This window comes from Caenibacillus caldisaponilyticus (genome assembly GCF_002003465.1).
Lineage (GTDB): Bacteria > Bacillota > Bacilli > Bacillales > Sporolactobacillaceae > Caenibacillus > Caenibacillus caldisaponilyticus.
In genome coordinates, this window is sequence record NZ_BDDQ01000013.1 from 57,672 (window position 1) to 115,342 (window position 57,671).

50 protein-coding genes and 1 pseudogene (2 of these 51 cut by a window edge) are annotated in these 57,671 nt (G+C 54.3%); 16 read left to right on the forward strand and 35 right to left on the reverse strand.

The window, feature by feature from the left end:
• Both CCB157_RS04895 and CCB157_RS04900 read right to left on the reverse strand, forming a co-directional pair.
• Positions 1-723: the 5' end (the start) of a peptide ABC transporter substrate-binding protein gene (locus CCB157_RS04895; RefSeq protein ID WP_077614803.1), read on the reverse strand. Its footprint begins 963 nt before the window's first position; only the first 723 of its 1,686 coding nucleotides appear in the window; the start codon lies at positions 721-723; its stop codon lies beyond the left edge, outside the window.
• A gap of 271 nt (positions 724-994) precedes the next feature.
• Positions 995-2,677 carry a peptide ABC transporter substrate-binding protein gene (locus CCB157_RS04900; RefSeq protein WP_077614804.1) on the reverse strand — a complete coding sequence of 561 codons (1,683 nt, stop codon included), beginning with the start codon at positions 2,675-2,677 and terminating at the stop codon, positions 995-997.
• Positions 2,678-3,274: 597 nt separating this feature from the next.
• On the opposite strand from CCB157_RS04900, the gene CCB157_RS04905 reads away from it, so the two are divergent.
• Positions 3,275-3,685, forward strand: a complete 411-nt coding sequence (locus tag CCB157_RS04905; RefSeq protein WP_077614805.1) for a DUF3899 domain-containing protein — start codon at positions 3,275-3,277, stop codon at positions 3,683-3,685.
• A 204-nt stretch (positions 3,686-3,889) separates the two neighbouring features.
• Here CCB157_RS04905 and CCB157_RS04910 read toward each other — a convergent pair whose 3' ends face one another.
• The 4 genes from CCB157_RS04910 to CCB157_RS04925 form a co-directional block, all read right to left on the reverse strand.
• The gene (locus tag CCB157_RS04910; RefSeq protein WP_077614806.1) at positions 3,890-4,636 is read right to left on the reverse strand and encodes a DUF3603 family protein; all 747 of its coding nucleotides are present in this window, start codon (positions 4,634-4,636) and stop codon (positions 3,890-3,892) included.
• 98 nt (positions 4,637-4,734) lie between these two features.
• On the reverse strand, positions 4,735-4,947 hold the full coding sequence (locus CCB157_RS04915) for a YuzI family membrane protein (protein WP_193432258.1): 213 nt from the start codon (positions 4,945-4,947) through the stop codon (positions 4,735-4,737).
• A 196-nt stretch (positions 4,948-5,143) separates the two neighbouring features.
• Complete coding sequence (fabF, locus tag CCB157_RS04920; RefSeq protein ID WP_077614807.1) at positions 5,144-6,382, reverse strand: beta-ketoacyl-ACP synthase II; 1,239 nt, start codon at positions 6,380-6,382, stop codon at positions 5,144-5,146.
• A gap of 163 nt (positions 6,383-6,545) precedes the next feature.
• On the reverse strand, positions 6,546-7,481 hold the full coding sequence (locus tag CCB157_RS04925; RefSeq protein ID WP_077614808.1) for a beta-ketoacyl-ACP synthase III: 936 nt from the start codon (positions 7,479-7,481) through the stop codon (positions 6,546-6,548).
• 302 nt (positions 7,482-7,783) lie between these two features.
• Here CCB157_RS04925 and CCB157_RS04930 point away from each other — a divergent pair, with 302 nt between their 5' ends.
• Together CCB157_RS04930 and CCB157_RS04935 are read left to right on the forward strand one after the other, a co-directional pair.
• Complete coding sequence (locus tag CCB157_RS04930; protein ID WP_077614870.1) at positions 7,784-8,551, forward strand: TrmH family RNA methyltransferase; 768 nt, start codon at positions 7,784-7,786, stop codon at positions 8,549-8,551.
• 265 nt (positions 8,552-8,816) lie between these two features.
• On the forward strand, positions 8,817-9,104 hold the full coding sequence (locus CCB157_RS04935; RefSeq protein ID WP_077614809.1) for a hypothetical protein: 288 nt from the start codon (positions 8,817-8,819) through the stop codon (positions 9,102-9,104).
• Positions 9,105-9,126: 22 nt separating this feature from the next.
• Here the strand turns inward: CCB157_RS04935 and CCB157_RS04940 are convergent, their stop codons facing one another.
• The 6 genes from CCB157_RS04940 to CCB157_RS04960 all read right to left on the reverse strand — a co-directional run bounded on the left by CCB157_RS04940 (position 9,127) and on the right by CCB157_RS04960 (position 11,778).
• Entirely contained in the window at positions 9,127-9,855 is a 729-nt protein-coding gene (locus CCB157_RS04940; RefSeq protein ID WP_077614810.1) for an NAD-dependent epimerase/dehydratase family protein, read from the reverse strand.
• The gene (locus CCB157_RS17540; protein WP_158077207.1) at positions 9,852-10,028 is read right to left on the reverse strand and encodes a hypothetical protein; all 177 of its coding nucleotides are present in this window, start codon (positions 10,026-10,028) and stop codon (positions 9,852-9,854) included. The genes CCB157_RS04940 and CCB157_RS17540 overlap by 4 nt, the downstream gene beginning before the upstream one ends.
• A gap of 170 nt (positions 10,029-10,198) precedes the next feature.
• Positions 10,199-10,480, reverse strand: a complete 282-nt coding sequence (locus CCB157_RS04945) for a metal-sulfur cluster assembly factor (RefSeq protein WP_193432261.1) — start codon at positions 10,478-10,480, stop codon at positions 10,199-10,201.
• A 377-nt stretch (positions 10,481-10,857) separates the two neighbouring features.
• Positions 10,858-11,025, reverse strand: a complete 168-nt coding sequence (locus tag CCB157_RS04950; RefSeq protein WP_077614812.1) for a YvrJ family protein — start codon at positions 11,023-11,025, stop codon at positions 10,858-10,860.
• A gap of 215 nt (positions 11,026-11,240) precedes the next feature.
• The gene (locus tag CCB157_RS04955) at positions 11,241-11,459 is read right to left on the reverse strand and encodes a DUF2922 domain-containing protein (RefSeq protein ID WP_077614813.1); all 219 of its coding nucleotides are present in this window, start codon (positions 11,457-11,459) and stop codon (positions 11,241-11,243) included.
• A gap of 100 nt (positions 11,460-11,559) precedes the next feature.
• Positions 11,560-11,778 carry a DUF1659 domain-containing protein gene (locus CCB157_RS04960; protein ID WP_077614814.1) on the reverse strand — a complete coding sequence of 73 codons (219 nt, stop codon included), beginning with the start codon at positions 11,776-11,778 and terminating at the stop codon, positions 11,560-11,562.
• A gap of 369 nt (positions 11,779-12,147) precedes the next feature.
• On the opposite strand from CCB157_RS04960, the gene CCB157_RS04965 reads away from it, so the two are divergent.
• The 4 genes from CCB157_RS04965 (at position 12,148) to CCB157_RS04980 (ending at position 14,065) form a co-directional block, all read left to right on the forward strand.
• Positions 12,148-12,948 carry a Cof-type HAD-IIB family hydrolase gene (locus CCB157_RS04965; RefSeq protein WP_077614815.1) on the forward strand — a complete coding sequence of 267 codons (801 nt, stop codon included), beginning with the start codon at positions 12,148-12,150 and terminating at the stop codon, positions 12,946-12,948.
• A gap of 171 nt (positions 12,949-13,119) precedes the next feature.
• Complete coding sequence (locus CCB157_RS17970; RefSeq protein WP_077614816.1) at positions 13,120-13,338, forward strand: hypothetical protein; 219 nt, start codon at positions 13,120-13,122, stop codon at positions 13,336-13,338.
• Positions 13,335-13,571: a GNAT family N-acetyltransferase gene (locus CCB157_RS17975; protein ID WP_077614817.1), complete on the forward strand. Its 237-nt coding sequence runs from the start codon at positions 13,335-13,337 to the stop codon at positions 13,569-13,571. The genes CCB157_RS17970 and CCB157_RS17975 overlap by 4 nt, the downstream gene beginning before the upstream one ends.
• Positions 13,572-13,801: 230 nt before the next feature.
• Positions 13,802-14,065, forward strand: coding sequence for a NifU N-terminal domain-containing protein (locus CCB157_RS04980; protein ID WP_077614818.1), 264 nt, complete (start codon positions 13,802-13,804; stop codon positions 14,063-14,065).
• Positions 14,066-14,229: 164 nt separating this feature from the next.
• On the opposite strand, the gene CCB157_RS04985 is transcribed toward CCB157_RS04980, so the two are convergent.
• Positions 14,230-15,081 (reverse strand): YitT family protein, encoded by an 852-nt coding sequence (locus tag CCB157_RS04985; RefSeq protein ID WP_077614871.1) that lies wholly within the window; start codon positions 15,079-15,081, stop codon positions 14,230-14,232.
• Positions 15,082-15,255: 174 nt separating this feature from the next.
• Positions 15,256-15,759, reverse strand: coding sequence for a sigma-70 family RNA polymerase sigma factor (locus CCB157_RS04990; protein ID WP_158077208.1), 504 nt, complete (start codon positions 15,757-15,759; stop codon positions 15,256-15,258).
• 350 nt (positions 15,760-16,109) lie between these two features.
• Between CCB157_RS04990 and ku the strand changes: the two genes are divergently transcribed.
• Positions 16,110-16,952 carry a non-homologous end joining protein Ku gene (gene ku, locus CCB157_RS04995; RefSeq protein WP_077614820.1) on the forward strand — a complete coding sequence of 281 codons (843 nt, stop codon included), beginning with the start codon at positions 16,110-16,112 and terminating at the stop codon, positions 16,950-16,952.
• A 171-nt stretch (positions 16,953-17,123) separates the two neighbouring features.
• On the opposite strand, the gene CCB157_RS05000 is transcribed toward ku, so the two are convergent.
• Positions 17,124-18,089 (reverse strand): ATP-dependent DNA ligase, encoded by a 966-nt coding sequence (locus CCB157_RS05000; RefSeq protein ID WP_077614872.1) that lies wholly within the window; start codon positions 18,087-18,089, stop codon positions 17,124-17,126.
• Between the two features lie 373 nt (positions 18,090-18,462).
• On the opposite strand from CCB157_RS05000, the gene ligD reads away from it, so the two are divergent.
• Together ligD and CCB157_RS05010 are read left to right on the forward strand one after the other, a co-directional pair.
• Positions 18,463-19,392, forward strand: a complete 930-nt coding sequence (gene ligD, locus CCB157_RS05005) for a non-homologous end-joining DNA ligase (protein ID WP_238594596.1) — start codon at positions 18,463-18,465, stop codon at positions 19,390-19,392.
• A complete protein-coding gene (locus CCB157_RS05010) occupies positions 19,389-19,754 on the forward strand; it encodes a DUF2512 family protein (RefSeq protein ID WP_077614822.1) in 366 nt (121 codons plus the stop codon). The genes ligD and CCB157_RS05010 overlap by 4 nt, the downstream gene beginning before the upstream one ends.
• A 38-nt stretch (positions 19,755-19,792) precedes the next feature.
• Here CCB157_RS05010 and asnB read toward each other — a convergent pair whose 3' ends face one another.
• The 4 genes from asnB to CCB157_RS05030 form a co-directional block, all read right to left on the reverse strand.
• On the reverse strand, positions 19,793-21,643 hold the full coding sequence (gene asnB / locus CCB157_RS05015) for an asparagine synthase (glutamine-hydrolyzing) (protein ID WP_077614823.1): 1,851 nt from the start codon (positions 21,641-21,643) through the stop codon (positions 19,793-19,795).
• A 496-nt stretch (positions 21,644-22,139) separates the two neighbouring features.
• Positions 22,140-24,116 carry a putative bifunctional diguanylate cyclase/phosphodiesterase gene (locus CCB157_RS05020; protein WP_077614824.1) on the reverse strand — a complete coding sequence of 659 codons (1,977 nt, stop codon included), beginning with the start codon at positions 24,114-24,116 and terminating at the stop codon, positions 22,140-22,142.
• Positions 24,117-24,288: 172 nt separating this feature from the next.
• Positions 24,289-24,639, reverse strand: coding sequence for a DUF1516 family protein (locus CCB157_RS05025; RefSeq protein WP_158077209.1), 351 nt, complete (start codon positions 24,637-24,639; stop codon positions 24,289-24,291).
• A 131-nt stretch (positions 24,640-24,770) separates the two neighbouring features.
• Positions 24,771-25,328, reverse strand: coding sequence for an isochorismatase family protein (locus tag CCB157_RS05030; protein WP_077614826.1), 558 nt, complete (start codon positions 25,326-25,328; stop codon positions 24,771-24,773).
• Positions 25,329-25,555: 227 nt separating this feature from the next.
• Here CCB157_RS05030 and CCB157_RS05035 point away from each other — a divergent pair, with 227 nt between their 5' ends.
• Positions 25,556-26,761: an ornithine--oxo-acid transaminase gene (locus tag CCB157_RS05035; protein ID WP_077614827.1), complete on the forward strand. Its 1,206-nt coding sequence runs from the start codon at positions 25,556-25,558 to the stop codon at positions 26,759-26,761.
• A 232-nt stretch (positions 26,762-26,993) separates the two neighbouring features.
• On the opposite strand, the gene CCB157_RS05040 is transcribed toward CCB157_RS05035, so the two are convergent.
• A complete protein-coding gene (locus CCB157_RS05040; RefSeq protein ID WP_077614828.1) occupies positions 26,994-28,079 on the reverse strand; it encodes a polysaccharide deacetylase family protein in 1,086 nt (361 codons plus the stop codon).
• A gap of 331 nt (positions 28,080-28,410) precedes the next feature.
• Between CCB157_RS05040 and CCB157_RS05045 the strand changes: the two genes are divergently transcribed.
• On the forward strand, positions 28,411-28,893 hold the full coding sequence (locus CCB157_RS05045; RefSeq protein ID WP_077614829.1) for a GNAT family N-acetyltransferase: 483 nt from the start codon (positions 28,411-28,413) through the stop codon (positions 28,891-28,893).
• Positions 28,894-29,020: 127 nt separating this feature from the next.
• On the opposite strand, the gene CCB157_RS05050 is transcribed toward CCB157_RS05045, so the two are convergent.
• From CCB157_RS05050 to CCB157_RS05060, 3 genes are all read right to left on the reverse strand, one after another.
• Positions 29,021-29,668: an OmpL47-type beta-barrel domain-containing protein gene (locus tag CCB157_RS05050; protein WP_077614830.1), complete on the reverse strand. Its 648-nt coding sequence runs from the start codon at positions 29,666-29,668 to the stop codon at positions 29,021-29,023.
• Positions 29,665-31,731, reverse strand: a complete 2,067-nt coding sequence (locus tag CCB157_RS05055; RefSeq protein ID WP_193432259.1) for a hypothetical protein — start codon at positions 31,729-31,731, stop codon at positions 29,665-29,667. Before CCB157_RS05055 ends, CCB157_RS05050 begins: the two co-directional genes overlap by 4 nt.
• A 248-nt stretch (positions 31,732-31,979) precedes the next feature.
• Positions 31,980-33,614, reverse strand: a complete 1,635-nt coding sequence (locus CCB157_RS05060) for an MDR family MFS transporter (RefSeq protein ID WP_077614831.1) — start codon at positions 33,612-33,614, stop codon at positions 31,980-31,982.
• Positions 33,615-33,891: 277 nt separating this feature from the next.
• Between CCB157_RS05060 and CCB157_RS05065 the strand changes: the two genes are divergently transcribed.
• Positions 33,892-34,776, forward strand: coding sequence for a TetR/AcrR family transcriptional regulator (locus CCB157_RS05065; protein WP_077614832.1), 885 nt, complete (start codon positions 33,892-33,894; stop codon positions 34,774-34,776).
• 137 nt (positions 34,777-34,913) lie between these two features.
• Here CCB157_RS05065 and CCB157_RS05070 read toward each other — a convergent pair whose 3' ends face one another.
• The 5 genes from CCB157_RS05070 to addB form a co-directional block, all read right to left on the reverse strand.
• Positions 34,914-36,353 (reverse strand): NAD-dependent succinate-semialdehyde dehydrogenase, encoded by a 1,440-nt coding sequence (locus CCB157_RS05070; protein WP_077614833.1) that lies wholly within the window; start codon positions 36,351-36,353, stop codon positions 34,914-34,916.
• Between the two features lie 88 nt (positions 36,354-36,441).
• Positions 36,442-39,852, reverse strand: a complete 3,411-nt coding sequence (locus CCB157_RS05075; protein ID WP_158077210.1) for an AAA family ATPase — start codon at positions 39,850-39,852, stop codon at positions 36,442-36,444.
• Entirely contained in the window at positions 39,839-41,029 is a 1,191-nt protein-coding gene (locus CCB157_RS05080; protein ID WP_077614835.1) for an exonuclease SbcCD subunit D, read from the reverse strand. Before CCB157_RS05080 ends, CCB157_RS05075 begins: the two co-directional genes overlap by 14 nt.
• A gap of 20 nt (positions 41,030-41,049) precedes the next feature.
• A complete protein-coding gene (gene addA / locus CCB157_RS05085) occupies positions 41,050-44,766 on the reverse strand; it encodes a helicase-exonuclease AddAB subunit AddA (RefSeq protein WP_077614836.1) in 3,717 nt (1,238 codons plus the stop codon).
• Entirely contained in the window at positions 44,720-48,250 is a 3,531-nt protein-coding gene (gene addB / locus CCB157_RS05090; RefSeq protein ID WP_077614837.1) for a helicase-exonuclease AddAB subunit AddB, read from the reverse strand. Before addB ends, addA begins: the two co-directional genes overlap by 47 nt.
• Here addB and CCB157_RS05095 point away from each other — a divergent pair.
• Positions 48,210-48,878 carry a MobA/MobL family protein gene (locus tag CCB157_RS05095; RefSeq protein WP_158077211.1) on the forward strand — a complete coding sequence of 223 codons (669 nt, stop codon included), beginning with the start codon at positions 48,210-48,212 and terminating at the stop codon, positions 48,876-48,878. The genes addB and CCB157_RS05095 overlap by 41 nt on opposite strands.
• 805 nt (positions 48,879-49,683) lie before the next feature.
• The gene (locus CCB157_RS05105; RefSeq protein ID WP_077614839.1) at positions 49,684-50,049 is read left to right on the forward strand and encodes a hypothetical protein; all 366 of its coding nucleotides are present in this window, start codon (positions 49,684-49,686) and stop codon (positions 50,047-50,049) included.
• 338 nt (positions 50,050-50,387) lie between these two features.
• Here the strand turns inward: CCB157_RS05105 and CCB157_RS05115 are convergent.
• From CCB157_RS05115 to CCB157_RS05150, 7 genes and pseudogenes are all read right to left on the reverse strand, one after another.
• Positions 50,388-50,892: pseudogene (locus CCB157_RS05115) on the reverse strand (ISL3 family transposase).
• A 592-nt stretch (positions 50,893-51,484) separates the two neighbouring features.
• Entirely contained in the window at positions 51,485-52,309 is an 825-nt protein-coding gene (locus CCB157_RS05125; RefSeq protein ID WP_077614842.1) for a sulfurtransferase, read from the reverse strand.
• A gap of 52 nt (positions 52,310-52,361) precedes the next feature.
• The gene (locus CCB157_RS05130) at positions 52,362-52,871 is read right to left on the reverse strand and encodes a DNA-3-methyladenine glycosylase I (protein WP_143286931.1); all 510 of its coding nucleotides are present in this window, start codon (positions 52,869-52,871) and stop codon (positions 52,362-52,364) included.
• A gap of 39 nt (positions 52,872-52,910) precedes the next feature.
• A complete protein-coding gene (locus CCB157_RS05135; RefSeq protein ID WP_077614843.1) occupies positions 52,911-53,717 on the reverse strand; it encodes a GNAT family N-acetyltransferase in 807 nt (268 codons plus the stop codon).
• A 100-nt stretch (positions 53,718-53,817) separates the two neighbouring features.
• A complete protein-coding gene (locus CCB157_RS05140; RefSeq protein ID WP_077614844.1) occupies positions 53,818-54,267 on the reverse strand; it encodes a Dps family protein in 450 nt (149 codons plus the stop codon).
• A 236-nt stretch (positions 54,268-54,503) separates the two neighbouring features.
• Positions 54,504-55,919, reverse strand: coding sequence for a Na+/H+ antiporter NhaC family protein (locus CCB157_RS05145; RefSeq protein ID WP_077614845.1), 1,416 nt, complete (start codon positions 55,917-55,919; stop codon positions 54,504-54,506).
• A 519-nt stretch (positions 55,920-56,438) separates the two neighbouring features.
• On the reverse strand, positions 56,439-57,083 hold the full coding sequence (locus CCB157_RS05150; RefSeq protein ID WP_077614846.1) for a TVP38/TMEM64 family protein: 645 nt from the start codon (positions 57,081-57,083) through the stop codon (positions 56,439-56,441).
• Positions 57,084-57,344: 261 nt separating this feature from the next.
• Between CCB157_RS05150 and CCB157_RS05155 the strand changes: the two genes are divergently transcribed.
• On the forward strand, positions 57,345-57,671 hold the 5' portion of the coding sequence (locus tag CCB157_RS05155) for an OsmC family protein (RefSeq protein WP_077614847.1). 132 nt of this gene lie beyond the right edge of the window; only the first 327 of its 459 coding nucleotides appear in the window; the start codon lies at positions 57,345-57,347; its stop codon lies off the right edge, out of view.

Genomic DNA, 57,671 nt, shown 5'->3' on the forward strand with positions numbered 1-57,671 from the left:
GCCTTCGCCGTGTTGCCATTCTTTGAGTTTGTAGGCGCCGTTGAAGAGCATGTTTGCCGGCTCTTTTGCGTATTTATCGCCTTGTTTTTCAACAAAATCTTTCTTGAGCGGGAAGAACGGCGGGAACGCCATCAAGCTCAAGAAATACGGCGTCGCCGTTTCCAAGGTGACTTGCAAGGTTTTGTCGTCAAGCGCTTTCACGCCGAGCTGATCGACTTTTCCATATAAATCGCTGTTTTTATCCAAGATTTTGGAAGCGTTTTTAATATTGGCCGCTTCATAAATGTAAGCATAAGGCGCCGCGGTCTTCGGATCCAGTTCGCGCTGCCAAGCGTAGACGAAGTCTTGCGCCGTCACCGGGCTGCCGTCGGACCATTTGATGCCGTCGCGCAATTTAAAGGTGTACACTTTGCCGTCCGCGCTGACTTGCGGCATGCCCTCGGCCAAATCTGGCACGGTTTTACTGTTATAGACGGTCATGAGGCCGCTTTGGATCATATAGAGCACGTCAAAAGACGTGGTATCCGTCGCTTGGGCGATGTCGAGCGACGGGATGTCCGCGGTTGACGCAAAATAGAGGACTTGATCCTTGGCGAGTTCGGAACTGCCTCCTTTCGAGCTGCTCGTTTTATCGGTTTTTCCGCCGCCGCCGCATGCCGTGAGGAACAAACCGAAGATCAGCAAAAGCGTCAGCAGCATTGACAGTTTCTTCTTTCTCTTCATCCCGTATGACCCTCCTTGGCTTGCCGTTTCTATAGTCCGGCTATTCTGACCATATAGCCTTATCTGGTATTATACAGACTTTTCTTGATATGTCACTACCTTTTTATTAAAGATTTTAAATTTAAAATTATGTATGCGCTTTAATAAATATTGACTTCTAAAATATGGAAAAAATGCACGCCCGATGGCTTTGCCTAAATTAACAGCTCCCGCCTGAACGGCAGGAGCTGTTTATGTTTATATACGGCTCGCCGCTTTTCGGCGCCGAACATCAGTGTTGCAAAATTTTGGCGTGGCGGTAATCAATGCTCGCGCCGTAGTTTTGGAAGACCAAACCTTTCACGTACGGCTTGACGAGGACCGCTTGGCCGGTTTGATATTCGGGCACGATCGGCGCTTCCGTGATCAAAAGTTTTTCAGCTTCTTGCAGTTTGGCCCAGCGTTCGGCGGGCTTGTTGCCGAGATTGACCGCGTCTTGGATCAATTGGTCGTATTGTTTGTTCGACCATTTCCCGGTATTGTTTTGGCTGCCGGTCGTCCACATGTCGAGGAACGTCATCGGGTCTTGATAGTCCGGGCACCAAGCCGCACCGCCGCCGATGTCGTAATCGCCTTGATCATCCCGCTTCAGATATTCGTTCCACGGTTGTTTGTCGATCGTGATTTTGACGCCGTCCAGCGTTTTTTCAATTTGATTGGCGTCGTATTCCGCAAATTTCGAAGCGGTATCGCTGTCGGTCGTCAAATATTCAAGTTTGAGCGTGGTGATGCCCAACTCTTTCTTGGCTTCATTCCAAAGTTTTTTCGCTTCATCCTTGCCGCCGAGGAGATAACCGTTCGGGGCCGCGGCGCGGAAATCCTTGCCGTCCGGACCTTTGGTAAAGTTCTTCGGCACGAAATAATGAGCCGGAATCGAGCCGTTGTTCAAGAGCACTTTCGTCAAGCCGTCGCGATCAATCGCCATGGAAATCGCTTGACGCACTTTCGTATTTTTGAAAGCCGGAACTTTCGCGACGTTGAGTTTTAAGTAGAACATGCAATTGCCGGGCACATATTTGAATTCACTGCTGTTTTTATATTCATCGACGAATTCCGATGACAGGTATTTCACGAAAACTTTATCCGTTTTGTAAAGGTTCAGCGACGTCGTCGAATCTTTTACGACTTGATAGTTGACTTCATCAATGGTGATGTTTTTCGCATCCCAATAGTTCGGGTTTTTCTTAAACGTCCAGCCTTGGCCGTGGTCCCACTTCGCGAGGACGTACGGTCCGTTGTAGAGCATGTTTTCCGGTTCCTTCGCGTACTTGTCGCCTTGTTTTTCGACGAAGTCCTTCTTCACGGGCAGGAACGGATAGAACGACATCAGGCTGACGAAGTACGGGGTCGGTTTTTCCAGCGTGACTTGCAGCGTTTTGTCGTCGAGGGCTTTGACGCCGAGTTGATCGACTTTGCCGTACAAGTCGCTGTTTTTGTCCAAAATTTTCGCCGCGTTTTTAATGTTGGCGGACGCGTAAATGTAGGCGTAAGGCGCCCCAGTCTTCGGATCCAGTTCACGGTGCCAAGCGTAGACAAAATCTTGCGCCGTCACCGGGCTGCCGTCGGACCATTTGGCATTGCCCCGGATTTTAAAGGTATAAACCTTGCCGTCCGCGCTCACTTTCGGCTGTGCGGCGGCCATGTCCGGAACCACTTTATTGTTGTCGACCATCATCAGGCCGCCTTGGAGCATGCTCAGCATATCGCCCGAAGTCGAATCCGTCGCTTTCGCATAGTCCAGCGTCGGGATGTCGGCCGTTTGATACAAATAGAGCACTTGCTTATCCGCAAGCTTGCCGTTGCCTTTGCTGCCGCTTGAGCTCTTTTCATTTCCTCCCCCGCCGCACGCGGCTAAGAATAGGCTCACGACGAGCAGGAGCGAAACAAAGATCAACCCTTTCGCTTTGCCTCTCATGCTGTGACCTCCCTCGGTTGATTTCTTTATACAGTCTTACTTTAGTATATTCAGACTATATAGTCTAATACTAAAGTACGACTATGATGACATTATACCAACAATTTTTTTCTTTTTCACCACACTTTTCTAAGGAAATGCATTAAAGTTAATAAATCTTTTAAGTACTACTTTTGTTTTATTTTAGATTGTTCAATCTTTCATCTGATATAGCGGACTACAAATGTTAGTAAAAACGAAATGAAGATGATAAAAGAAGCCATAACGGATGAAGGAGGCTCGGGGAATAGAGTGGGGCATGAATCGGCATTCCGGCCGGTTGCAAATATGAATCGTTTTTTTCGATCCGTTTGCAAAAAATGATGCTTCTGACGGTACGCCCCGGCTTCAATCCATGGCCATAAAAAACGGCCGTAATGGGACATAGCAACGGGGTTCAGCGGCGCGTGAAACGACATCGGCCGATGCTTGCATTCGGCAGGCGAGACAGCCATTGCATCCGAAACGGATTCCGAAAAAACAAGGTCATGCGGGCAAAAAATTTGTAAGAGGGATGGCGTTTTTATGATATGATAAACCGTAACGGAGGGATGGCCAATGAATACACGCTGGATCAAACTCGCCGCCGTCCTATTTGTCATCGGCATCCTGTTCACGTGTCTCTTTTATCTGTTCGGCCATCAGGGCAAGGGATGGCTCGGCATCATTAATTCGGCGTTTTTGGTCAGCTTGGCATACTTTGTGATCGGCGGATTTATGTTCGTTTACTACGGCGGCTTTTTTCGCGGCATCGCTTTCAGTTTCCGCAACTTTTTCAGATCCAAAGGCGACATTTACGCCCAAGAGCTGTCAAAAAGCCAAGATGAAATCCTCAATATCCAAAAGCGCGAAGATCCGGAGATTCCGGCGCGCCATAAAAACAAACAGCCCCCGCGCACATGGGCTTTTCTCATCAATGCCGCCATTTATTTCATCTTCTCGATGACGCTGGCTTATGTTCTTTATTAAAAGAAAATGCCGTTCCATTCAACGGCCAAAGGATTTGAGGCAAACGGCGGACGGAAAAACGAACGCCTACGCACTTTTCAATGGAGAATGGATCTGTTCCCGTTCATGACGCGGATGGCAGCAGGCGCCATGGTCAAACCGGGAGCCGGCTTTTGATGGGACCGGTTGGGCGACGCCCCATGCCGTATTCCGTCGGACGGCTCATCAATTCACTTTGGCGCCGTTTTCCAGCTCCCATATTTTTTCAAAATAAGGCTGGCCTTTGATGATTCGCTCGCAAAGGTCATAATGCTTGTCCGACCATCCAGCCTTGACGGCGTTAAACAACCGCTCCCAAGCCTCGCCGAACGATAACCTCCGGCTTTCAGCATAGTGTTTCGGAAACCATTCGGTATACCAATAGCGCATCTCTTCCAAGTTGCCGACCGATTTGAGCTGATCGAGCGCCATTAAAAGAATCTGCTTCAATTGCCTTTCCTTTCTCGTCAAACCGCGCATCCAATCGGGATGCGGAGATAGAATATGATATTCCCGGTTTCCGGCTGCGCGGTTCCATTCATATATCCTCGTTTCCATGCTTCTCGCCTTTTCCAAAACCGTCTTTTCCTGGCGGGGAATCAGCCGGCTTTTGCGGATGGGCACGGTGTAGCCGAGCGTATCCACGACAAGGTGGCGCTTTTCATCCGTGGCAATAAAGCAATATTCGATGACTTCCCTTTGGTTGTTTTTCCGTATATAGCTTTTATTGCGGACGTCTTCCAACAATCTTGACGGCAAGTCGTTCAAACCGTTTTCTATGTATAAGAAGAGATCGGTTTCGATTTTCACGAGCGGCACTTGGTCGAGCAATTCGATGAAATCGTGTTTGCGCCATTCATGGAATTCGCACACGTTATAACCGTTCTCTTCCCCCTCAAACCAGTTGACCCATACGTCGCCAATGAGTTCCATCGTGCGTCCCTCACTTTGATCCTTGTTTAGCTTTCAGTATGGGCAGGACGTCATGGATTTATTCCCTCATCATTGTGTTTTTGGATGGCCTGGCAAATTCATTGACGGCTTGGAAAATAAATGCTCAGCCACATAATGAAAAGGCCGCCGAGGAACAAATAGGTTTCAAATCGGCCGGTGAGAAAGCTTAAATAACCGCCGAAGTCATGTCCGGTCGCGAGCAAATTCAAAAAAACGATGAGCGTCACACCGCCGGCCACCGCGAAGCCGAAGCCGACGAACAAAAAGAAAATGCGCAAAATCACACGCATCGCCCACCCCTTCTCAGCGAGAATGACCGGAGGCCTGTCCCCCCCTTAACCAGACTATGCGCGTCCGTCGCCGATTATGATAGATGGCCATCCCGCTCCTTCGGCGTTTGCGGGTTTCACAGTCTCTCATCGCCTGATGTGTCCATGTCTAGATGGCAAAAAAGAACCGCCCTTAAAGGGCGGTTCCGCGTGAAAATCATTCGGTATATTTTTTGAAAACGAGCGTGGCGTTGTGACCGCCGAAGCCGAAGGAATTGGACATCGCGTATTCAATGTTCATCGGACGCGCTTCGTTCGGCACGTAATCGAGATCGCACGCTTCGTCTTTTTCATGCAAATGAATCGTCGGCGGCGCCACGCTGTTCACGATCGACAGGATGGTAAAGATCGCTTCCACGCCACCGGACGCGCCGAGCAAATGGCCGGTCGACGATTTAGTCGAACTCATGGCGAGTTTATACGCATGTTCCCCGAAAACGGTTTTCACGGCAAGGGTTTCGGTCGAATCGTTGATCGGCGTGCTCGTGCCGTGGGCATTGATATAGTCGATTTGGTCGGGCGTGATGCCAGCATCATCGAGCGCTTGCCGCATGGAACGGACGGCGCCGTTGCCGTCGGGAGCCATCGCCGTGAGATGGTAAGCATCGCCCGTCGCGCCGTATCCCACGACTTCCGCGTAGATGCGGGCGCCGCGTTTTTTGGCGGATTCCAGGCTTTCCAATACGATGACGCCCGCGCCTTCGCCCATGACAAAACCGTCGCGGTTTTTGTCAAAAGGACGGCAGGCCGTCTCCGGATCCGGATTGAAGGACAGGGCCTTGGCGGAGCTGAATCCGGCAAAAGCGAGCGGGACGAGCGGCGCTTCCGTTCCGCCGGTGATGATGATATCGTTGTCGCCGCGCTGAATCGCTTTGAAAGCGTCGCCGATCGAGTTCGTCCCCGTCGCGCACGCGGTCACCGTACACGAGTTGATGCCCTTGGCCCCGAGCTGAATCGACACTTGCCCCGAAGCCATATCCGGGATCATCATCGGGACAAAAAACGGACTGACCCGACGATAGCCTTTCTCCATGGCGATGCGGAACTGTTCTTCAAACGTTTCCATGCCGCCGATGCCCGAACCGATCCAAACGCCGACGCGCGGCGCGATGTCCTCCGTGATGGTCAGATCGGCGTCTTTTACGGCCATTTTTGCGGCAACGACCGCATATTGCGTGAAGCGATCCATCTTGCGCAAATCTTTTTTATCAATATAAGGGCTCGGATCAAAATCCTTCAATTCACCGGCGACTTTTGCCGGAAAGTCATCGGGATTGACGCGGGTGACCGGCGCGATCCCGTTTTTCCCGGCGACGACGTTTTTCCAGCTGGTTTCCACGTCATTGCCGAGAGGCGTGAGGGCACCCAGCCCCGTCACGACGACTCGACGTTTCATTCCTTATTCTCCTTTCCGTTACGGTTGCGAATCACTCAAAGACCCACATTGGGATATATTCATCATCGCATAATTTGGATCGAATGTATAAAAAACAGTCCTACAAGCTTCGTCTCGGCAGGAGCCATGCCCGCGCGGACGCGCGCCGCCGGCATCCGCGCTGTTATTTTCCCCAGCGCAAAGCGACGGCGCCCCAGGTCAATCCGCCGCCGAAACCGACCAATACAACGACGTCTCCGTCCTTCATTTTACCTTCTTTTCTCGCGTCATACAATGCGAGAGGTATGGAGGAAGAGGACGTGTTGCCGTATTTGTGGACGGTTTTATAGAGCTTGTCTTCCTCAAGCCCCAGCCGTTCGCGGGAAGCTTCCATAATCCGGATGTTCGCTTGGTGCGGGATGAGCAAATCGATATCGTCCTTCGTCAGACCCGCTTTGTTGATGACGTTGACCGCCGATTCGCCCATCTGGCGCACGGCGAATTTGAACACTTCCCGGCCGTTCATGGCGATGTAGGGGCCGTCTTGGTACAAATCTTTTGCACCGCTTCCGTCCGCACCAAGCTCAAAGGACAGGATGCCTTTGCCTTCCGACACCGGCCCCATGACCACGGCCCCGGCGCCATCGCCAAAGAGCACAGCGGTGCTGCGGTCCTCCCAGTTGGTAATCTTCGACAACTTCTCAGAGCCCACGACAAGTATATTTTTGTATACCTTATTTTCAATAAACTGTTGCGCCACGATCATCCCATACATAAACCCGGCGCAAGCGGCGCCGAGATCCATCGCGGCCGCACGTTTAGCGCCGAGGCGGTCTTGGATGAGACAGGCGACCGATGGGAACGCCATGTCCGGCGTCACCGTCGCCACGATGATCAAGTCGATATCCTCAGCGGACAGCCCGGCGTCTTCCAGCGCTTCCACCGACGCATGGTACGCCATATCGGACGTGTCCGTGTTATCATCGGCGATTCTTCTTTCTTCTATACCCGTCCGGGTGCGGATCCATTCGTCCGATGTATCCATCATTTTTTCAAGATCGAAGTTGGTCAGCACCCGGTCTGGAACATAACGGCCAATCCCTAAAATTCCGACGCTCATATTGGGTCCCCCACTCATTTTATTAGTTAATATTATGACTTGGTACTAATTTTAGCGGATATTCATTTTTTTGTCTAGAAAATCGTTCAAAAACTTAATATGCCAAGCATTTCGCGACATGGGCCAACCGCTGGCGATTTTTTCATGGGTCGCAGCGCGGCTTATTATGGTTGGCGGCTTGTTTGCGCGCATAAAGGAATTATTGTAAAGTGGCAGTGTATCAAGCTTCTATCTGGCCTGATCCGAGCCGATCCGTGCAACATGATGCGGAAAAGGAGGGGTAGAAGTTGCAAGCATCCACGATGGAACAGCTTGCACCCGGATCACAAGATGAACGGATCCAAAAGCTGTTGGAGACGGGGTTGTTGCGGGAAGAGGAACGCTGGATATGGGAGATGATTCGGCCCGAGCGCTTGCTGCGGTTTTATCAAGTGTTGAATCAGCGGACGCGTTATATCTCCATTTTGCTTGAAGCCGTCGATGACGGGCACAATCAGGCGGCGGTCCTCCGGACGGCAGACGCCTTTGGCATTCAGGATGTCTCCATCATCACCGGGGGCAAACCGTTTGAGCCGAACAAAAACGTCACCCAAGGCGCCCATAAATGGCTGACGATCAGCAAAAAGCCGGACGTGCAAACGGCGGTTCGAGATTTGAAGAAGAAAGGCTATCAAATCTACGCCACATACCTTGGGGACGGCGCGGTGCCGATCGGAGAGATCGATCTGTCCCAACCGCTCGTTCTCCTGTTCGGTAATGAACACCAAGGCATTTCCGAAGAAGCGGCTGAATTAGCCGACGGAAAATTTTACATTCCCATGTACGGCTTTGTGCAAAGCTTCAATATCTCCGTGGCGGCGGCGCTCGCTTTGCAAGAAATCACGAAGCGGGCCCGTGAAACGGCAAAAGCGCGTTATTATCTCACCGATGAAGAAAAGCGCGAGCTGTTTTGGGAATGGATCATGAAAACCCTCAGCCCCAGACTCCGGCAAAAGGTGCAAAAGAAATTGGAAAGCCTGAGTTCAGTGCCCTCCGGTCAACATGGCCCGACGCGCCGGCTGACCGGCTGACGATCCGTAGCGGACGGACGCACAAAGAACAACTCCCGTTTATGAGCGGAAACGCATGGATATAGACAAACGATTGCCCCCAGCGAGCCGCATGTCGGCGAGCTGGGGTTTTTCGCATCTCCCGCCAGCTGGATTTCGAGAAGCCAGCCCGTGCAGGCGTCCATTTTTCTCAAGGGCGGGCTCCCTTCCCGCCCCGCTATTACACCTCGGCGCAGACAACTCATATAATATGAATGCCACACGCAAACGGTTAGGAGGGGTGTAAATGGCAGATTCCAATCAAAATCAAAACCGGCAGTACATGCCTCCCGTCGATCCCTTTACTCCATTCATGTGGGGGCCGCCCGGGCCTCGGCCCATGATGCCACCGGGGCAATCGGACCCGTACCCAACCGGCGCTCCGCCCGGCCCTTTTCCAGGCGCTATGAATGCGAACGACAATTTTGACATCAATAAAATGTTGGACGGCGCCGACAAATTTATTAAATTTATGAATCAAACCCAACCGATGCTCAAATCGCTCGCCCCGCTCTTCAATATGTTTAAAAAATAACCCATCCGGCAGATCGGATCGGCTAACCGCGATGGTCTTTGAGCGTCATCGCCGGGTAGAACCCAAGCTGTTCGGCGGCCTTTTCAAAAGAAAACCGCGATAAACCGTTTCCGAATTGAAAAACATGAAGCCCCGGCGAGAGCGCGGCCGTCAACGCCCGATAAACGCCCGACGCCGCATCGAGGACATGCAAATGCTCCGTCCGCTTCGAACGCTTCTGCCCTTCTTCATAAACGGACGGCATCCGGCAGACGACCACCCGCAGCTCAGGGGCTGTTTCTCTTTTCGCCAATAGCGTTTCAATCGCCGTCCGTTCGGCCGCATCGGCTTGACGTCCCGCCGCGCTGACCGGGGCAACCCGGTGCCTTTCATGAACAACGCCCGACGGCTTCCCATAAATGTCCGTGTGAGAAAGGAGAATGATCCGCTGCAAATCCGGCGAAAGCGTAAGCAGTGTCTCCAGGCGGAGGGCGAGCTCTTCTTTCGTCAACGGCGAACGGGAGGCGCGAAAATCGACATGGCTGTCCAAGCAAACAGCCGCGTCGGGGCGTTCGGCGACGGCCTCCCAATCGTTGTCGTCCACGGTTTGAAAAAAGGCATGGCGGCCGAAAAACATCGCGCGGTCTTCTTCGGCCGCCCGCTCTGAAGAACCGCTGTACACCGACGCGACGACCATTTCTTGGTCCAATAAATATTCCGTGATCCGGACCCCAAAACGGCTCAAGCCTCCATAAATCACGACCCGGCTCATGCCTCTTTCCCCCGCGCAGGCGGATCGGGCGCCCCGCGCACTTCCGTTTTTTCGCTCCGGCTTTCCGCCTTAAATTTGGACTCCAGTTCTGAAAGCCGCGCGCTTCCCTTCTCCGTCAAATTGCGGGGATCTTGATTCAAAAGCGCCAACCATTCCTCGCGTTCGGCGTCCAATTGGACCACCCCTTTCACCATAAAAATATGTTGGATTCACGAAATCATGCGTTTTTAGCCGAAACGACGCGTGCGGACGTCCGGCGGGCAGCCGTGCGGATGAAAACAAGCTCAGCGAAGCGCGGAAAGGATAAAAAAAACATTCCCCGAAGCGGGGAATGCCTGAAACATCAAGAAATGCCCAATGCGATTTTGGCATAGCGCGATAAGCGGTCTTTCGTCCACGGCGGATCCCAAACGATATTGACGTCTACATTGTTGACGCCTTCGATCGGCATCAGGGCGGCCCTGACGTCCTGTTGAATGGTCGCGGCCAGCGGACAGCCCATCGCGGTAAGGGTCATCGTGACGAGAACATCGCCGTTCTCATCGACGTCGACGCCGTAGACGAGGCCCAAGTTTATAATATCGATCCCCAGCTCGGGGTCGATGACTTGTTCAAGCGCTTCCATGATCTCTTCGCGCAATGCTTTTTCGTTGATTTCGGCCACGATTACCCTCCCCTTCTTTTTCTTTATTATTATAATATAACCCCTTTAGGTTTTAAATAAAACGAATTGGCCTATCCTCGCGGCCGGTGCGCACGTTTAGCCAAGTGCTGAACGACCGTGCCCCTCTGCCGTTGGCCGCTGAACGGCCGTCAAAGACCATCGATGCGGCACGCGCCTTCGCGGTTTTCCGCCTTGTTCGGTTTTGCCGCCTGAAGATTCTTGACCGTTTTTTCGCCGACTGTGATTGTCAAAAACGACAGCCCTGAAAGGCGGCATGCCCCAATCATTCGGCGCGGTGGATCGGCAAGAAGGGAAGGACCGCACGGTTCGCAAACGGGTCAACCGGCATCTTGTTTTTGCTGTCCGGACGTGTCGATCAGGCGTCCGGGCAAAGCGAGGATCGACGCATTGAGTTCGTCCAGTTTATTCTCTATTCGATGGAGCAAATAGAGCGTCACGACGATCGGAAATCCGACATCCTTGACCATCCCGAGCCATTCCGCCATCCGTCTCCCCCTTTCCAAAGACCTCCTGATTTCTGATGTCATCGGCCAGCAAACGCGTCATGCGGCGTCTTTTGTCACGGTGCGCCAACATCGCGGCCCGATGTTTGCGGAGCAGCAGGACGACGCACCTTGCATAAATGGTTGCCAAAGCCTTTTGCTGGGACATTGCCCCGTTGTTTGAAAAAAGAGGGCCGTCCATCCGGCCCTCCCTACCGTCACGTCAACGGAATTTCAGTGACATTGCGTTCGACGATGCGCGCGGCGACCTTCTTTACCAAATCGCCGCCGGAAGACGTCAAGGCGTTTTGCGCCAAGATGACATCCATCGCTTGATTCACCGCTTGCGCGTTGACCGGCTCAACGGGGTTGTCCAAGGCATAGCGGACAGTCTTGCCGGCGGCGTTTTCAAACAAAAGTTCAATCGTCTTCGCCACGTCTTTCCCCCCTTCCGCTTTTCATGATTCCATTCTGGCCCGTTCCTTCCGCTTCTGCGCACGGATGACTCATGCCGCGTGGGACAGGCATGGCATCCTCCTACGCGCTGATGGACGAGCGGTCGCTCCGTTCGATCGCCACAAGCGGATGTTGTTGCACCGACGCCAGCGCTTGACCGATCGCAAACAATTGATCGTTCGTCGCCGATGTTTTCAAATTGTTAAAGGTTTTGCGCTTGACGATCGGATTGCCTTTTTCGTCCACGCCCGCATCAAGCGTAAGGATCAGGCTTGAATCCATGAGATTGGCGGTCGCCATCCTCTCACCCCCTTCTTCACTTAATAAATCGCCGGCTCATCCGCATTTCGGTGAGATGGACTGAAAAAAAAAGCGAGCGCCCCGGACAACCGGACGCCTTCGCGGACGGGATATCTCCAAGCGGCGTTTGGCGCCCGGCTTAAACCGTCGAGCGCTCAACCGCTTTGATGCATGGGCGGATGCGTCGGCGCCCGCCCCAGAACAAACCGGGACAGCTCTTGCCGGATCCGTGCCGACCGCACGCCGAAGCCGCCGGCCAATCCCGGCATAAACGAAGGATGGAAAAACTCCGGAAGGAAGGGTATGATTTGAAATAAGGCGCGCATGCCCCTCAGCCTTCGCCTTTTAAAACAGAGAAAGGAGAAAACCATGGAACCGCATTTAATTTGTCTCGATTTGGACGGCACACTTCTTAGGACGGATAAAACGATCAGCAAGCGAACGGAAGCGGTCATCCAAGCATTAAAAGAAAAAGGCCATCTCATCATGATCGCGACCGGCCGCCCCTATCGCGTGAGCAAGGAATATTACCGGCAATTGCGCCTCGAAACGCCCATCGTCAATTTCAACGGCGCATACGTGCATCATCCCGATGATCCCGGCTGGGGCGTCTACCACACCCCGATTCCGCTCCCCGTCGTTGAAAACATTTTGCGGACGTGCGAAGCGTTCCACTTGCAAAACATCATCGTCGAGCATATGGATGACGTTTATATCAAAAACTACGATGCGGAGTTGACGGAATCCTTCAAGGTCAATGTCGGCCAACTGCAAATCGGACCGATTTTCGAAAACCTTAAAACCGATCCGACGTGCGTGCTCATCCAGACGGAAAACAGCGAAACGGAACGGCTGCTGAAAGCGCTCGATACCCAATATACTGATGCCGTGCATCAACGCTCATGGGGAAATCCGTCCAACATGATTGAAATCATCCGCAATGGCGTAAACAAAGCAGTCGGGATCAAACGGGTGGCTGAATATTATCATATCCCGCGCGAGCGGATCATCGCCTTTGGCGACGAAGACAACGATTTGGAAATGCTGGCTTACGCCGGCCGAGGCATTGCGATGGGAAATGCCGCCGAACGCATCAAGCAAGCCGCAGACGACGTCACGCTGACCAACGACGAAGACGGCATTGCCGCCTATTTGGAACGCCTTCTGTGATCGCCGCGGTTTTGAACGCCCCTCGCCGCGCTGCGGCTTCAGAAAAGCGTTCCACCCGGCTCCCCGCGTTTGCTCGCGCTTCCCAATAGAACCTTTATAAATTGTTGACAAAGGCGAAGCACAAATCCTAAGTTTATAATGGGTTGTTTTTTGCAGAATGGGGTGACGCGAATGCACGTCTATGAATTGACAAAAGATGCGAAGGACGACATCATCAACAACCTCGCCGAATTATACATGCAGCAGATTTCAGTCGGAAAAAATGAAAAAACGTTCAAGCTTGCCGTACAAGGCATCCGTTTATCTTTGGAAGACCATTCTCCGGCGCGGATCGTCATTGCCGAGGACGGCAATGAAATTCTCGCTTCGCCTTTCTTAATGTCGGCGTGAGCCTCCGCACCGGCGGCCATTATCTCTGGCTGAACGAACTCTACGTGCACAATCAATACCGCAACAAAGGGATCGGCAGGAAATTGCTCTTATATGTCATCCACATGGCGGAAAGGGAAAATATCAAAACCATCGAGCTTGAAACCGGCGTAAACAATTCCATCACGAAACACATCTATCAATCCCTCGGATTCTATGAGATCGTCTCCAAGCGCTACGGATTTTCTTTTTAACGTTTTTCGAACCGGAAAGCGGACGAGCGCCGCTCATGACGCCAAACTCATCCTTCAGGCGGCGATCGAAACGGGCGCGCAACCACGGGATCCCTATGGCCGTTGCGGAAGTGACCGGACTCATTGTCACGCCGCCGGCGGTTATTGTAAAATGAATCAAGAGATATGCGAGACGGTATCGCCTTCATCCAAGCAAACCTTGCAAGCATTTAAATAAGGAGGAAGACGCCATGGCCATTGATGTGAGACCGGAGCGGACACCCAACCCGAACGCGATGAAATTTACCGCCGCCAGACAATTGTTTAACGGAAGATTGATCGCCAAAAAAGGCGACAACGTCGATCATCCGTTGGCGCAAAAATTGCTGGAATTGAACGGGGTTGACAACATTTTCGGCTACGAACATTTTGTCACCGTAAACAAAACCTTTGATGCCGACTGGAACGACTTGCTCCCCGAAATTGAGAAAGTGTTCGAAACCACTTCGATCTAAACGCAGACATCCTCGACGGCTGAACAGGCAATCGCAGTTATTTGTTGCCAAATCAGTCCGTCTTTTTTTATGGCCGAAAAAGGGTCTCCCCATGCTTTTCACGGCATCGCCACTCTATCGGCCGACCGACGGAAACGCGGCTGGAGACGGCCGCATCCCTTTTTTCAATCCTCCTTCCGGAAAAAACCGACGATTTCCGTCGTCTCCATAATGTTCGTAAACGCGCGGGGATCCGTTTCCTGAATGATGCGCTCGAGCGTATACAATTCATAACGCGTCAAGACGATCAACAGCAAATCCTTATCCTTGCCGGTATAGCCCCCCTTGGCAGCCACCTTGGTGATCCCGCGGACAAGGCGATGGTAGATCGCCTGGGTGAGCTCCTCCCCTTTTTCGGTGACGATCATCGCCGTCAATTTGACATAACGCGTATGGATGGCATCGATCACCCTGGAAGTGACGTATAAAGTCACCATGGTGTACAGCGCCCGCTCCCACCCGAAGAAGAAACCGGCGGACAGGACGATTAGGCCGTTCAAGATGAAGTAATAAATCCCAATCGGGCGATCCTGGGTCTTGGACAAAATCATGGCAATGATGTCCATGCCGCCGGTGGATGCCCCGTACTTGAGGGTCAAGCCGACGCCGATCGCCCCAATGACGCCCCCGAACACGGCGTTCAACAACGCGTTTCCCGAAAGCGCCTGGACGGGAATGAGCGTTAAGGCGAACGTGGTGACCAAGACGCTCAACATGCTGTATAGAGTAAAGCGGCGACCGACGCGGAGCCAGGCGAGTACGGTAACCGGAATGTTCAAAAGAAAGAGGACGACGCCGGTATTCAAAGAAAGCGGCGTGTATTGATGCGCCAGCGCCGCGAGCAATTGCGCCGCCCCAGTAAAGCCGCTTGATAATATGTGGGCGGGGATGAGAAACGCGTTCAAAGCGAAGGCGTTCAAAACGGCGCACGCGATCACGATGCACGTGACTTTGATTTCATTCCACAATAGCCGCAACCTTCTTCCCAAATGGCCTCTGTAAAAAAGTGTGCCCTTTTGCCAAAAAATCACACGCACCGGTCGGCCGCCGCCGGAACCCCGTCCTTCCGGCTTCTCCCGAAAGGAAAATCAGACGCACGACCAGCCGTTGCCACGCAACGGTGACATGGAGCCGATTGAAAAAGGCGCCAGTCAAGCATCGGGGCGGATATTTTCCCGCTTCGCCCGCAACTTTTTGATGGCGCTTTTTTTCCACGACCGGACGGTATCTTGGCTGACGCCGTACAGTTCAGCGATCGCGGCGGTCGGAAGGTCATGGACTAAAGCCGCTTGAACCCATTGTTTCTCCCTTTTGGACAAGGTCCGCATGGTCTCATCGAGCCATAATCCATCCTGTACGACGTGAGCGGGCGCCGCGGTTTCGAGGAGCGCGGGATCCGTCGACACAAAGCGCGCCTCGCGTCTTCTGCGTCTCCTCAGTTCCGAAAGCAGCCGGCCGCGCACGACCGCCTGGGCATAAGCGGGAAACGGACCTTTTTCGGGTTGATAACGACGCGCGGCTTCCCAAAGCGCAATGAGGGCGATCTGCCGGCATTCATCCGGTTCCCGCAGCCCGCGGACCTGTGCGATCCATTTTCGGATCAAAAGGTCATATTGACGGACGAGGCGGTCAAACTCTTGCCCACCTCCAAACAACACGAAAGCCTCCCATTGGGCAGCGCTGTCCCGCATTTCCCGGGTATCCCCATCATAATGAAAAGGCCCGAGGCTTCACCAAGAGGCAAAACGCCGTTTTCGGAAAAATCGGGCGAACGAATCCGGCGGAACCTTGCGGATTACGCGCGTTTTCCGGTCCGGACGCCGCCGAAAAGAAGTGTTCTCCCCTTTTGTCGCATCTTTCTGCGTGCCCCGCGGCCCTTCGGCGCCGCTCCTATAAGACGCAGTCCCCGGTACCCGGCGGCACGGTGATCTTATGGTAAAAGCTGTTATCGTTCGTTTGCGCGTTCGGTGGAAAGCTAACGGAAAACACCAGAGGAGTGAAGACGATGCACACGATGTGGAAAGGGTCGATCGGATTCGGCCTCGTCCATATTCCGATCAAGCTTTACGCCGCAACGGAGTCCAAAGACATTCATTTCCGCTCGCTCCACGCGGCTTGCCATACCCCGATCCGTTACCGAAAATATTGTCCGGTCTGTGAAAAAACCGTGGAAAACGAAGAAATCGTCAAGGGCTACGAGCATCAGCCCGGGGAATTCGTCCCGGTCACCGAAGAAGAAATCGAGGAGATCAGGGGGAAAAACGCCCGCACGGTGGAAATTCTCGACTTCATCCGCCTCGAAGAAATCGACCCGATTTACTACAACAAATCCTATTTTGTCGGCCCGAGCGAAAACGGCGAAAAGGCCTACGCCCTGCTGCGGCAAGCGATGACCGACACCGGGAAGATCGGCCTTGCGCGCTTCACGTTTCATTCCAAAAGGCATTTGGCGGCCGTCCGCGTTTATCAAAACGGCTTATTGTTGGAAACCTTGTTTTATCCGGATGAGATTCGCCCAGTCGAACGCGTTCCGGGGCTGGACAAGACGACCGACGTGAACGAACGGGAACTGGAAACCGCCAAGCAGCTCATCAATCAGCTCACCGCGCCGTTCGATCCGAAAAAATACAAGAATGACGATCGCGAAGCGCTTGAGCGCTTAATCGCGGACAAAATCGCCGGCCATAAAACGGTGGCGCCGCCGCAAACCGCGAAGCCGGCGAACATCGTCGATCTTTTGTCCGCGCTGGAAGCGAGCCTCGCGGAAACACCGGCCAAACGGCCGGCCGCCGGCACCCGTCCGGCTAAAAAGAAACCGCTCACCGCGCAAAAGAAAAAGAAAGCGTGAAAAGACCAGCGCGGGCGGACAGCCGTCGGAAAGGGAACGGGCGGGCATAAGCCGCCTGGCCTTTTGACGAACGCTACAAAGCCCGACGGTGCCCGCCAATTGTATTCGGCGAAACTTTCTTGACTGATCCGAACCGCGTTCGTGTTTTTAGACAAGGTGACGCGGCATGCGCTAGGCGTCCGGATCGCGCATCAATCTTTCCTCAAACACGCAGGTTTCCGGAGAGGCGTCCACGACCGCTTGAATCACAGGCTGGCGAAGCGTTTGTCCCTTTAGCCATTCCGCAAAACGCACCTTGACGGCGATGGCCGGTTTCACCCAGACGACGGCGCGATCGCTTGCCGGCTTATTATTAAACGGCCGTTCATGTATCTTCATGCGCATGAGGCGATCGGTCAACTTCCGCCATTCCTCGTGCGTTAATTTGCCGGCGCCCGCATGCCCGATGTAAAACAAGCGGCCTTGGTCATCATACAAGCCAAGCAACACGGCGTTCGGCGCGCCGTCCTTCATCGCCACCCCGCCGATGACGGCCAGCACGTCCTTGTAATTTTTTATTTTGATCCATTCCTTCTTTTCGCCTAAAAAATAAGGAGAGGTCAAGCGCTTCATGACGACGCCCTCCATGTCGTGCGCCTTGACCGCTTGAAAAAGCCGGTCGCCGTCTGGGTGCGAGGCGACGATTTGCACGCGCGAATCCGGCACGATGATGTCCTTCAAAATATCCAAACGCTCCTGCAACGGCCGGCGGCAGAGCCAGACATCATCCGCCAGCAAAACATCAAAAACCATATAAACGATCGGCACGCGGCCGGCCACTTGGCCAATCCGATCCAACCGCCTGAGACCGTCGCGCTTCATCACCTCGTGAAAGGACGGTTTCCCGTCTTCGGCCAGCGCGATCACTTCCCCGTCCAATATAACGGAAGCGGCGCGGCAATAGGCCTTGATTTCCGCCAATTCCGGATAATGCGCGGTCCTTTCCCGCCGCTTCCGGTTGAACAGTTTGACCGTTCTCCCGTCAAAATACGTCAACACCCGGACGCCGTCCCACTTGATCTGGGCAATCCATTCGCCGCCCTCTGGTATTCGTTCTCCGGAAACCGGCTCCATCGGCACGACCGGCTGCCATTTCATCGCCTTTTCCTCCCATCCGTTCCCCGTGAAGAGCCCGGGCAACCCCATGATGGCATCCGCTAAACATTATGGCGGACAACCTGCTTTTCTATAACCCGCCCATTCGCATATTTCGCGCCGTTTGCCGCAGATTATATAAATAAGAAGTCCGCTCGCGGCAAAAAACGACGGAAGGAAAGCGGAAACGCTTTTGCAAGGCACCTAACGCTGGCGTTGATTTAACGGCAAAATGGGGTATTGCATGGCCTCTTGCGGCAAAGCAAACATCCCGGCCGCAAACAGATTTTTCGCTTCGGCTCAGGCTCTGTCAATCTTGTGGCGAAATATGAACGGCAAAAAGAATGCGGATGATTTACGAAAGGAAGGATCGCGGGTGGGGACGAGCGACGGGCAAACCGTTTCGATCGACGGCAATGAATTGCGGTTCACGCATTTGTCCAAGGTTTTGTGGCCGAAAAAAGGGCTCCGCAAGGCGGATTACTTGAAATACGTCTATGAGGTCTCGGCATATATGTTGCCGTTTCTTCGCGGGCGCGCCTTGACTTTGTTGCGCTACCCCGACGGCGCGGACGGAGAAGCCTTTTATCAAAAAAACTGTCCGGATTATGCGCCGGAATTTATCAAAACCGTGAGAATCGGCGATATCAATTATATCGTCGGCGACGGCCTGCCGACGCTCATGTGGTTGGCCAATCAGCTGGCGTTCGAAATCCACGTCCCGTTTCAAACGGCCGACCTTACCCGCCCGAGCGAGATCGTTTTGGATCTCGATCCCCCGTCGCGGGCCGAATTTGCCTTGGCGGTGCGCGCCGCGCTCATGATTAAAGCGATTCTCGACCGCTTTCGCCTCGCGAGCTTTGTCAAAACATCGGGCAATAAAGGCCTGCAGGTTTACATCCCGTTGCCCGACGATGTTTTTACGTATGAAGAAACGCGAGCGTTCACCGCTTTTCTCGCTCGCTATTTGACCGAAAGCGAACCCGGCCTGTTTACGACCGAGCGCTTGAAAAAGAACCGTGGACGAAGGCTGTACATCGATATCGTCCAGCATGCCGAAGGCAAAACGATCATCGCCCCATATGCCGTCCGCGGCAACGCCGATGCGCTCGTCGCCACCCCGCTGTATTGGGAAGAAGTGACGCCCGGGCTGCGCCCGGAACAATTTCCGCTCGATCAAATACCGAAGCGCTTGGCCGCGAACGGCTGCCCGTTCTCTTCATTCTTTGAGGCGAAAGCTTCCCAACCGTTTCGCCAAATCATCGACACGCTTAAACATCAACAGCAGAAAGGGGCTTCCGTATGATTGTCAATCTGGTGTTAAAATTGGTGCTATCCCCGATCATCGTGATTTTGTGCGACCTGTTCAGCCCTTATCAAATCAACTACGGCTCCGTCTATGAAGCGCTCGTGGTCGGCCTTTTCATCGCTGTGGTCAATTTTGCGATTGAATGGCTGATGCTGACCAGAGGCACGTTGTGGGTGACAACGATTTTGGACTTCGTCGTGACGATGTCGATCGTCTTTTTCGGCACGATGGCCTATAACGACGCCATCATAAGCACCGTCGGCGCCTTGATGATCAGCTTGCTGATCACCATTATGGAATATTTGCTGCACGCCTGGCTCTTGCGGCAAAATTGGAAAACCCGGCTGGTCGCAAAATGACCCAAAAAGCCCGCACTGTGATAACCGCCGGCGCACGGCTAACGGTCGTCGATGTCGACGCCGTACGTTTCCAGCCAGTAGTTGATTTGCGCGAGATGGGCGATAAGCTGCGGGCCGGTCATCAGTTGTCCGAACCACGGCACTTTAAAAGACCGCCCTTCGCTTTCCAAAATGTCTTCAACTTTGCCCTTATCGATTAAGTTCAGGAGCGGCGCCGACGGCCGAGCGATCACATCCTTGAGCCATGCGCTCACCGCTTTCGTGTAAGCCGGATGGTGCGTTTTCGGATATGGGCTTTTTTGGCGATTCAACACAACCTCTGGCAGCACATCTGCGAGCGCCGCCCGCAATACCCCTTTTTCGCGGCCGTTCAGCATTTTTATTTCCCAAGGAATATTCCAGACGTACTCGACCAAGCGGTGGTCGGCGTAAGGCACGCGCACTTCCAGGCTCGCCCCCATCGACATGCGGTCTTTGCGGTCCAAAAGTGCGGTCATGAACCAATTCATGTTTAAATAAAATAGTTTGCGGCGCTCGGCATCGCGCTCTTCTTCCCCGTCCAATAGCGGCGTTTCTTCTGCAGATTCCAGATAGCGGTCATAGGCGTAGTCCTTTAACCTTAAACGCCGGCGCCAGACGTCGTTCAACAGCGCTTGGCGTTGATCGAGCGACCGCATCCACGGGAATCCTTCGCGCGCCGACGTTTCCGGCTTGTGGAACCAAGGGTAGCCGCCAAAAATTTCATCGGCGCATTCGCCGGACAAGGCCACCGTCGCTTCTTCTTTGATCCTTTCGCAAAACCACAAAAGCGAGGCGTCGACATCGGCATAGCCGGGCATGTCGCGCAGTTGGACGGCCCGTTTCAACGCAGCGACGAGCGCTTCGTTCGCAATGACTTCGCTGTGGTGCACCGATCCGATGAAGCGGGACATCAAATCGACGTAATCGCGATCCGCATTCGGCTGAAACACGCTCGCTGTAAAGTATTGGTCATTCCCTTCATAATCGATGGAATACGTGTGCAGAGGGCCTTTGCCGTTTTCTCGGTAGTATTCGGCCGCAATCGCCGAGATCGCGCTGGAATCTACGCCGCCGGAAAGAAAGGTGGCGACGGGGACATCGGCGTACAATTGGCGGCGAACGGCATCCGTGACCAAGGCTTTCACGCGCGCGACCGTATCGCCGACGGAATCCGCATGCACCTCGCTTTTTACGTTCCAATAGCGAAACACGTTCACGCCGGCTTCCGTATAAGTCAACGCGTGGCCCGGGCGCAGCTCGGAAATGCCCTTATAGACGCCGTGCCCCGGGGTTTTCGACGGGCCGAGCCCAAAGATTTCCGCCAGGCCTTCGCGGCCGATAACCGGCTTCACTTCGGGATGTACGAGCAACGCTTTGATCTCTGAACCGAATAAAAAATACCCGTTGCCGACGTGATAAAAGAACGGTTTAACGCCCAGGCGGTCGCGGGCGGCAAACAATTTTCTTTCGCTTTCGTCCCAGACGGCAAAGGCGTAAATGCCGTTCAAGCGCTCAAGACACGCTTCTTTCCATTCCATATATGACGCAAGCAGCACTTCCGTATCGGAATGGCCGCGAAACTTATAACCTTTCGCCAGAAGTTCTTTGCGCAATTCCTCTGTGTTATACAATTCGCCGTTATATACCAGGGTGTACACGGCGTGGTTCAGCGTTTTTTGCATCGGCTGGCGGCCGCCTTCGGGGTCGACGACGATGAGCCGGGCATGTCCGAAGGCGGCATTCGGCGTCAGCCAAATGTTTTGTTCATCCGGCCCGCGATGATGCAGGCTTTCCGCCATGCGGACGATTGTCGGCCTTTCTTTTCGCAAATCCCTTCGCCAGTCAATCCAACCCGTTATACCGCACATTCACCTCATCCTTTCTTAACGAGTGCGGGCGATGGCCCAATGCTACCCGTGGTTAATGTATGCGGCCGCGGTGAAGGTGTGACTGGCGCGGCATTTGGCGCCTGGGTCACCGTTGGCCGCCGCCAGCCCGCGCCTCATCGCCGGCGTTTGGCGAATAAAAAAAGAGACCGGAGAGCCCCCTGCGCGCCTCCGGACAACGATATGACGTTATGACCACTTGGTGTGATCCGCTCACGTCTCGCCGGCTTCCGATCTCCGGGCACTGTTCATTGTTCAGCCGACAGCTTTCAACCCGGCGCTCACGCCGTCCTCGAACATCCGACAACCGCCATTTTAGGACCGGCGGCCTTTGCGGCTCCAAACGGCTTGTGCCCGTCTCTCCCAATAAAAACGTCAGCCGTATTGGAAACGAACGACTGACCGCAAAAACCGGTTTGGACACCGTTTAAATAAGCGAACTTCCCCCGCTTTTCTCAAAGCCTGGCCCATGAAAGGTTCAGGAAACTTTGTTTTTCTTAATGAAGGATTCGAAGTCTTCAACCGGGACGGGTCTGCTGTAATAAAAACCTTGGGCGACGTGACATCCGTAGTCGCGAAGAAGGTGGAGCTGCTCCGCGGTTTCCACGCCCTCGGCGACCGTTTTGAGCGACAGCCCTTGACACATCGTAATGATCGCCTGGACGATGGCGCTGTCCCGGCTGTCCGCCGTCAAGTTGCGGATGAACGATCGATCGATCTTTAACGTGTCGATGGAAAAATCCTTGAGATAACTCAGGGCGGAATATCCCGTTCCGAAATCGTCCAGCGACACCCGGACACCGATCCGTTTTAATTCATTGACGAGCGCATTGCTGTATTGGATGTCGTGCAGCGTCGTGCTTTCCGTGATTTCCATGTGAATGTATTTCGGATCGACGCCTTCCTGCTGGATGATGCGCCGAACTTGTTTGACAAAATCCTTCTTTATAAATTGGTTCATCGAAACGTTGACGGAAACCGGGATCGGCTTGAACCCTTTCTCTTGCCATCTCTTGATTTGCCGGCAGGCGGATCGCAGCACCCACAAGCCGATGTCTTCAATCAGTCCGATTTCTTCGGCGATCGGGATGAATTGATCGGGCGGTACGATGCCAAGTTTCGGATGGCGCCAACGGATCAACGCCTCACAGCCGACGACGGTTTCGGTGCGAATATCAACCTGCGGCTGGTAGTAAAGCACGAATTCATCTTTTGCCAGCGCCCGGCGCAAATGCCCCTCTAACTCGATGCGACCGGAAAATTTTTCTTTCATGCCTTCCTCGTAATAACGGAAGGTGTTGTCGCCTTGCATCTTCGCCACATAAAGCGCGATATCGGCATTTTTCATCAACGTCTCTTCATTTTTGCCGTCGGTCGGGAAAAAGCTGATGCCCATGCAGACCGTCAGAAAATATTCGGCGCCGTTATAGACGATCGGATCGTCAAACGCGCGTTGCAACCTTTCAACCAAATGAACGACCGACCGCTTCGATTTAATGTGCGGAACGATGATGGAAAACTTGTCCCCTTCAAAGCGGGCGAGGAGCTGCGAGGCCAGCAAGCGGCTCTGGATGCGCTCGACGGCAAGTTTTAAAATCTGGTCGCCGACGAAATGGCCGACCGTATCGTTGATGTTTTTAAAGCGATCGATGTCGACAAAGATGACGGCGAGCCGCTCGCCGTTCCGCTCCGCATGGCCGACCAAGTAGTTCAGCGATTTTTCGAAAAGCGCGCGGTTCGGCAGGCCGGTCATCGCGTCGTGGTAAGCGAGGCGCTCGATCATGCTTTCGGCTTGTTTTTGCTCGGTGCGATTGACGGCGATGCCGTGCACGCCGATGATGCGCCCGTCCAAGCGAATGGGGATCAACGTGACCTTAAAGGGCAAGGAAGCGCCGTTTTTATGCACGAGATTCAAGTCAAACGTCCGCGTTTGGCCGTCCAGCGCCCTGAGAAAGTGGCGATGACAGGCGGCGCGCCTGGCGTCCTCGACAAAACAGGTGCCGGGACGGCCCACCAACTCCTTTTCTTTGTAATCGAGCTGTTCGGTCACGGCGGGGTTGACGCTTAACAGCCTGCCGCTTTCGTCCAATGAAAAAGAGCAATTCGGGCTGCCGTTAAACACCGCCTCGTAGCGCGCGGCCAGTTCGTGCTCGCGCCGCGCCGTCTTCACTTGGTTTAAAAGCTTGGATACCGCCGCATCGTCGACAACCGTCACGAGCATCCGAATTTCATTTTTATCAAGCGGGCTGCCGAACCATGACGCGCCGACCCCTTCAAACACATGGGCGTGAGGGAGGTAGGCGTCGATTTCCCTTTGGAGGTCAATGATCGTTTGGGAAAGCTCCGGATGGCGGAGCAACTGAATGAAGAGCCAGTTGTCGCGTCCGATGCCGTGTTCGGCCAAAAATCTTTTAAAGGCGTCAAAATTCGTGTACAAATGCTGGAACGTGTTCATCCATTTGACCTCCAAATCCACGGAAAGTTTCTAATGTTATAATAAGTCCATGTATAAAAAATGGGCGAATGCGTAAAAGTGACTATTCCCCATATTATATATCGACAGCTTTCCCCATCGTTTTTAGTCCAAAAAGAAAAAAAAAGAGATCGCCCGCCGCGATCTCCACACCTTATCCCAATACGCCGTAACCGATGTAAAAAACGGCGATCATTCCGACGAGAAGCAGTGCCCAAAACACGCCGGTCTTTTCGTTTTTCCGTTCCTTGGTTAATATCATTTCCATCATCGCGATCACGAGAAGGCCGAATAATCCCTTAACGGTCGGCCAACCGTAATTGCCGGCCTGATACCAGATGAAAACCAAGCGCGCCCCCGTGATAAACACAAGAACGAAGACGAGCCGGAGCACCATTTGGACGACTTTCAGAAAGGTCGTCCATCCGGCTTTCAAACCTATGTAACCTATGACAAAAAGAATTAACGCCAACGACCACAGTCCGACGTGCGCATGCAGCCACATCTGCTTTTCCTCCTTTGCCACCATGGATGCTTCCACTTTATATTATCAAAAAAATCCGAGGGCCGCCGACCTTCTCGCACGGTATCGGGAAACCCCTGACCGCTATTGATATTCGAAGCGGATGAAAGCCATTAACTCGGCAATCGCTTTCTTCTATACTTTTCAACGTCCCCGTCATAATACTGAACTTCAATTTGATTCGACCAATTTAAAATGGAACCGAACATGTTTCTAATGTCCAGCCCCGGCATCTCATAGGTCTTTTCATCATTCACCGTTCCGGTTGCATCTTCAATAAAAGTGACTTGATAACCTCTGTGAACCCCTGTGATGGCCGTGAACAAACAGCAGCATTCGATGCTGAACCCGACGATAAAGAGGTGATCGACGTTTGCGCTCTGCAAAATTTCATGCAAATTCGTTTTGGTAAATCCGCTCGGCGTTGATTTCTGAATGATGTAAACGGCACAATCTATAAACCCGGGATGGCGTTCACACCCTTCGGACCCTTCCGCGAGCGGGCTATCCGGGCAGAGCTCGTCCGAATCCACGTGTTGAAATAAGATCACCATTTGTTTGTCGGCCTTGAAGTCTTGAATCATCTCTTTTATTTCCCTCAGTTCATCCGTAAGCTCCTTTTGAGTTAAAATGCCTTTTTGCGGATCAAGGACCAATAGACACCCTTTCAATCGGGGCCTTAATACGCGAATGAAACATGATCGCGCTCATTATTAACCCTTGAAGCCGCTGCCATCCTAATATTTATTAAATTTTAAATTATATTTTATTTTATCGAACATTTCGTAGGCTGTCAATTTGAAGTGAGGATTGATAACTACTGGCGGAAATCACCGATTTTTCGAATGGTTCGTTCCGCGGTATAATGAATGCAGAAACCATCAAAAGGGGTGCTAACATGAACCGATCCGAATCGATCATCCGTCAAACCGAAAAATACGGGGCACGGAATTATCATCCGCTTCCCGTCGTCGTTTCCAAAGCGGAAGGCGTCTGGGTGGAAGATCCCGAAGGCCGCCGATACATGGACATGTTGTCCGCGTACTCCGCGGTCAACCAAGGCCATCGCCATCCGAAGATCATCGCGGCTTTAAAAAGGCAAGCCGAACGCGTCACGCTCACGTCGCGCGCCTTTCACAACGACCAGCTCGGCCCGTGGTATGAAAAAGTCGCCAAACTGACAAAGAAAGACTTGATCCTCCCGATGAACACTGGTGCGGAAGCCGTTGAAACCGCTGTCAAAGCGGCGCGGCGCTGGGGCTACGACGTCAAAGGCATCCCCGACGATCAAGCGGAAATCATCGCCTGCATCGGCAATTTTCACGGGCGAACGATGACCGCAGTGTCGCTATCCTCCGAACCCGAGTATAAACGTGGCTTCGGCCCGATGCTTCCCGGCATCAAGCTCGTGCCGTACGGCGATCTCGAGGCCTTGGAAGCGGCGATCACGCCGAACACCGCCGCCTTTCTCGTCGAACCGATCCAAGGCGAAGGCGGCATCCTCATCCCGCCGGAAGGCTACTTGCGAAAAGCTTATGAGTTGTGCAAAAAAGAAAACGTTCTCTTCCTCGCCGACGAGATTCAAACCGGCCTCGGGCGCACCGGCAAAATGTTCGCCTGCGACTGGGAAGAGGTCGAACCAGACGTCTACATCCTCGGCAAGGCGCTTGGCGGCGGAGTCATGCCGATTTCGTGCGTGGCCGCCAACGAAGAAATCCTCGGCGTCTTCGAACCGGGTTCGCACGGTTCTACTTTCGGCGGCAACCCGCTCGCCTGCGCCGTGTCGATCGCCGCGCTCGAGGTCATTGAAGAGGAAAAACTGCCGGAGCGGTCGCTCGAACTCGGCGCTTATTTCATGGAACAATTGAAAGCCATTCAAAATCCGATCATCAAAGAAATTCGCGGCAAGGGCTTGTTCATCGGCGTCGAACTGCACGAATCGGCCCGCCCGTATTGCGAAGCGTTGAAGGAACAGGGCGTGCTTTGCAAGGAAACGCACGAAAACGTCATCCGTTTCGCTCCGCCGCTCATCATTAAAAAAGAAGAGTTGGACTGGGCGATTGAAAGGATTCAAAACGTATTGTCCGTCAACGTCGCCCAATAACCGCCTATCAATCAAACGGGGCCAAGGACCGGAAACGCCGTAAGGGTTTTTCCGATCCGGCCCTTTCGTTTTTCTTGCAGTCGAAACCTGTACAAGCCACAAAGAAAGCCATCTCCCCGGGTACAGGGGGAGATTCCACGTGGATTAAAACCCGCAAATAATGCCGCGGCTTAAACTTTATGAAAAGGTTTATCCATGCGCTTTCCCGTCAAGCCGCCATCCGGGACGACATTTATCGGGCGATCGGTTTCATCGGAAATTGCACCGGCTTCAAGGACGGATCGATCACCTTCGTGCGGTAGCCGTGGGCTTTCAAGTACTCAAGCAAGGCCGGGAGGGCTTTGGCCGTCTCCGGGCGATCGTGAAGGAGAATGACCGGGGAACTCCTTGACCCTTTTCTGCGCATGGTTTCCAATTGTTTTTCCGTCGCGCGGACGAAGCGAACGTCGCGATAATCCCAGTCATGGCTATCGACATTCCAATCCCACATGATAAACCCCGCGTTTTGTTCCGCCTGGCGCTCGGCCGGCGTCATATAGGGCACGCTCCCGTACGGAACGCGGATCAATGGGGTGTGGATGCCCGTCAACTTTTTCAGCGTGCTCTGGGCCGTTTTCATTTCCCCGACCGCGGTTTGCTGCGAGCGATAAAACTTGTGCACATCATGGGTGACGCCGTGCAGGCCGCAACCAAATCCGTCTTCGGCTATGGCTTTGACGGCGGCGGGAAACCGCCTCATGTTCGGCTCCAGCATGAAAAAGGTCGCGTTCATGCGATATTGTTCTAGTAGGTGCAAGATCGTCAGGGTCGCGGCCGATGGCCCGTCGTCAAACGTGAGAAAAACGACGGATGGATCATCGATCGGACGCCCGCCGATCGCGGCGTCCCCGCCTTGGCTGCCGCCGTCATGATTCTTAGAAGACGGCGGCGCGCCCTCTTTTCGATCCATACCATCCCGATTCTCCGACTGGTCCGTTTTATTTTTCGTCCCGCTGCGGCTGTCTTTCTTTTCCGGGCCCGCGCGTTTCGCCTCTTCCGTTTTCACGCGGCGCTCCCCGTTTTCTTTCCCCGTCGCGTCGGGCCTGGCGTTGCCCGTGGCTTTCTTCGGCTCGTCAACGGTGCGGGCGTTTGCCGGCTGTACAGCCGTCCGTTTCTCTGAATTTTCCTTCGTCTGTTCTCGCAGCGCACGGTCCGCCTTGGCGGCGAACGACGGTTTCGAACCTTCATAGATGGCCCAACCCGCGAGAAAGATTAAGAGAATCGCCAACCAAACGCATGCCGCCCATTTCCAAACACGGCGTTCTTTTTTTCTTTTCACCGATTTCCGCTCCCCTAACCTTGGTGCCGTCGGCGCTGAGCGACGGGAATGCCGATCATCGCTTAAAGCCGACTCGTCACGGCCGCAGAAAACGCCAGAACCAACGGCTTTCGGAGGGCCCCCTGCTGGAACAGGGGCGCATCCGAATCGCAGCGCTGCCAGCGTCCGCCTTCTCTAATCCGAATGTATCATGAAGTTTTCTTTTTTACAATAGGATTACAAGTATGATTTTAAGATGACAAGTTATATTATTTTCCCATGCTTCTGAGAAAAGGGATTACAATCAAAAGGAAAAATGGCTCAATCATGGCATCCGCCGAGGAGGTCGACGATGGCTAACTTGGAGATCCGCCCGATGTTGGCAAGGGATTATGAAGAATTGGTGGAAATCGAACATCTCATCTGGAACGAAACCAACACTCCAGCTCGCATCCATTGGCCGTCCGCCGAAGCCTACGGCCGGCAAAAGGCCGGCGAACTCCAATGGGTCGCGGTTCTCGACGGGAAAGTCGCCGGATATATCAACGCCCACCATAAGACGAAATTGGAAACCAACCGGCACGTCTATGAAATCGACATGGGGGTGCATCCGAACGCCCAAAGAAAAGGCGTCGGTCGCGCCCTTCTCAAAGAAATCGAACGGGTCGTCAGAGAGCGGGGCGGCCGCAAACTTTCGCTCAGAGTTTTAGAGACGAACCCCGGAGCGATCGCTTTCTATAAATCTTGCGGATTTCAAGAAGAAGGTCGCCTCGTCAAAGAATTTATCATCAACGGGCGCCCCGTCGACGACATCCTGATGTCTAAATTTTTATAATCCGCGCTTTCCGCAAACGGCGGGCGGGCCGTCCTGTTTTGGCCGCCTCTGATGGCTCTCAAGCAAAATCCGGGCTTGCGCTTAAGCCCGGATTTTTCCATTCAGGCCACTATAAATCCCACACCGATCAATGCAGCCAGGCGTTTAAAAAGATTTCCAAATCTTGTTTCGCTGGTTCGCCGATAAAGCGATCCGGAAGATGCGCCACAAAATCAAGCGTTTTTTGCAATTGTCGCCGCCGCATGGCATCGCCTTTCGCCCGTTCCGCCGCTTTCACGTGAACCTTTAAAGCGATTTTTATCGCGGGGCGAAGGGGCGAGCGGTCGATCAGCGCATAAAGATTGGCAAATGTCGGAGCGGTCACCGCGACCGCCGCCGTTTTGATTGGCTCCCAATTTCCGGCTTTATCAACGGATCGATAGGCCACCGTGGCGACGCCGTCGGCCGTCAAGCGGATGGGCGTCGAGTAATCGCTCCACGATCCAGCGTTCACGCGATAGATTGTCTTTTCAATCCCCGAGCGATCGTCCGTCGCGCCCAATCGGAGGATCGCCTGCTCCATAAACGACCCGTCCGAAAGCTTCGTCCCGGATAATTCCGCGGCCGTTTCAGGGGCAACGACATCGGCCTCTTTCAGGTCGTCAAGCGAACGGGGCTTCACTTGCCTCGTTCCCTTGAATTCGCTCGATATGCCGACGATGTCAAGCACGTCACCATTATGATACGAAAAGTCATCAAAAGTGGTGCCCGTCCGATTATCGAGCCGGACGGTCACTGATCCGTCCTCGCCCACCGCGGTGAACTCGGTCGTCCCGTAAACATCCGCCCGCCGGACATCGGCACGGTGACCTTGTTCAAGCGGACAAGGCGGCCTTCGTTCGCTTCGGCCACCCCGCCGGGCGTCACATCAAGCGGCGCGGGAAGGTCGGCCCTCCCCGACTTTTCTATCCGATACACCGGGCTGATCTCTCGTTCGCCGTTATATTCCGTCGTTTGACCGGTGATTTTTACCTTTTCACCCGGTTCAATGTCTTCATTTTGCTGATAGACATAAATGCCGCCCGTTCCGTCTTGAACGTAAAAGCCTTTGCCTCCCCACAGGCCCGTCCGCGTCGTCGCCACGCCTTCGACGGTAACGACCGAACCCTCAGGCAGGTTGCGGGCGTCCGCCACCGCGATCGCTTCCGGCGTTTCTCCCCCTTCTCCCGGCGGAAGCGGTTCGGGGGCCACATTCGCGATGGTGACCGATTCGGTGTACAGATTGTTCGATCCTTGTTTGAGCCTGAGGTTGGCCGCACCGAGCGCGCCCGTTTTAATGCGGACGTACAATTCCGTCTCCGCATGACCGCTCGCGTCGGCCGTCATCGCAAACGGTTCGCTGTATCCGTAAGCGGACGGCCAACTGGTTCCGTCCTGGCTGAATTGCCCCACTTGTTCGCCGCCTGGCAAATACAAGCCGACTCGCAAGTTGCTGACTTCGGCAAACGGTGCCCAATGATCGCCGGTGACGCGAATCTTAAAAATTTGTCCGTTCGCGGGAAGCTCATCTTGGTGGACAAAGCCGTAAGTCGGATTTTCCAGCGTTTTCCCTGAGCCGTAAGACCCGGCGGCAAAGGTCGCCGGATTCCACCATTCATAACCGGGGTTCGGAGGCGCCCATGGCTCCGGTTGCGGTTCGACCGATTGGGCCGGTTGCTCAAAATCGTGGAGCGCGGTCGGTTGATCCAGCGGGATGCCGCGGTCGGCAAAGCTCGTGTAGTCTTCCTGTTCAGCCAGCCAATCGAAAAGATGGATCAGAAGCACGGCATCATCTTGTTCTTCGAAACCGTCATAGGTCGTCTTCGGCTGGCCGGTGTCCTCGCGCACATAAAAAGGCGTGTCGTCCTCGATCGGCGACGAATCGCCGATGAAAGCAGCTTTACCTAGGCCGCGTTTGGCGATGGCCACCATCGGGCCTTCTGCCGTCCCCCCGCCGTCGTAAACGCCTTGATCGACGGCATTCGACCATGCCGGCGGATTTTCTGGAAGATAAACCAACCCCTTGGCGTGCGCGGGATCGAGAATCGCGAGCGTCGATCCGGCGTGCATGGCGACCGCGTGGACCCCTTCCGTGATGCCGAATGCGTCTTCCGGGGCGGTGATGCGGTCGGCCGTGACATCGCCGATCGCATTATATCTGAAGCGAACGCCGAAATGCTCGGCCAACCAATCCGAGCTCGTCACCCCTTGCATCGCCGCAGAGGATTTTTCGCTATCGCTCATGCCTTTCGTCGGATCATCAAACGCCCCGCGGCGATAGCCGTTGAAAATTTCGGAGGCGTCCCATCGGTTTTTATTGCGATCGGCGTTGTAATGATCGCCGATAAAGAAAAGGCTGCCGCCGGCGTCGACATAATCGAGCAACGCTTGCTGTTCGGATTGCTTGAACGGAATGTTCGCTTCCGGGATGACGAAGACGTCATAGTCTTTCAAATCATCGTAAGTGATCGGGCCCGATTTTCTCAGCTCTTGAATCTCAAAGCCATCTTCAGCCAGGCCTTCGGCGAAATCGGAAAAACCGCCGTTGATCACCCAATCGGCGGCACCGGCCGTTTCACCATGGGTGTTGTCGAAAAGGATTTTCTTCCCGGCATGTTCGTTGACCACTTTGGGCGCGATATGGGGCGCCGGTCCGCATACCGCGGTGATCGGACATTCGCTTTCGCTAGGCGCAACGGTCGTCGTCGCCCCACCGGTGGTCGCTTCGGTCGTTTTCGTCCATCCCGTTCCGTTGATGGTGAGAACGGCAGCGAGAACAACCGCCGACAGGATCCGAAATATCGGCAAAATCTTCTTCATCTTCATCCCCTTTTCGTTGTGTTATAATTGCAAACCTTCCAACTCTACTATAACGAAAAGAACGCTTGAAAAGACGAGACAAAAGACCGAGGGCCGAAGCCTTATTTTCGATCCTGCCGCCCTGCGCGTGATCAAAAAAAACCGACTTCACGCTCGAAAGGGACGGCTTGACGACGGGCAAACCATCAAAACAAAAAAGCTTCCCGAAACGGGAAGCTGATATCCGAACACATTCCTCTTTTTTGCGCTTAATTCGCTTCTTTGTCCGACGCAAGGCCGGCCTCTGTTTCTTTAAAATAATCGTCGCCTTTTAACCGGATTTCCGGCAGGAAGAAGGTGCCGATCAAACAAAGCACCGCAAAGACGAGGCCGACGAGAAAGATATGATGAATGCCGGCGACGAGCGACACTTTTACCGCGTGCAAGAACTGATGGTACAGCGCCATCCCGGCATCGCCGATTTTTTGAAACGCGGCCGCAAGTTGATCCTGGGCTTCTTTGGTCAACAAGGCTTGCGGATTGGCGTCCTTCAGCCTTCCGGAGAATTGTTTCAACGGAGCCGGCATGGCCGATTCCAACTTATCTTGGAAACTATTGTTCATAAGCGAGCCGAAAATCGGCGAGGCGATGACGCCGCCGAGAGAGGCGACGAATTGTTGGGTGGCGTTGACCGTTCCCATCATTTTATACGGGAAGGCATTTTGCACGGCGACGTTCAGGAGCGGCATCAACGACCCGATGCCGAGGCCGAGAACGATCATGTTTAAAATGACCGTCGGATATTTTGTATGCACATCCATCTGTGTAAAGAGTATCATCCCGGCCACCATAAAGGCGGCGCAAAAATGAGAAAGCACCCGATATTTGCCGGTCCGGCTCATCACTTGTCCGGAGAGGATCGATCCGGCGATGAAACTGAGCATCATCGGCGACATGATCAAGCCGCTGTGCTGGGCGTTCAAACCGATGACACCTTGAATGAAAAGCGGCAAAAACATGAGCGATCCGAACATGACCATGCTGATAAATACGCCGACGATGAGTGAAGTGGTAAATATCCGGTTTTTAAACAAGGTCGTTTCGATAACCGGCGATTCCGCCTTCCGCTCGTAAACGAAAAAGAGAACCAAAACAAGCAGGCCGCCGCCGAACAAAGAGAGTTCCGTCGCGCTCAGCCAATCGTATTTATCGCCGGCCCACGTGAAAGCGAGCAGAATCGGAATCAAGCCAATGATAAGCAATGCGGAACCGATCCAGTCAACCTTTGCCTCTGCGTTCGTCCGGACCTTCGGCAAAAAGAGAACGACGCCGATCATCGCCAAAACGGCGAAGGGAAGATTGACGTAAAACACCCAGCGCCAACCCCAATGATCGGTGATCCAGCCGCCGATCGTCGGGCCGAGGATGCTCGCCAGGCCGAAGACGGCACCGATGGCGCCCATCCAGCGCCCGCGTTCTTTTGGATTGAAGATATCCCCGATGGTCGCCCGCGGCATGCTCATCATGGCCCCGGCTCCGATGCCTTGAACCGCGCGGGCGATGACGAGCATCAGCATGCTTTGGGCGATTCCGGACAGCGCGGCGCCGATGCAGAACATGGTCAGCCCGAAAAGATAAAACGGTTTACGGCCGTAGACATCGGAAAGTTTCCCGTAAATCGGCACGGTGATCGCCGACGTCATCATAAAAGCGCTAAAAATCCACGCATATAAGTCAAACCCATGCAATTCGCCGACGATCGTCGGAATCGCCGTCGAAACGGAAGTCTGGTTCATGGACGAAAAAAACATCGTCAACATGACCGTCGCAAGCGCCCACCATCTTCGTCGTCCGGTGATCTGGTTGGTCGTTTGCACGCCCGCACTCCCAACACTTTTAGCCATCTTCTTCTCTCCTTTTTTATCTATATCTAAAATTGACTGACTGGTCATCACAAACTAAAATATTACCGAAACCTTCTCCGCTTTGCAACCGCCAAAACACCAACTTTTCGTCGGATCTAGATTAAAAGCGCTTACAAATCGGAACGTGAAAAAGGCCAAACCGAACCGAACAAACGGCTGATGGCCTGGTTGACCAACCGGTCAGTATCATGCAGCGTCACCGTCTTGTCACACCAACACGAGTGATTTTTTATTATGATAAATTTGGGTGATCAATGTGGCGGATAAAAGAACGGCAATCATCAATGCGGCGATGGCCTTGTTTTCCGAAAAGGGTTTCCACGCGACATCGATGCAAGAAGTCGCTGATTTATGTCGCGTTTCCAAAGGAACGATTTACACCTATTTTTCATCTAAAAACGAGCTATTGTATTCGATCTTCGACTATTACTTTGAAAGCATAAAAGCGCGCATGGAGTTAGCGAAACGCACCGATTTGCCCCCGAAAGAAAAATTCACCAACCTCATCGATGCCCTGATTCGCGAAGGCCTGAAATATAAAGGCTTCTTTAAAATGATGCACCGGGAATTGATGGTCGCTTTCCGGTCCGACATCCACCGGCTGCTCATCGAGATGCAGATGGAGACTAACGATTGGTTTCGCTCCATGCTCATCGAGGTGTACGGTGAAGAGGTGCGGCCGTGTTTGCATGACGCGGCGCTCATTTTGGAATCGATCGTCAACGGGTATCTCCGCATCCTCATGTTTGAGAAAGAGCTCGTCAACATCGATTACATCGCCGGCTTCATCACCGAACGCATGGACGACATGATCAGAGCGATGATCGCCAAAAAACCGCGCACCCTCTTGAACGAAGAGGCGATGGAACGCGTCCGGGCCCGCTATCTCGGCAAGAAGGCGCCGGAGAAAACGGCGGTGCGGGAATTGTTAAACGACATGAAAGCGGTCCTTAAAGAAACGGACATTTCGCGGGAAAAAAGAGAAGAGCTGGAACATTCCCTGGAATTCATCGCCCAGGAAATCGAAAAAGACGAGCCGAAAAAATTTTTGATCAAAGGGGTGTTATCCAATTTCGACGGCCTTCCGGAAATGAATCGGTACCGGGAAGAAATCGCCCGTTTGCTCGAATTAAACGGATAGCCTTGCGTCAAACCGATAATCTTGCACCTGGGGCACCTCTTTGGTTCAGAAAATCCGCCGAAATGAAAGGAGCGGCTCTTTATGAGAGCCGCCGTTTTTTATTAGGGCATGCGGGGATTCCGCTGGCCCGCGCTTTTTCATAGATTGATGGAGAGATATTTGACTTCCAAATATTCTTCAATGCCTTCGCTTCCGCCTTCGCGGCCAAGCCCGCTCTGCTTCATGCCGCCGAACGGCGCCTGCACGGTCGATGGCAAGCCATCGTTCCATCCGACGATGCCGTATTCCAGCCCTTCGGCAATTTTTATGCCGCGGGAGACGTTTTGGGTGAAAACATAGGCCGCCAAGCCATAAGGCGAATCATTGGCGAGGCGCACCGCTTCTTCATCGGTTTCAAATTTTTGCACCGGAGCCACCGGGCCGAAGGTTTCGACGCGCATCATCTCCATGTTTTCTTTCATGTCGATGAGCACGGTCGGCTCGTAGAAGAAGGTGCCCCTTTCGCGGTCGGCGCGCCCTTTGCCGCCGATGAGGCACTTTGCCCCTTTCTCCAAGGCATCCTTCACTTGCCGCTCGACTTTTTCATAGCCTTGTTCGTCGATCAGCGGACCGATGTCGACGCCTTCCTCGATCCCGTTGCCGACCTTCAATGTTTTCACTTCATCGACAAACTTTTCAACGAAGGCATCGTATATGCTCGACTGGACGTAGACGCGGTTGGCGCAGATGCACGTCTGGCCGCTGTTGCGAAACTTGCTCGCCACCGTCATTTTCACCGCTTGTTCGAGATCGGCGTCGTCGCAAACGATAACGGGGGCGTGACCGCCGAGTTCGAGCGAGATTTTCACGATGTTTTCCGAGGCTTTTTTCATCAAAAGCCGCCCGACTTCGGTCGAGCCGGTAAACGTCAATTTGCGCACGCGCGCATCGTTCAGGACGACGTTTGTGAACGTTTCCGGATCGGTGCAGACGACGTTCAACACGCCTTTCGGCACGCCGGCTTGTTCCGCGAGTTCCGCAAGCTTAAGCGCCGTCAGCGGCGTTTGCTCCGGCGGTTTGACGATGAACGTGCAGCCTGCGGCGAGCGCCGGGCCGAGCTTGCGCGTGATCATCGCCGCCGGAAAATTCCACGGCGTGATCGCCGCGACGACACCGACCGGCTGTTTGATCACGTGTATCCGATGGTTCTCGGATTTGCCGGGAACCGTCCGGCCATAAACGCGCTTGCCCTCTTCCGCATACCATTCGATAAAAGACGCCGCATATTCGACTTCGCCTCTCGACTCTCTGAGCGGCTTGCCGTTCTCCCGCGTCATAATTTCGGCGAGTTCATCGCGGTTGTCCATGATGAGCTGATAGTAGTTGCGAAGGACTTGGGCGCGCTCCGCAGCGGTTTTCTTCGACCATTCGGCGAAGGCTCGATGGGCCGCTTCGACCGTCCGCTTCACCTCCTGCTCGCCCGCTTTCGGCACCGAGCCGACGATTTCGCCGGTGGCGGGATTGGTCACCTCGATCTTTTCGAGATCTTTTCCGGTCCACTCACCGCCGATGTAGTTCAACAGATCCAATCGTTTCATGGTTAGCCTCCCTCCCTTTAATTTGATTGTAGTCCCGCCATCTTCCTGAAGCAAATTAAATCATTCAAAAAATCGGAAAAAACAAGCCTTATACCCCGACGAGGCGGACGCGGCTGCCGCGCCCCGACGGTTCGGCGGGCTGGACATACAATTTCCTTGCTAAGCGCTCCTGCAATTCCGGAACGTGGCTGATGACGCCGATCGACATGCGTTCATGATGCAATTTTTCGAGTGCGGTGACGACCGTGTCCAACAGCTCCTGATCGAGGGTGCCGAAGCCTTCGTCGAGAAAAAAGAACTGAAGCGGCACTTCACCCCGCAGCTGAATTTGCGCCGATAAGGACAAGGCCAAGGCGAGCGAAGTCAAAAACGTTTCCCCGCCGGACAGCGACGAAACGGGACGGCGGAGGCCGCCGTTCGCATCATCGCGGATCACAAACCCCCCGTTGGTGTCGACTTCCAGCGCATAGCGGCCGTGCGTCAAACGGCCGAGCCGCTCGGAAGCGTCGCGGCTGATCTCGATCATTTGCTCCTCGGCGATGAATTCGACAAAACCGTTGCCCCTGAAAACGGCAGCCAGCTTTTGCAGCTTGGAAAGCAACGCTTCCTTCTCCGCCCGCTCATCTTCCAGTTCCATGAAGCGCTCGTGCCGTTCCCTGAGCGCCTGCCAGGCGTTGTAGGCCGCCGCCCGTTCTTCCACCGCCTTAACGCGTTCCGCCTCCAGTTCGGCAAACGCTTCGGCGATGGTGCGGTACGCTTCTTCCGTGACCGGCGTCGTGCCGATTTTCGCTTCGAGGCGCGCCCTTTCTCTCTTCAGATCGCCGACCGCCTGATCGTAGCGGGCGAGGCGGGCTTCCGCCTCCTGAATTTGTTCATCGGTCATGTAGGCCGTGCGCACGTCGGCCGCATCTTCAAATCCGTAGCGGTCGAGTTCTGCATTCAGCGCGGCCGTTGCCGTCTCCGCCCGCTCTTTTAACGAATCGTAAAGCGTGATGGCGTTCGAAACCCGCTTTTCGGCGGCAAAGCGGGCCTCCCGGGCCCGTTCCCAATCGGTTCGGGCAGCCGTTTCTTTTGCCTTGAGCGCTTCCCAATCGGCTTCCAGCGTCCGCAATTGTTCCTCGGCGTCGCCTTCGGAGCCGCCCATTATCTCCTGGTAGGCCGCTTCCAGCTGTCGCACCGTTTGTTCGGTTTCCCTTTTCGCCGCATCGAGCTCGACGATCTCCCGATTGAGGCGCTCAATGTCCTGATCCAGAGATTCCCGTTCTTTTTCCGCTGCCTCGATTTCTTGTTCCGCGCGCTCGGCTTCTTCGTGATATTGCTGGGCTTTCCGGTCAAGCGCTTGCAGGCGCTCCAATTCGCCTTCGATTTCGTCGAAGGCGAAGCCGGGAAAGTGCTTCTGCCATGCCGCTCTTAACTCTTTGATCTCGTTTTCCAAGGCGGCCAGCTTCTCCAGCAGGCGCTTCTCTTCTTTTAAGTATTCATTTCTTTGCGTTTCAATGGTCGAGCGATTGTTTTGGTCCTCTTTGTAAGCCGACAGGAGCGGTTTGAGGCGTTCGTCGAGCGCCAAGATATCTTGTTTGAAAACTTTCAATTCCCGATTGGCTTCTTCCACCCAGCGCTTTAAATCTTCATCGGACCACGCCGCCATATCGGGGATTTCCGGTTCCCTGCCCACGCTGATCCGCGGAACGAGCGCTTCGGACAGGTCCCGAATTCGCGCGACGCGTTGTTCGATCGCCAAGCGATGCGATTCCGCCGCGGTTATCGCCTTTTGCGCCCATTGGCCGCAATTTCTGTACAATTCGGTGCGCGCTTTGATTTCATTGACAGCCCGTTGTTCGACCATCGGGGCGGGAGCGGGATGGTGAATGGAACCGCACACCGGGCATGGCGAGCCCTCTTGCAAGCGGCCGGCCAATTCGGCGGCCAGATGGCTCAAGGTCAGCGATTCCAGCTCCGTCCTCGTCTGCTCCTCTTTTTGGGACAGCCAGCCAACGAGCGTCTCCAACGCACGGGTAAGAGCGGCAATGTGCCGATAACGTTCTTCATAGCGGACAAAGAGGCGTCTCAGGTTTTCTTCCGCCGCCTTTTCCCGGGCGCGTACGGCCGCCAGCGCCTGTTCCGCATTCGAACGCGCGCTTTGGGCGGCCAGCCACTGTTCGCGCCATTCGCGATACGATGTTTGCTTATTGATGATATCTTTTTTGTCGGCGACGGCGCGCTGGACGGCGTCGCGGACGTCAGCCTTGACGGTGAGGCTCTTCCACTCGGCGCGGAGCCGGTCCCGGCGTTCGCGGAGGCGGGCGCGACGGTCCGCGAGCTCGCTCTTCAGTTGTTGTTTTTCCGCAAGAAGGGCCGACCTTTCGCCCAGTTTGGCGTTCACCTCGTTGAGACGGATCGTTTTATCCCGCCGTTCTTCCTGAAGGCGGATGGCTTGCCGCAGGTTGTCGCGGCGGGTTTCATACGCCGGCGCCTCTTTTTCGCAGCGCTCACGGATGTTTTCATAGATTCCGGCTTTTTCCGCCTCGGCCGCGCGAACCGATTGAAACGCCGCTTCGGCCTCGTCCTTTTCCCGCTCGGCGCGGGCCAATTTATCCTGTGCGTCTTCGACTTCCTTCACATAGGGAAAAACCCGGCTCGCGAGGCGGGCGCGCTCCACGCGCCGGCGCCATTCGGCCATCGCGGCCGCCTCCTGGGCCAATTCCTCTTCTTGGCGGATCACATCCTCAAGCGCCTTTTGCCACTCGCGGTTTTCCTTCGCTTTTTCAAATTCCGCCTTCCTTTTCTCATAAGCGGCGGTCAAGTCTTTTGTCTTCTGTTCCGCTTCGCGATAAGCATTTTCCGCGGCGGCCAGGGCTTCCTTTGAGGCGTCGCCCAATTCGAGCTGCGCCGCACGGATCGCTTCCAGCCGGCTTTGCACCGCGGCGAGCCGGCGGCGGAGAACGTCATGGAGCCGGTCCCCGTATTTTTCCAAATTGAACAGACGCTGCAGCATCCGGCGGCGATCCGCGCCTTTAAGCGTTAAAAATTCGGCGAATTTTCCTTGCGGCAACACGACAGCGCGCGTGAAATCTTCATGGGTGAGCCCGAGTATCTCTTTAATCTTTTGCGTGACGTCGCGTTCTTTATCGGCGAGGACGCGCGTTTCACCGCCGTCCAAACGGAGCAGGCGGCAGCTGGCGATGTGGAGGCCGTCATTTTTGGCGCGCTTGTACGCCCGCTCGACGCGATAGCGCTCGGGGCGGTCGATCCCGAGATCAAAGGTAAACGTGACCGCCAGTTCGTCTTCGGCTTGATTCAAAATGCCCTGGGTGCCTCCGGAGGCCCGTTCCACTTTTCCGTACAAGGCGAGCGTCATGGCATCGAGCAAAGAGGATTTGCCGCTGCCGGTCGGGCCGAAAATGCCGAAAACCCCGCCCGCGCACAATTTATCAAAATCAACGGTTTGGCGCTCGCGGAAGCTGTGCAGCCCTTTGACCGTCAGCTCAATCGGCCGCATCCGCACCATCCCCCTCTTCATCGACTTCTTTGACGAGATCCAAAAACAATTCGACGAGACTTTGATCGGGCTCCGCCCCGCCGGTTTGTTTTTTATAAAAGCGGCGAAACACCGCATCCAGTGGCATTTTGTCGATGCGAGCGCGCTCGGCTTTTTCCTCCTCGGTCAAAAAGATCGGCCGGATGTGGATGATGCCGGGATGGCGGCGGCGCAGCTCCTGAATGTCGCGCAGCGCCAACGCGTCGCTCAGGATGATCTCGAGGTCCACCCACGCGTTGCGGTCGCGGCCTTCGTCCAACCAGCGATAGACTTCGTCCAGGCCGTTTTGCGCGCGCCACTTCACGAGCGGTTTGCCCGCCGACAAATAGACTTCGCTGACGGCGGCCGCCTTTCCCGGTTCGACATCGATAATCGTCACGGACTTCGGCTGATTGGCTTCCGAAAAGCTGTAAGCGAGCGGAGAGCCGGCGTAGCGCGCCGGCGCGTCAAATCCTTTTAAAGACTGCGGGCGATGGAGATGGCCGAGCGCGATGTAATGGGCGCCGACGGAAAGGGAGGCAGGCGTGACCGTATACGCGCCGCCGACCTGGATCGGGCGTTCGGAATCGGACTCCTTCCCGCCGGCGATAAAAAGGTGGCTCATGACGAGGTTGACGGCATCCGGCCGGAACGCGCCGGCCAGCTGTTGAAACAAGCCGGCGAGCCGTTCATCATAAGCCTTCTGTATCTGTTCTTCTTCGTTCATGTCGCTCAAGCATTCATTCAGGCGGGATTCCGACGGGTACGGAACGGCCGCCACGATCAACTCGCCGGCGCAGGCGGGCAGCGGGAGGCGGACCGCGCTAGAGACCGGACGTCCGACGAGGGTGATGCCGTGGGATTCAGCGAGCGGCGAAACGGCCTCAATCCGCTCCGGACTGTCGTGATTTCCGGAAATGACGAGAATCGGCCGCTTCCCTCCGGCGGACATCCGCTTCATCGTTTCATAGAAAAGGGCGACGGAGGCCGCCGGCGGATTGTAAGAATCATACACGTCGCCCGCCATGACGACAGCGTCCACCCGCTCCTCATCCGCCAAACGGCACATTTCGTCCAAAACCGCCGCTTGTTCTTCATGGCGGGACCGGCCTTCCAGCGTTCGCCCGAGATGCCAGTCCGCCGTATGCAAGATGCGCATCGAGGCCACCTCTCAATCTCTCAATCCAATTTGAAATAATAACCGCCGTCAAAGAAGAACAGCCCGGCCTCGCCGACGCGCCGCTTCCATATGCGCTCGATGGCGAGGCGATAGAGTTCCAACTGTTTGCGGTAGCGGTTCAGAAGGACCTTTTCGGCTTCCTCCATCGACGCAAAGCGCCCGCGCACCGCATCCGTTTTGTAGTCCAACAGCGCCAATCCGTGCTCGTCTTCGTAAAGGCAATCGATCACCCCTTGAACGAGGACGTTCTCATCGGCATCCGGCCAATCGCCGTACACTTCCCTTGCCGGCAGGGCGAGGGAAAACGACAGTTCCCGGACGACGCGCTTGGCGGACAGAAGCCGCCGGCCGACGGGGGACCGGAAAAAGCCGGCGATCGCCTCTAAATCGAGCGCCTCGGCTTCCTCTTTGCTCAAACGTTCTTCTTCGACCATGCGCCGGCTTTCCGCCTGCAAATATGGGAGGTCCATCGCATCGGTGAAGCGAAGATATTGCATCATCCGGTGCATCACCGTCCCGCGCTCGGCGGCCGTCATGTCGGAGGCGCTGAGAAAACGCGGACGATCGGCGATCGGGCGGGCAAACGACCGGATCAGCGAATCATCGTATCCCTCATTAAACCGTTCTTGTTGCCGTTTGATTTCCGTTACGGTTTGTTTGGCCATGCGCCGGGTCGCCTCGTCGTGCGGATAAACCCAGGAAAGCCGGGCGGCGGCGATTTTTTCATAGCGTTCATCCGCTTCCACGGGCAACCATTGGCGGAGCCGTTCTTCCCTTTCTTTGACGGATATCGGCTCAGCCGTTTCAACCGCCACGTGTTCGGCCGCCTGATGGATCCGGACGTCCCATTTGGAAGGATGCCGGTCCGCCCCACCGTTAAGAGGCGGTTCGCCGGCCAGCTCATGGAGCGCGCGGGCGTCCGGATGGCGCACGAGCGCGGGACCGATCCAATCCAAGTACGAACGGGCCTTGCGCCTTTGATAAGCGGGCAGCACCCGCTCGGAAGACTGGGCGGCGTCCCGCCATTTTTGCACGGCGTTTTCCGCATCCTTCACGGTGCCGACGAGAATGAGCTTCTCGCGCGCCCGCGTCAGGGCGACATAAAGAATGCGCATTTCTTCGGCAAGGGTTTCGTCCGTAATCTTCCGCTTGACGGCCGACAAGGCCAGCGTCGGCGTCGCGATGCGCTGGACGGGATCGACGTTCTTCGTTCCCAACCCGAGCGTCTTGTGCAGCAGCGTTTTCCCGGAGGTGTCCTGCAAGTTGAACTTTTTGTTCAAACCGGGAACGAAGACGACGGGAAATTCGAGCCCCTTGCTTTTGTGTATTGTCATGACGCGGACGACGTCTTCCTGTTCGCTTAAGGCCCGCGCTTCGCCGAGATCGCCGCCGCGATCCTGAAGGCGCTCGATGAAGCGGAGAAAGCGAAACAGGCCGCGAAAGGACGTCTTCTCATATTGCCGGGCCCGATCGTACAGCGCCTTTAAATTCGCCTGGCGCTGCTCGCCGCCGACGAGCCCCGCGACATAGTCGTAGTAACCCGTTTCCCGGTAGATTTGCCAGATGAGATCGCTGAGCGCTCCGCGGCGCGCCCGGTTCCGCCATGCTTCCAGGCGCTCGCAAAAGGCCGAAAGCTTGGCGGCGCATTCGTCGTCAAATCGTTCGATATAGCTGCGCACGGCCTCGTAATAAGGGCCGGTGCGTTCCGCCATGCGGATGCGGGCGAGTTCGGCCCCGCTCAGGCCGACGAGCGGGGAGCGCAACACCGCCGCAAGCGGAATGTCCTGGTAGGGATTGTCGATCGTGCGCAGCAGCGACATCATGATCGACACTTCCACGGCTTCAAAATAGCCTGTCGACAGCTCCGTATAAGCGGGGATGCCGCGCTGCTTGAAAACGTCGAGCATCGCCGGCGCCCATGAAGAGGCGGAGCGCAGCAAAACGACGATATCCCGGTATTGAACGGGGCGCATGCGGCCCGTCGTCCGGTCGTGGACTTGAAAGCCATCCTCAATCAACGCTTTGATTCGGCCGGCGATGAAATGCGCTTCGAGTTCGGCCGTCTGATATTCGTCCACGCCGATTTCCGCTTCCGGCTCTTCCGCGGCGGTCCGATTGAGAAGGTGGAATTCGACGGGGCGCTCGGCTTCCGGATACCCCACGGCGCCGAACCGGAGCGCCGCCCGTTCGTCGTAGTCGATTTCGCCGACTTCTTCGTCCATGATTTGTTCGAAAACGTAGTTGGTGCCGTCGAGAATTTCCGGGCGGCTGCGGAAGTTTTGCGACAAATCGATGCGCAGCCCCCCGTGTCGCTCCGGGCTGTCCGAGCTGAAAGCTTTATATTTTTTTTGGAAGAGCCCGGGCTCGGCGAGGCGGAAGCGATAGATGCTCTGTTTGACGTCACCGACCATGAAAAGGTTGTCGCCCCTGGAGATGAGCTGAAGGATGGCTTCCTGCACGAAGTTCGTGTCCTGATACTCGTCGACGAGAATTTCTTCAAACTGGGCGCGGTATTGCATCGCGACGGACGACGGCCGTTCCTCGGCGGGCGTCGAGCCTTCTTCGCGGAGGATCGCCAAACAATCGTGCTCAAGATCGGAAAAATCGACGAGCGCTTTTTCCCTTTTGGCGGCGCGGTAGCGTTCCCCGAAGTCCTTGACGATCCGCGCCAAGAGGCTCACGTACGGGGCGACTTCGCGAAGATCTTCGAGCAAGCCCTGCGGCGGGCGGGCGAACAGTTCTTCGCGAAGCTGGTTCACCCTTTTTTTCACTTCTTCGCGCAACGCTTTGGCGCGGTTTTTCAGCTCTTCATCGATATCGTCGCCCCGGCACGTTTTCAACTTTGTGAAGGACAGCGCTGAGAACGCGTCGTACAGCGCCTCCCACGGCCCATCACACGCCGCGATGAGCCGGTTGACCAAGGCGCGATCGCTTTCAAAGGTTTCCAGATACGGGTAAGGGCCCCCCGGCTGCGCGGCGATTTGTGCGGCGTTGTCGAGCACGGCGAGCATCCCCCGGCACTCGGCGGCGACCGCCCTTTTCAATTCGGACGTCCAAACGAGATCATCAAGCGAGGCGACGCCGTCGGCTTGATAAGCCGCTTCCATTTGGGCCAGCCAATGCTCGGGCCACGGATGGCTTCGCGAAAAATCGTAAATCCGCTCGATGAGGGCCATGAGTTCGGCGTCGCTGCGGTCGTTCGAATAGCGGTCGACGAGTTCATAAAACCGCTCATGTTCGGGCGACGCGTAATAGTCTTCCATCAGCGCTTCCAGCACTTCTTCGCGCAGGAGGGCGGCCTCCGTTTCGTCGGCGACGCGGAAGGCGGGATCGAGGTCGAGCCGGTAGTAATAGCGGCGGACGACCGTCATGCAAAACGCGTGGAGCGTCGTGATCTGCGCTTTGTTCAACAGCGTGATCTGTTCGCGCAGCCTGAGGTTGGCAGGATCTTTTTCCAATTCGCGCTCGAGCGCTTCCCGGATGCGGGCGCGCATTTCGGCCGCGGCCGCATTCGTAAACGTCACGATGAGGAGGCGGTCGACGTCCACCGGATGGTGCGGATCGGTCACTTTCCGTATAATGCGTTCGACGAGAACGGCGGTTTTGCCGGAGCCGGCCGCTGCGGCGACGAGCATGTCCCGTCCGTCTTCCACAATCGCCTTCCATTGGTCATCGGTCCATTGGCTGTTCTTCGGCTTGGCGAGTCGTTCCGTCATCGCGATCGCCTCCTTCCTCTTTTCCGGCCATCTTTTCATAAATGCGGTCATCGTCTTCGTTTTTCAGCACCCTGTAAGCGTTGGCCGCCTGCGCCGGATCGAATTGGCAAACCGGCTTAAACGCGCAATATTGGCAAGGCGTGCGCGCTTCCATTTTATACGGCGCAATGTCGATGACGCCGTCCGTGATCGCCTCGCCGACCTTTTTCATCACCTCGCGCACATGGCCGCGCAACAGGCGAAATTGATCGCCGCTCGCCACTGAAGAATATTTTTTCAAGGTGCCGTCCTTTTTGAAACCGACCGGAATGATGGCGGAATCGCCGGTTTGGAGTTCCGTGTCCATCAAGCGGATGACCTCTTCATCGGCGAGAAGCAGGCCTTTCATTTTAAAGGCTTTTAACAGCTTCTCTTCCAGCTCGTCATCCGTCGGCTTTTCCGCTTCGTTCAACATCGGGTTGTGCACGTGGAAATAGAGGACGCCCGCGGGCTCGGCCTCCTCCCCGAGCCAGAGCTTCGCATGCGTGATGACGACGTCCAGATAGGCGAGCATTTGCAGCGCGAGACCATAATAAATTTCGGCGAGGCTCAAGTCTTTCGCGCCCGATTTGTAGTCGATGATCCGGAGCACGAGGCCGCGGTGCGATTCGCCTTTATCGACGCGGTCGATGCGGCCGACGATCTCCAACGTCACGCCGTTCGGGAGCTGAAAGGTCAACGGCGGAAGAGGCTCGTTTGGCCCGAACGGCAGCTCAAGGCCGACCGGCGAAAAACCGCTGGCCTTGGCATGGCGGGCGAGCGTCCATGCCGCGCGCACGACGGTGTCCCGCAATTTCCGTTTTAAATAGTGAAAGCGCGCTGAGCTGAGCAGGATTTGCCGCTGCAGGCCGGGGGCGAGCTTTTCGACGACTTCGGTCGCCAACGTTTCACAAGCCTCTTTCGACAAGTCGGACCAGTCCCGATTGTTCGCGGTCAACCGCTCGGTCATCAGCTTGAGCGCCGCGTGGAACAGCTGGCCGATGTCCGGCGCTTCCAAGCGGTAAATTTCCCGCTCCTTAAGGCGCAAGCCGTAGGAGGAAAAGTGGGCAAAAGGACAGGCGTTGAACATTTCCATGCGCGACACGCTGGCGCGGATGCGCCGCCCGTACAGCTCACCGGCCACGTCGTGCGGCAGGCGTTCCGCCTTATTCTCATAAAAGCGGCTGCCGAGAACGCGCACGGTTCGGTCGCGCCACTCCGGCGAGCGAATAAACCAGTTGTAGGCCGTCCACCAAAGCTCGGACACCGGATAGCCCCGCTCTCCCCGGCGCAGCTGACGGGCGATGTGGCCGATCGTGCGGGCGGACGGCACGATGTAATCCGCCTGTTCGTCCTCCGGAACCTCGTGGGGTTCCCCGGAGACGTAAACCGTCGGCAAATCGGCAAAAAACCGTTCAAGACGGGCGATGACGGGCGACGGGAGAAGGGTTGTCCCATCTTCGGAGGCGAGCGGATAAGTCAAATAAAGCTTCTCGCTCGGCGCCGTGACCGCCCGATAGATCAAATATTCTTCGCCCAAAAGCTGCTCCCGGCCGCTCGGGGCCAGCTCGACATCCGCAGCTTCTAGTGCCTCGCGTTCCTCATCCGAAAACAAACCGGCCTCGCGCGGTTTCGCCGGCAACACCCCGTCGTTGACGCCCATGATGAACGCGATGCGGACAGCGGCCGCACGCGTGCGGTCGAGCGAACCGACCAACACGTGATCGAGCGCGGGCGGCACGAGGGCGAAGCGGAGCGCGTCCAGTCCAGTCTCCAACACGTTCCGGAAGCGTTCCAATGACATCTCCTCGTCGCCCGCGGCTTCCACCAACTGGTCAAGGCAATCGAGCACCGCTTTCCAAGCCTGGGCGTGTTCGCGGGCTTCATCCAGACGCCCTTCTCTTTCCGCCTGATCGCGGAGCGCTTCAATTTTTTCCGGTACGGCAAGCCCTTCAAGGTAGCGATACAATTCGGCCGCTTTCTCCCTGACCGTTTTCGCTCGGCGCATGTTTTTTTCAAAGGCGATGAGCGGGCTCGCCAGCAGCCAACGCCAATGGTTCAGACGCTTCTGATAAGCCCGTTCCGCTTCCGATTGGGGGACATCTTCCTCTTGCAGCCCGCGGTAAGCCCGGTAAATCCAAGGCTCTTTGGTTTTCCAGCGGTCCCCGTGAATGCCGAACGCGAGCACGTAATTTTCCAATTGGTCGACGTGTTCGCGCAACGCCCGAAGGTCCTCGCCTTCCGGAAACATGAGATCGGTTTTAAACGCGCGAAAAACCGGCTCATACCGCCAGTTCTGCAAGATGACGTCAAGCGACGAGCGGATGAGTTCGATCAGAGGATGATGCTGCATCGAACGCTTTTGATCGATAAAGACCGGAATGCCGTAATCGGCAAACAGCGATTCCAACAGATCGCGATAAACGGCGAGATCGCGGACGAGCACTGAAATGTCGCGATAGCGGTAGCCTTCCTCGCGGACGAGGCGGAGAATCTCCCGCGCCACCGCTTCGATTTCTTCGCGGCGGTTGGCCGCCTCAAAGATCCGTATCGCGCCGTCCGAAGGGCCTGCGGGAATCGGGCGCCGTTCAAAATGGCGCTCCAAATGGGCGAGCGCTGGCGAACGGAACCGTTCGCTTCCTTCACAGAAAACGGGCTCTTCGGTCTCCACGCCTTCCTCGCGGCACAACGCCATCAACTTGACGCATGTCTTCGCCGTCCGCCGGAAAAGCGTCAAATCGGACGGCGCCTTGCCTTCATACAGGCGATCGAGCGTCAGCGTCACCGTGACGCGCTTCGTTTGTTTCATGAGGGCGGCGAGCACGCCCAGCTCTTGCGGCGTAAAGCTTTCAAAGCCGTCCACCCAGACTTCGGCGTCTTTCAGCTCCGTCCATTCCGGAATTTTGGAGGCGGCGAGCGTTAAGTAATCGTCGCTCTCGACGTATTTGCCGACGAGCGCCTCTTCCAATTCCGCATAAATGATCTTCAGATCGTGGAGCTTGTCTTTTAAAAGCGGATCGGCCCCCGCGCGATCGGCCGCCGCTTCAAGATCAGCGGGCGACAAACAATAGCGTTTGAACTCGCTCAACGTTTCCTGCAAGAGGCCATAAAACCCGTTTTGGTCGGCCGCTTTTTGAAAAACCCGCAGTTCGCCTTTATGCCCTTCGATGATTTTCCGGAGCAGCATGGAAATGCCGACCGCGTTCAAATGCTTGCGGGCCGCGCCGCCTGTCCGTTCGAGCACGCGCAGGGCGAACCGCGAAAAGCTGTACACATCCAATCGCGTCATGCCGGAGAGATCCGGCCGATTCGTAAAAGCAAGTTCGGCATCAAACGTCATTTGATCCGGGGTGAGCAAGATGAGGGGCGGACCGTCGGGTTCGGCTTTCAATTTCGCCGCGATTTCTTCAAAACAGCGCCGCGTTTTGCCCGACCCGGACCGGCCCAAAACCATTCTGAGCGGCATGCCCATCACTCCGTTCCGAAAACTCTCATTCTATTATCGCACGGCGGAAAGCCAGCAAACAACCGACAGAAATCAGCGCACGAGCCGTGCACGCGGGTCGCTGGACCGTTCCTTTCGCCGCCGGCGGCCGCGCACAGGCACCATCAGCAGTAACCGGGCGTCCCTTTCGCTGCATGGTTCTCCATTTTCATTCTATCCGGCGTGCCCGCCCAAAAAAAGGATAACTGAAGCGACTCGTGAGATCTCCGAAGAAGGCTTCACCGTTAAAAATCAAGATTGGAACAATCGGGAATTACTGAATGAGTGGCGCGAGGAATGGGCGAACTATGCCAATAGAGCCTTGGGACATGCCGGAATCGAGGAACGGATTACACACCTTTCCCATGAAGCGCGTGGCCTTGAAATTTTACCGACCGTTCATCTTGGTCATGTGGCGCATGAAATGGAAATGCGGGGAATTCAAACCGACCGAGGAAATATCAATCGTGAACGCCAGGAATATAATCGTGTCGTCTTGGATCTCCATAAATATCGTGAAGAGAAAAAAGCCCTGGAAGAAAAACAACAGCAGGAACGTTCAGCACGCCGAGCGAACGGGTTCAGCTTCAGGAAGCATCTAAGTATTTGAAAGCAGAACCGTCTTTTAAGAATGTCTCTGAACGCCTTCAACAGCTCGATAAATGGGAAAAAAGCCTTGATAATAACTCACAATATTTACGTTGAAAAGACAAGACCATTGAAAAAGCCGGCGAGCATTTTCGATGGATTCATTCCTTAGAGGAGCGGATTCGCCAAGAACAGCAAAGAATCGAAAATAGCAATTGGCTCAATCCGATAAAAATTAAGCAAAATAAAGCCATTAAAGAGCAAGCAGAAAAACAAATCGCCCATTTAAAGGCGAGATCCAGTTCCATGATAACCAGTTGAATTATCACCGTGAAAAGCTTGGATTCCAAGATGAAAAGGCCTTTAGAGTCTTAGAAGCACAACATCAGAAAGAATATCCTAGCTTGATCGAAAAGAATAAACAGCAACGCCGAGCATTAAACCAAGAGCGAGATGTGCTTCAAAACGCCCAGAATGCCCTTTTGAGAGACGTTTTGTACGCCAAGTGGCAGCAAATATCCAGACCACCCTGAAATGGCTTATATGGGCTTTAAAACGGCTCGATTGATTCACAAATTGAACAACAACCCAATCGTATTGTTTCTCTTGATGAAATAGAAAAAATGAAAATGGCTCGGGATCGAAACTTAGACAAAATTAACGATTCCCTTCACCAAGCAAAAAGTAATATCAATCGTGTTCATAGTGCCGAGGACGATGTCAAAGGCTATGAAAAAGCCGATGAAATTGTCCATAAGTACGAAAATAACCCATTCCTAATAAAGTATACTATTAGATTATAAAAAGAAAAAGGAGGATATTCGAAAATGTATTTACTTTTATTCACCATAATTTATTGTGTAATAACACAGGTTTTGAATATAGGCTATATACCTGCCATGGGAGTTTATTTAATAGTTTTAATCCTTATCAAGGGATTTTTTAGTGAAGAATTAAAAGATGTCTTTAACCTAAAAGAGACTAAATATTTGTACAAAGAAAACGGATTTAAAGCCTCCTTAATGGAGCTACTATCTTTAATGTTAATTTTTATTAATTCATATTTAATTGATTATGAGCCCTTATCTCTTTTTGAATTTGTTTATTTGTTATTTCTTATTGCACTTGTATACCGCTTTCTATTTTGGGGTATAACACGGGCAATTGGAAAAAAATTCAGCTCTAAGGTGTGATTCAGATGAGTCCAGAAACATTTGTTGCCCAACCAGGGTTAATTTAATCCTATTATATTCTGAAAGAAATTTTTCATCATACTTCGACAAGCAACCCAATGCAATTTACACAGGGTGCCTATCTATTTATGCTTAAAAGGGGGGCTTGAAAAAGGTTACCTTTGTATGTAGTTAAATAAAGGTTACATAAATCAAAAAAGGCTCTTTGTCATTTTCTGTAGAAACCCGCCCATCCAGCCTTTTCATAGGCTAGAGAATCTCCTTCTCGCGTACCCACCGTTAAGCGGATGGCGCGCAGGGGGTCAAGCGCTTTTGGCTTGACGCCTAAGCGACATCAGCTAGACTATGGGACGGCGAAGAGGGGACGGATGGATACCACGACTTGAACATTCAAGCTTGACGCGAATGCGAAAATGTTCCAAATTCCTAAAACCATATGACATGCGCTTTCTGTTCTTAATTTTGTGGTTTGTTCCTTCGGTTCTCGCATTCGTATAGGGTAACTCAAAGAACTTTAAAATATGCATTTTCCAGGATTCAAGCGTTTTGACCAATTCATGATAAGGTTTAAAAGGGCTGGATGTTGCGGCTTCGATCCATTGACCAAGAAGTTCCTCGCCTCATCGATATTTGGCTGTTCATAGAAATCATAAAACCATTCCTTCAGATAATAAGCATGGGCCAGTTCTTGTGATTCATGATGATAGTGATCCAGCTTTTGGAACTGTTTTTCTGTCAATCGAAAGGGCCTTTTTAATAAGGCATAGCGCCCTTTCTTAAGCCCCTTTACTTGATGTTGAGTGTACGAATTTGGTCAAAGGCATGATTAACTTTTTGAACCACATGATACTTATCGATAACAATTGGCGCATTTGGAAAGACCTGTTTGAACCGCCTTATAGAACGGCCGCCACATGTCCATCACAACGGACTGGATAGGATATTCCGCCAAAGGCGCTAATATTGGATCGTTGAGGACGTATCTCGATTTGCCCCCATCAGATGAACGTGACCGGTAAGGAGATCTGAAACCATCGTTTCATAACGATGTCCTTTACGAACCGCCGCTGAAATAATGACGGCTTTGGCAAACGAAGGCGTTCATTCCATCGAACCTTCATTTGCGCATCCTTCCATTCCTCCATTTAAAACAGCTTGCAGCACGAAAGCGGTTTGCCGTCGCCATGGGATGGAATCAACACCGGCGGCTTGTGGAATTTATAAAAAAAGCCACCGGTCGCCATCTGCCGTAAGTCGACATGCAAACACACAAGGCAGATGAGGCAGCCGATGGCTTCCCACGATCCCATGTAATACGCCCTAAATCACGAAACGCCAGGCGTTTTCACGGATGATCCGCACACAAAGTGCGGCTCAAGCTGACGGTAAACCCGCGCAGAGAGCGGTTTCCATTCATTAAACCGGGACTCTTTAATCATTCGGAGCCGGTGGCAATCGGATTGTCCGGATAGCTGATCCAATCGCTCCAGCTGCCCGGATACAGCTTGATATTTTTCAATCCGGCGCGCTTCATCGCCAAGATGTTGGCGCAAGCCGTCACCCCTGAGCCGCAATAGACCGTGACCGGTTTGTGCATCAGCGGCCGGAAACGTTCCTTTAACTCTTCGGCGCTCCGCCATTTTCCATCGCGGAGATTGTCTTCCCAAAACCAGTTTTCCGCCCCAGGGATATGCCCGGCTTTCCGGTCAATCGTTTCCTTTTCGCCGCGATAGCGCTCCGGCGAACGCGCATCGACGAGCACTTCTTCGGGCGCCCGCGTCTTGACGCCGATCATGGGCACGACCCAATCGTGCTGAATATTGGGAATAAATTGGGTTCGGACAGGGATCGGTTTGTCATTTGAGACGGGCAATCCCTTCTTTACCCAGGCGGAGAAGCCTTCATCGAGAACGGCGACGTTGGGATGGCCGAGATAGCCCAACAGCCACCAAAAGCGCGCCGCCATCGCCCCGTTTTGATCATCATAGGCGATGACCGTTTTCGTGTGATCGATCCCGCGTTCCCCGAGCTTTTCCGCAAACGTTTTCGGATCGGGAAGAGGATGGCGTCCCCCATGCTCGGTGACCGGGCCCGACATATCTTCTTCCAGATCGAAATAGACCGCGCCGGGAATGTGGAACCGCTCATACTCCCGCTTCCCTTCTTCGGGGTCGGCCATATTAAACCGGCAGTCGACGACGACAATGTTCGGACTGCCCAGGCGTTGGGCAAGCCAATCTTGTCCGACAATCGGGTCCATAAACATCCTCCTTTACAAAGCCTGCGTAAGGAAGTGTGCTTAACGGCCTATTTCACCTGTCTGCCTCTTGGTAAAGAAAACAATTCGGGTCATGCTTTACGGCGATCAGTCCGGCCGCCTGCAGAAAACTTTCGGCGACGGTCGGACCGACATGCGCGAACGTCCGGCTCAGGACGCGTTTCTTCTCATCCGGTTCAGCGGGCAGGGCTTTTAAATAATTATAAAACGAACCATGATCGCGGATGGTTCCCAAGCAAATCCCGGCATTCTTGATCGTCGCTTCGATTTTGCGGCGGTTGCGGATGATGCCCGGATCATCAAGCAGCGCGGCCACTTCACGCGCCCCGAACGCCGCCACTTTTTCGATGTCAAAATCGGCAAACGCCGCCTTGAACGCGGGGCGTTTATGCAGAACCGTCCGCCAGCTCAAACCGGATTGGAAGATTTCGAGCGTTAAATATTCGAACAACAATCGATCATCGGTGGTCGGCTGCCCCCATTCCTCGTCATGATAGGCGATCAAAAGCGGGTCGTCGCCGCACCACCGACAGCGCGTCACCATCCCGAATGCCCCCTTCCCACTCACGCTCCTACTACATTATTATACTTTTTCTTGTCTGACGCGCACGTCCGTCATCGTCCAGATGCCGATATTTTCATAGCCGAGCCGCCGATAAATCTTGCCGGCTTCGGGATTGTCGTAAAACAGGCACGGGATTTTGCCTTCTTGTAAAAGATCGCGGGTAAGCTTGGTCAAACAGCGCGTGGCATACCCTTTGCTCTTATAGGCCGGGTGCGTGCACACGGCGACGACCATGGCCGCGGAGGCTGTTTCGGCCGTCGTCGATGCCGAAGAAACGATCCGCTCCCCGTCGGCTATGTAATACGATCGGGCGATGCCTTTTTCCATGCTGCGCTTCATGCTTTCCGGCCGCCGCGCCGATCCAGAAAATTCCGGAATGTGATTGTATAAATCAATGAGTTTGGCGACCTCGCCCGTTCCGGCGCGCCGGACGCAAGAGACGTCCAGCGTCGGATCGAGGCCGCCGTCGCTCGCGCATTGGGCATAGAAAAGGCGCCGCGGTGTTTGCGCGGTATTTATACGGCGAAGGAGCGGTTCGGTGACGGCTTCGAGGCCCGACACCGTGTCCACGCCCCACTTGTCGATCAAACGGACGAAGGCTTCCACATCATAGTCGCCTTCGGCGTACGGGATGGCATTTTTTTCATAGCGAAGCAAGACGGCGCGCAGGCGGCCGTCTTCTCCGAAATCGCCCCATATTTCTTGAAAGTCTTGATCAAAGCCGAACGCTTCAATATCCCCGATGATGAACAAATTTTCAGCCGGTTTGGCGCCGACGAAATCCAAGCACAACTCGCGATCGGCCTCGGTCAATTTTCGGATCAATGTGGACCTCTCCCCTCATCATGGCATATATATGTCCATAATCTTACCGAAGCGCCGTGAGGAGAGCAACAAAAATTTTCCTTTCCGTCCCACTATTCCCTCAATTGTAGGCGAGATAAGCGTTGAACATCCAGCCGTGTTTCTCGAACCTTTTCAACAACCCCGTCAACAGGTCGGCGGTCCCCTCATCTTTCGCTTCCTCGCACAACGGCAATCCGAGCGTTTTAATCTCCCTCACCATTTGCAGGTAATCTTTCTGCAAGCAAGACATGATTTCGGTTTCTTTATCGTCCGCTTCCGCTTCTTTTAAAGTCGTCTCCTCGAGAAATTTTTGCATCGTCGCCAACGGTTTCCCGCCGATCGCGAGAATTCTTTCCGCCAGCTCATCGATGTCATCGGCCATCTCGTTGTACAACGTTTCGAACAGCTTATGCAACGTAAAAAAATGGCGGCCTTGGACAAACCAGTGATAACGGTGCAGTTTGACATACATGACATGGAAGTTCGACAATTCACGGTTTAAAAACTGAATGAGCTTTTGTTCAGGCATGTTCATCCTCCTTACGTTTTCTATTGTGAACACCCGGCGCCTTTCTATTCCGTTTCGGAATGGCGACGCTTTGCAACAAGAAACAGCGCTGCGAAGTCGTGGCGGCGCACCGCTCTCCGGATTTACCCCAACTTCGGCGCATCCGCGGACCTCTCCGACTCGATGTCCTGTTTCTTAAGTCGCATCAAGAGACAAAGCGGCCGCGCTCCACAGGCTTTCTTTCCGGCGGCGCCGCTTTATGAAAAGACGGAAACGAGCACATAGCCGGCCGTCGCCGCGGCGGCGGCGATCAACCCGGATTTCATCTTAAAGCGCGCGTAAGGAACCGCCTCCAAATCGAGGACGCCGGCCATCGTATTCGTATCGTCGCTGAGCGGCGACGTAAACGTGCCGAACGCGCCGCTGGCGAACACCGCCCCGACGACGACGGGCAAGCTCGCGCCGGAACTATGGGCGAGGGCGATGCCGAGCGGCATAAGAATGCCCCATGTCCCCCATGACGAACCGATCACATAGGAAATGAGCGCGCCGATCAGAAAGAGCGCAGGCGGGATGACCGATGTCGGAATCCAATCGACGTGGCGGGTGACAAATTCGGCAAAACCAAGTTTGTCGGCGACGAGCGACAGCCCCCAGACGACGCTGAGCAAAATGACGACGTTCATCAAATTGTTGCCGCCGCTGATGAATTCGGCAAGCAAATCATTCAAAGAAAACCTTTGGCATAAATAAAAAACGAATGCGGCGAGGGTCGCGATGATAAGGGCGACGAGCATCGCGTTTAAGACGTCGGCTTCGATGAACGCTTTCCACCCATGATAACCGTGCTTCACCCCGCTCCAATACGTGAGCCCGATCGTCAGAACGATGTCCAAGACGAGCGGCGCGATGAGATTGACGGGCTTCGCCGGCAGTTCCTTGGCAACGACGGGATGGCAATCTTCCCAACCCTTGGCTTCGGCTTGCTTGGCATTTTCGGGAATTTTCGTCCGTTTCACCGCCTCTTTGCCGCGATGGAAAAAGCTCAAGTAAAAGCCGAGCAAAATGATCGCCAATGAAAAGAAGTTAAACGGGATGCTGCGGATAAACAGCTCATAAGGATCGCCTTGAATCTGTTCGTTTTTCAACGAGACGTCGATGATCGACGTCATGTAACCGACGAATGCGGTGGAGACGGGAATGAGGGCGATGAGCGCCGTCCCCGTCGTTTCGATGACGTAACCGAGCTCTTTGGCCGACATGTTCACTTTGTGAAGGAGCGCCCGCATGATGGGACCGACGGTAACGATCCGGAACGTCGGCGAGCTGAACGTGCCGAGGGTCGACGCCCAGATGAGCAAGAGCGCCTCCCGCTTGGTTTGGACGTGTTCCGCGGACCATTTCACAAACCCTTTAATCCCGCCCGTGTGTTTCATGATGCCGACGAGACCGGTAAAAATGTAGAGAAATAAAATGATTTCGATGTTGCTTTTATCAACGAGCGCTTGAACGACAAAACCGACCGCCGCCTGGATCCCGCCGATGACTTCCGGCCGGTAAAGGTAGGAACCGACGATCAACCCGAGGATCAAAGCCGCCAAAACCTTTTTTGTATAGATCGCCACCGGTATGACGACGAGAAACGGAAGAACGGAAAGCCAGCTTCCGTGCACAACATCTCCTCCCTGCCGACGCGTTGAAGGCCAACGGATAGTCACGTCATAGTCTGCGACAAACGGGGAAAAATATGCCGGCCTAGGTAACGATCTTATGAGGCTCTTCAAGTTCCGCAAGAAAAGGGGCACCGCATCTCCGCCGTGTTCACGCCGTCAGTGCGAGCGCCTCTTAACCTCCAAAACCGTTGTAATCGGATTTCTTGAGGCAGGACTGAACGATTTCATTGAAAGTGTGGCTTGACGTTGGGAATCAAAAAACGGCGGGTTTCAACCCGCCGCGCTTAAAAGGATGCGCTTCGGCCCATTTGCCGAAAACGCGTTGTTCATTTGTGGTTTGTCCGCGTCCTGCTCATCACGGGAGAGGCCCGATCTCTTCCAAAAAGAATTCGAGGTTTATCTTCCAGCCTTTGTTCCGCGTATGGGGCGTTTTACGTGGCCGACGTCCAAACGGCGCGCCCCCTTTGCTTTCACTGCGGCGTCATGCCGCAACCCATCGGTTTTGTGCATTTCTGACGATCATTCGCCTGCCCGCTTCTTGTCGGCATCGGGGCGGGAAGTTCTGTGCATGCGCTTTTCGATCCATTTCCCGATCAGCCAAAACAGGGCAATGGCGACGAGCAACGGAATGATGCGCGTCGGATCGGTGATGATATTCTGCCAGTCGGTTCCGATGAAGGTCACAATGCCGATCATGACCATTTTGCCGAGCAACACCGCCAGCAAGAAAGACCGGGTGTTGATATTCGATAATCCGGCCACGACGTTGATAAGTGAGGACGGCGTAAACGGAATGGCGAGAACGAAGAATACGACCGCAAAGCCGTGCTGGTCGACCCATTCGAGCGTCGATTGCACTTTCCGGTTCCGATGCAATAGGTTTTGCAAGCGATGGCGGGCGATCCAACGAACAAAAAGGTAAACGATCAAGGAGCCGATACACGTCCCCACCCAGGAAAAGAGAAACCCGAGAAAAAACCCGTATGCGGCGGCGTTGGCCAACACGAAAACGATCAGCGGAAGAAAAGGGAAAAACGCCTCAAGCATGGGCAAAAGGATCCCGAGCAAAGGACCCAGCTCCCGGTAACCGCTCAACAGATTTTCTATGTTTTTAAATGTCACGTAATGGTGGATTTCTTGTTGAAAATGATGAATAAAATCCATGCGCAACAAAGGCTCCTTTAAACGGTCCAATTGAATACAATAGCTTCTCTATTATACCATGTCCAGCGAAAATTTGGACAAAAAGAAGACATAATCGTCCGAAGAAGCGGACCGTTTCGTGGTCATGGGCTGCTTAAAATCATTATATGATGAAGGAAAGCCGCTGATCGTTCGGACGCGCGGCTTTTTTCCGAGACGCTCGGGCCATCGCCCTGGTACAATGGACATGGGCGATAACCGTTCAAGGGAGGAGAAAAGACAATGACGGCCTACCATTTTTCCGTGGATGGCGAGTGGAAAGGCGGGCGCGACGGCATCGGCAGCGTGCAGTCAAAAGGGTTTCGCACGACGGTCTCCATTGATCGCTCGATGAACGGCCGTGGAGAAGGCACCAATCCCGATGAATTATTGATCAGCGCCACCCAAGCCTGTTACATGATGACGCTCGGCATCGCCTTAAAATCCCGCGGGCTCGACTTTGAAACTATCCAGGTGCATTCCGAAGGCGTCGTGAGCGATGAAAACGGCCTGCATTTTGAAAGCATTACCCATTACCCCACGATTACCGTGGCGCCCGACACAACGGAA

Excerpts from the sequence above, each read along its gene's own strand:
- CCB157_RS04900 (WP_077614804.1), bottom strand. The coding sequence starts at position 2,677 with ATGAGAGGCAAAGCGAAAGGGTTGATCTTTGTTTCGCTCCTGCTCGTC.
- CCB157_RS04905 (WP_077614805.1), top strand. The coding sequence starts at position 3,275 with ATGAATACACGCTGGATCAAACTCGCCGCCGTCCTATTTGTCATCGGC.
- CCB157_RS04910 (WP_077614806.1), bottom strand. The coding sequence starts at position 4,636 with ATGGAACTCATTGGCGACGTATGGGTCAACTGGTTTGAGGGGGAAGAG.
- CCB157_RS04915 (WP_193432258.1), bottom strand. The coding sequence starts at position 4,947 with ATGCGTGTGATTTTGCGCATTTTCTTTTTGTTCGTCGGCTTCGGCTTC.
- fabF (WP_077614807.1), bottom strand. The coding sequence starts at position 6,382 with ATGAAACGTCGAGTCGTCGTGACGGGGCTGGGTGCCCTCACGCCTCTC.
- CCB157_RS04925 (WP_077614808.1), bottom strand. The coding sequence starts at position 7,481 with ATGAGCGTCGGAATTTTAGGGATTGGCCGTTATGTTCCAGACCGGGTG.
- CCB157_RS04930 (WP_077614870.1), top strand. The coding sequence starts at position 7,784 with ATGGAACAGCTTGCACCCGGATCACAAGATGAACGGATCCAAAAGCTG.
- CCB157_RS04935 (WP_077614809.1), top strand. The coding sequence starts at position 8,817 with ATGGCAGATTCCAATCAAAATCAAAACCGGCAGTACATGCCTCCCGTC.
- CCB157_RS04940 (WP_077614810.1), bottom strand. The coding sequence starts at position 9,855 with ATGAGCCGGGTCGTGATTTATGGAGGCTTGAGCCGTTTTGGGGTCCGG.
- CCB157_RS04945 (WP_193432261.1), bottom strand. The coding sequence starts at position 10,480 with ATGGAAGCGCTTGAACAAGTCATCGACCCCGAGCTGGGGATCGATATT.
- CCB157_RS04950 (WP_077614812.1), bottom strand. The coding sequence starts at position 11,025 with ATGGCGGAATGGCTCGGGATGGTCAAGGATGTCGGATTTCCGATCGTC.
- CCB157_RS04960 (WP_077614814.1), bottom strand. The coding sequence starts at position 11,778 with ATGGCGACCGCCAATCTCATGGATTCAAGCCTGATCCTTACGCTTGAT.
- CCB157_RS04965 (WP_077614815.1), top strand. The coding sequence starts at position 12,148 with ATGGAACCGCATTTAATTTGTCTCGATTTGGACGGCACACTTCTTAGG.
- CCB157_RS17970 (WP_077614816.1), top strand. The coding sequence starts at position 13,120 with ATGCACGTCTATGAATTGACAAAAGATGCGAAGGACGACATCATCAAC.
- CCB157_RS04980 (WP_077614818.1), top strand. The coding sequence starts at position 13,802 with ATGGCCATTGATGTGAGACCGGAGCGGACACCCAACCCGAACGCGATG.
- ku (WP_077614820.1), top strand. The coding sequence starts at position 16,110 with ATGCACACGATGTGGAAAGGGTCGATCGGATTCGGCCTCGTCCATATT.
- CCB157_RS05000 (WP_077614872.1), bottom strand. The coding sequence starts at position 18,089 with ATGAAATGGCAGCCGGTCGTGCCGATGGAGCCGGTTTCCGGAGAACGA.
- CCB157_RS05010 (WP_077614822.1), top strand. The coding sequence starts at position 19,389 with ATGATTGTCAATCTGGTGTTAAAATTGGTGCTATCCCCGATCATCGTG.
- asnB (WP_077614823.1), bottom strand. The coding sequence starts at position 21,643 with ATGTGCGGTATAACGGGTTGGATTGACTGGCGAAGGGATTTGCGAAAA.
- CCB157_RS05020 (WP_077614824.1), bottom strand. The coding sequence starts at position 24,116 with ATGAACACGTTCCAGCATTTGTACACGAATTTTGACGCCTTTAAAAGA.
- CCB157_RS05025 (WP_158077209.1), bottom strand. The coding sequence starts at position 24,639 with ATGTGGCTGCATGCGCACGTCGGACTGTGGTCGTTGGCGTTAATTCTT.
- CCB157_RS05035 (WP_077614827.1), top strand. The coding sequence starts at position 25,556 with ATGAACCGATCCGAATCGATCATCCGTCAAACCGAAAAATACGGGGCA.
- CCB157_RS05045 (WP_077614829.1), top strand. The coding sequence starts at position 28,411 with ATGGCTAACTTGGAGATCCGCCCGATGTTGGCAAGGGATTATGAAGAA.
- CCB157_RS05055 (WP_193432259.1), bottom strand. The coding sequence starts at position 31,731 with ATGAAGAAGATTTTGCCGATATTTCGGATCCTGTCGGCGGTTGTTCTC.
- CCB157_RS05060 (WP_077614831.1), bottom strand. The coding sequence starts at position 33,614 with ATGGCTAAAAGTGTTGGGAGTGCGGGCGTGCAAACGACCAACCAGATC.
- CCB157_RS05070 (WP_077614833.1), bottom strand. The coding sequence starts at position 36,353 with ATGAAACGATTGGATCTGTTGAACTACATCGGCGGTGAGTGGACCGGA.
- CCB157_RS05075 (WP_158077210.1), bottom strand. The coding sequence starts at position 39,852 with ATGCGGCCGATTGAGCTGACGGTCAAAGGGCTGCACAGCTTCCGCGAG.
- CCB157_RS05080 (WP_077614835.1), bottom strand. The coding sequence starts at position 41,029 with ATGCGCATCTTGCATACGGCGGACTGGCATCTCGGGCGAACGCTGGAA.
- addA (WP_077614836.1), bottom strand. The coding sequence starts at position 44,766 with ATGACGGAACGACTCGCCAAGCCGAAGAACAGCCAATGGACCGATGAC.
- addB (WP_077614837.1), bottom strand. The coding sequence starts at position 48,250 with ATGCCGCTCAGAATGGTTTTGGGCCGGTCCGGGTCGGGCAAAACGCGG.
- CCB157_RS05105 (WP_077614839.1), top strand. The coding sequence starts at position 49,684 with ATGTATTTACTTTTATTCACCATAATTTATTGTGTAATAACACAGGTT.
- CCB157_RS05125 (WP_077614842.1), bottom strand. The coding sequence starts at position 52,309 with ATGGACCCGATTGTCGGACAAGATTGGCTTGCCCAACGCCTGGGCAGT.
- CCB157_RS05130 (WP_143286931.1), bottom strand. The coding sequence starts at position 52,871 with ATGGTGACGCGCTGTCGGTGGTGCGGCGACGACCCGCTTTTGATCGCC.
- CCB157_RS05140 (WP_077614844.1), bottom strand. The coding sequence starts at position 54,267 with ATGCCTGAACAAAAGCTCATTCAGTTTTTAAACCGTGAATTGTCGAAC.
- CCB157_RS05150 (WP_077614846.1), bottom strand. The coding sequence starts at position 57,083 with ATGGATTTTATTCATCATTTTCAACAAGAAATCCACCATTACGTGACA.